The sequence below is a fragment of the Halalkalibacter sp. APA_J-10(15) genome (genome assembly GCF_023017105.1).
In the GTDB taxonomy this organism is placed as follows: domain Bacteria; phylum Bacillota; class Bacilli; order Bacillales; family Bacillaceae_D; genus Halalkalibacter.
Map to the genome: position 1 here is coordinate 1 of NZ_JALKEV010000014.1, position 57,671 is coordinate 57,671.

The 57,671-nt window shown below is 37.8% G+C and carries 52 protein-coding genes (1 of these 52 running past the window's edge); 39 read left to right on the forward strand and 13 right to left on the reverse strand.

What is annotated here, in order from left to right; genetic code table 11:
- Positions 1 to 435 precede the first annotated feature (435 nt).
- The gene (locus MW695_RS15820; protein ID WP_247106314.1) at positions 436 to 1,338 is read right to left on the reverse strand and encodes an alpha/beta hydrolase; all 903 of its coding nucleotides are present in this window, start codon (positions 1,336 to 1,338) and stop codon (positions 436 to 438) included.
- A 401-nt stretch (positions 1,339 to 1,739) separates the two neighbouring features.
- Between MW695_RS15820 and MW695_RS15825 the strand changes: the two genes are divergently transcribed.
- The 3 genes from MW695_RS15825 to MW695_RS15835 all read left to right on the forward strand — a co-directional run bounded on the left by MW695_RS15825 (position 1,740) and on the right by MW695_RS15835 (position 3,285).
- Positions 1,740 to 2,285, forward strand: a complete 546-nt coding sequence (locus MW695_RS15825) for a TetR/AcrR family transcriptional regulator (protein WP_247106315.1) — start codon at positions 1,740 to 1,742, stop codon at positions 2,283 to 2,285.
- A gap of 457 nt (positions 2,286 to 2,742) precedes the next feature.
- Positions 2,743 to 2,979 (forward strand): hypothetical protein, encoded by a 237-nt coding sequence (locus tag MW695_RS15830; protein WP_247106316.1) that lies wholly within the window; start codon positions 2,743 to 2,745, stop codon positions 2,977 to 2,979.
- Between the two features lie 3 nt (positions 2,980 to 2,982).
- Complete coding sequence (locus MW695_RS15835) at positions 2,983 to 3,285, forward strand: hypothetical protein (RefSeq protein ID WP_247106317.1); 303 nt, start codon at positions 2,983 to 2,985, stop codon at positions 3,283 to 3,285.
- Between the two features lie 380 nt (positions 3,286 to 3,665).
- Here the strand turns inward: MW695_RS15835 and MW695_RS15840 are convergent, their stop codons facing one another.
- Positions 3,666 to 3,866, reverse strand: coding sequence for a helix-turn-helix domain-containing protein (locus MW695_RS15840; RefSeq protein ID WP_247106319.1), 201 nt, complete (start codon positions 3,864 to 3,866; stop codon positions 3,666 to 3,668).
- 830 nt (positions 3,867 to 4,696) lie between these two features.
- Here MW695_RS15840 and MW695_RS15845 point away from each other — a divergent pair.
- From MW695_RS15845 to MW695_RS15865, 5 genes are all read left to right on the forward strand, one after another.
- On the forward strand, positions 4,697 to 6,958 hold the full coding sequence (locus tag MW695_RS15845) for an AraC family transcriptional regulator (protein ID WP_247106320.1): 2,262 nt from the start codon (positions 4,697 to 4,699) through the stop codon (positions 6,956 to 6,958).
- Between the two features lie 243 nt (positions 6,959 to 7,201).
- Positions 7,202 to 8,173, forward strand: a complete 972-nt coding sequence (locus MW695_RS15850) for an ABC transporter permease subunit (RefSeq protein ID WP_252120787.1) — start codon at positions 7,202 to 7,204, stop codon at positions 8,171 to 8,173.
- A gap of 45 nt (positions 8,174 to 8,218) precedes the next feature.
- The gene (locus tag MW695_RS15855; protein ID WP_247106322.1) at positions 8,219 to 9,118 is read left to right on the forward strand and encodes a carbohydrate ABC transporter permease; all 900 of its coding nucleotides are present in this window, start codon (positions 8,219 to 8,221) and stop codon (positions 9,116 to 9,118) included.
- A 32-nt stretch (positions 9,119 to 9,150) separates the two neighbouring features.
- Entirely contained in the window at positions 9,151 to 10,779 is a 1,629-nt protein-coding gene (locus MW695_RS15860; protein WP_247106323.1) for an extracellular solute-binding protein, read from the forward strand.
- 59 nt (positions 10,780 to 10,838) lie between these two features.
- Positions 10,839 to 11,930: a glycoside hydrolase family 88/105 protein gene (locus MW695_RS15865; RefSeq protein ID WP_247106324.1), complete on the forward strand. Its 1,092-nt coding sequence runs from the start codon at positions 10,839 to 10,841 to the stop codon at positions 11,928 to 11,930.
- Between the two features lie 137 nt (positions 11,931 to 12,067).
- On the opposite strand, the gene MW695_RS15870 is transcribed toward MW695_RS15865, so the two are convergent.
- Positions 12,068 to 12,970 carry a sensor domain-containing diguanylate cyclase gene (locus tag MW695_RS15870; protein ID WP_247106325.1) on the reverse strand — a complete coding sequence of 301 codons (903 nt, stop codon included), beginning with the start codon at positions 12,968 to 12,970 and terminating at the stop codon, positions 12,068 to 12,070.
- A 255-nt stretch (positions 12,971 to 13,225) separates the two neighbouring features.
- On the opposite strand from MW695_RS15870, the gene MW695_RS15875 reads away from it, so the two are divergent.
- From MW695_RS15875 to MW695_RS15890, 4 genes are all read left to right on the forward strand, one after another.
- Positions 13,226 to 16,729, forward strand: coding sequence for an AAA family ATPase (locus MW695_RS15875; RefSeq protein ID WP_247106326.1), 3,504 nt, complete (start codon positions 13,226 to 13,228; stop codon positions 16,727 to 16,729).
- On the forward strand, positions 16,726 to 17,163 hold the full coding sequence (locus MW695_RS15880; protein WP_247106327.1) for a hypothetical protein: 438 nt from the start codon (positions 16,726 to 16,728) through the stop codon (positions 17,161 to 17,163). The genes MW695_RS15875 and MW695_RS15880 overlap by 4 nt, the downstream gene beginning before the upstream one ends.
- Positions 17,164 to 17,853, forward strand: a complete 690-nt coding sequence (locus MW695_RS15885; protein ID WP_247106328.1) for a hypothetical protein — start codon at positions 17,164 to 17,166, stop codon at positions 17,851 to 17,853. It abuts the gene before it with no gap.
- Between the two features lie 88 nt (positions 17,854 to 17,941).
- Positions 17,942 to 18,472 (forward strand): hypothetical protein, encoded by a 531-nt coding sequence (locus MW695_RS15890; RefSeq protein ID WP_247106329.1) that lies wholly within the window; start codon positions 17,942 to 17,944, stop codon positions 18,470 to 18,472.
- Between the two features lie 83 nt (positions 18,473 to 18,555).
- Here MW695_RS15890 and MW695_RS15895 read toward each other — a convergent pair whose 3' ends face one another.
- Positions 18,556 to 19,026: an ImmA/IrrE family metallo-endopeptidase gene (locus MW695_RS15895; protein WP_247106330.1), complete on the reverse strand. Its 471-nt coding sequence runs from the start codon at positions 19,024 to 19,026 to the stop codon at positions 18,556 to 18,558.
- A 38-nt stretch (positions 19,027 to 19,064) separates the two neighbouring features.
- The gene (locus MW695_RS15900; RefSeq protein WP_247106331.1) at positions 19,065 to 19,397 is read right to left on the reverse strand and encodes a helix-turn-helix domain-containing protein; all 333 of its coding nucleotides are present in this window, start codon (positions 19,395 to 19,397) and stop codon (positions 19,065 to 19,067) included.
- 165 nt (positions 19,398 to 19,562) lie between these two features.
- Between MW695_RS15900 and MW695_RS15905 the strand changes: the two genes are divergently transcribed.
- Complete coding sequence (locus MW695_RS15905) at positions 19,563 to 19,793, forward strand: helix-turn-helix domain-containing protein (protein ID WP_247106333.1); 231 nt, start codon at positions 19,563 to 19,565, stop codon at positions 19,791 to 19,793.
- A 147-nt stretch (positions 19,794 to 19,940) separates the two neighbouring features.
- Complete coding sequence (locus tag MW695_RS15910) at positions 19,941 to 20,297, forward strand: hypothetical protein (RefSeq protein WP_247106334.1); 357 nt, start codon at positions 19,941 to 19,943, stop codon at positions 20,295 to 20,297.
- A 104-nt stretch (positions 20,298 to 20,401) separates the two neighbouring features.
- Here the strand turns inward: MW695_RS15910 and MW695_RS15915 are convergent, their stop codons facing one another.
- Positions 20,402 to 21,244: a cupin domain-containing protein gene (locus MW695_RS15915; protein ID WP_247106335.1), complete on the reverse strand. Its 843-nt coding sequence runs from the start codon at positions 21,242 to 21,244 to the stop codon at positions 20,402 to 20,404.
- Positions 21,245 to 21,411: 167 nt separating this feature from the next.
- Here MW695_RS15915 and MW695_RS15920 point away from each other — a divergent pair, with 167 nt between their 5' ends.
- The 5 genes from MW695_RS15920 to MW695_RS15940 all read left to right on the forward strand — a co-directional run bounded on the left by MW695_RS15920 (position 21,412) and on the right by MW695_RS15940 (position 24,335).
- Positions 21,412 to 22,449: an alpha/beta hydrolase family protein gene (locus MW695_RS15920; protein ID WP_247106336.1), complete on the forward strand. Its 1,038-nt coding sequence runs from the start codon at positions 21,412 to 21,414 to the stop codon at positions 22,447 to 22,449.
- A 197-nt stretch (positions 22,450 to 22,646) separates the two neighbouring features.
- Positions 22,647 to 22,844: a hypothetical protein gene (locus tag MW695_RS15925; protein ID WP_247106338.1), complete on the forward strand. Its 198-nt coding sequence runs from the start codon at positions 22,647 to 22,649 to the stop codon at positions 22,842 to 22,844.
- Between the two features lie 86 nt (positions 22,845 to 22,930).
- The gene (locus tag MW695_RS15930) at positions 22,931 to 23,125 is read left to right on the forward strand and encodes a hypothetical protein (RefSeq protein WP_247106339.1); all 195 of its coding nucleotides are present in this window, start codon (positions 22,931 to 22,933) and stop codon (positions 23,123 to 23,125) included.
- A 206-nt stretch (positions 23,126 to 23,331) separates the two neighbouring features.
- Positions 23,332 to 23,661: a PadR family transcriptional regulator gene (locus MW695_RS15935; protein ID WP_247106340.1), complete on the forward strand. Its 330-nt coding sequence runs from the start codon at positions 23,332 to 23,334 to the stop codon at positions 23,659 to 23,661.
- Entirely contained in the window at positions 23,661 to 24,335 is a 675-nt protein-coding gene (locus MW695_RS15940; RefSeq protein WP_247106341.1) for a DUF1129 family protein, read from the forward strand. Before MW695_RS15935 ends, MW695_RS15940 begins: the two co-directional genes overlap by 1 nt.
- A 459-nt stretch (positions 24,336 to 24,794) precedes the next feature.
- Here MW695_RS15940 and MW695_RS15945 read toward each other — a convergent pair whose 3' ends face one another.
- A complete protein-coding gene (locus MW695_RS15945; RefSeq protein ID WP_247106343.1) occupies positions 24,795 to 25,589 on the reverse strand; it encodes an SDR family NAD(P)-dependent oxidoreductase in 795 nt (264 codons plus the stop codon).
- A 120-nt stretch (positions 25,590 to 25,709) separates the two neighbouring features.
- Complete coding sequence (locus tag MW695_RS15950; protein WP_247106345.1) at positions 25,710 to 26,480, reverse strand: helix-turn-helix domain-containing protein; 771 nt, start codon at positions 26,478 to 26,480, stop codon at positions 25,710 to 25,712.
- Positions 26,481 to 26,623: 143 nt separating this feature from the next.
- Here MW695_RS15950 and MW695_RS15955 point away from each other — a divergent pair, with 143 nt between their 5' ends.
- Complete coding sequence (locus MW695_RS15955; protein ID WP_247106346.1) at positions 26,624 to 27,556, forward strand: DMT family transporter; 933 nt, start codon at positions 26,624 to 26,626, stop codon at positions 27,554 to 27,556.
- Positions 27,557 to 27,771: 215 nt separating this feature from the next.
- Positions 27,772 to 28,539 carry a sugar phosphate isomerase/epimerase family protein gene (locus MW695_RS15960; RefSeq protein ID WP_247106348.1) on the forward strand — a complete coding sequence of 256 codons (768 nt, stop codon included), beginning with the start codon at positions 27,772 to 27,774 and terminating at the stop codon, positions 28,537 to 28,539.
- Positions 28,540 to 28,681: 142 nt separating this feature from the next.
- Here MW695_RS15960 and MW695_RS15965 read toward each other — a convergent pair whose 3' ends face one another.
- Both MW695_RS15965 and MW695_RS15970 read right to left on the reverse strand, forming a co-directional pair.
- A complete protein-coding gene (locus MW695_RS15965) occupies positions 28,682 to 29,638 on the reverse strand; it encodes an ABC transporter permease (protein ID WP_247106350.1) in 957 nt (318 codons plus the stop codon).
- Between the two features lie 3 nt (positions 29,639 to 29,641).
- Positions 29,642 to 30,550 (reverse strand): ABC transporter ATP-binding protein, encoded by a 909-nt coding sequence (locus MW695_RS15970; protein ID WP_247106351.1) that lies wholly within the window; start codon positions 30,548 to 30,550, stop codon positions 29,642 to 29,644.
- 211 nt (positions 30,551 to 30,761) lie between these two features.
- Between MW695_RS15970 and MW695_RS15975 the strand changes: the two genes are divergently transcribed.
- Positions 30,762 to 31,343: a TetR/AcrR family transcriptional regulator gene (locus MW695_RS15975; protein WP_247106352.1), complete on the forward strand. Its 582-nt coding sequence runs from the start codon at positions 30,762 to 30,764 to the stop codon at positions 31,341 to 31,343.
- Positions 31,344 to 31,522: 179 nt separating this feature from the next.
- Entirely contained in the window at positions 31,523 to 34,141 is a 2,619-nt protein-coding gene (locus tag MW695_RS15980; protein WP_247106353.1) for a YhgE/Pip domain-containing protein, read from the forward strand.
- 123 nt (positions 34,142 to 34,264) lie between these two features.
- Here the strand turns inward: MW695_RS15980 and MW695_RS15985 are convergent, their stop codons facing one another.
- Together MW695_RS15985 and MW695_RS15990 are read right to left on the reverse strand one after the other, a co-directional pair.
- Complete coding sequence (locus MW695_RS15985; RefSeq protein WP_247106355.1) at positions 34,265 to 35,749, reverse strand: response regulator; 1,485 nt, start codon at positions 35,747 to 35,749, stop codon at positions 34,265 to 34,267.
- A gap of 3 nt (positions 35,750 to 35,752) precedes the next feature.
- Entirely contained in the window at positions 35,753 to 37,480 is a 1,728-nt protein-coding gene (locus MW695_RS15990) for a sensor histidine kinase (RefSeq protein WP_247106357.1), read from the reverse strand.
- 357 nt (positions 37,481 to 37,837) lie between these two features.
- On the opposite strand from MW695_RS15990, the gene MW695_RS15995 reads away from it, so the two are divergent.
- From MW695_RS15995 to MW695_RS16015, 5 genes are all read left to right on the forward strand, one after another.
- Complete coding sequence (locus MW695_RS15995; protein WP_247106358.1) at positions 37,838 to 39,154, forward strand: ABC transporter substrate-binding protein; 1,317 nt, start codon at positions 37,838 to 37,840, stop codon at positions 39,152 to 39,154.
- Positions 39,155 to 39,420: 266 nt separating this feature from the next.
- The gene (locus MW695_RS16000) at positions 39,421 to 40,302 is read left to right on the forward strand and encodes a carbohydrate ABC transporter permease (protein ID WP_247106359.1); all 882 of its coding nucleotides are present in this window, start codon (positions 39,421 to 39,423) and stop codon (positions 40,300 to 40,302) included.
- A gap of 40 nt (positions 40,303 to 40,342) precedes the next feature.
- The gene (locus MW695_RS22540; protein ID WP_247106361.1) at positions 40,343 to 41,194 is read left to right on the forward strand and encodes a carbohydrate ABC transporter permease; all 852 of its coding nucleotides are present in this window, start codon (positions 40,343 to 40,345) and stop codon (positions 41,192 to 41,194) included.
- Between the two features lie 29 nt (positions 41,195 to 41,223).
- A complete protein-coding gene (locus MW695_RS16010) occupies positions 41,224 to 42,792 on the forward strand; it encodes an alpha-L-rhamnosidase-related protein (protein WP_247106363.1) in 1,569 nt (522 codons plus the stop codon).
- Between the two features lie 366 nt (positions 42,793 to 43,158).
- Positions 43,159 to 47,310, forward strand: coding sequence for a glycoside hydrolase family 3 C-terminal domain-containing protein (locus tag MW695_RS16015; RefSeq protein ID WP_247106364.1), 4,152 nt, complete (start codon positions 43,159 to 43,161; stop codon positions 47,308 to 47,310).
- 149 nt (positions 47,311 to 47,459) lie between these two features.
- Here MW695_RS16015 and MW695_RS16020 read toward each other — a convergent pair whose 3' ends face one another.
- Positions 47,460 to 47,780, reverse strand: a complete 321-nt coding sequence (locus MW695_RS16020) for an antibiotic biosynthesis monooxygenase family protein (RefSeq protein WP_247106366.1) — start codon at positions 47,778 to 47,780, stop codon at positions 47,460 to 47,462.
- A 280-nt stretch (positions 47,781 to 48,060) separates the two neighbouring features.
- Between MW695_RS16020 and MW695_RS16025 the strand changes: the two genes are divergently transcribed.
- From MW695_RS16025 to MW695_RS16075, 11 genes are all read left to right on the forward strand, one after another.
- Entirely contained in the window at positions 48,061 to 48,492 is a 432-nt protein-coding gene (locus MW695_RS16025; RefSeq protein ID WP_247106367.1) for a disulfide oxidoreductase, read from the forward strand.
- Position 48,493: 1 nt separating this feature from the next.
- Positions 48,494 to 48,964, forward strand: coding sequence for a thioredoxin family protein (locus MW695_RS16030; RefSeq protein ID WP_247106369.1), 471 nt, complete (start codon positions 48,494 to 48,496; stop codon positions 48,962 to 48,964).
- A gap of 158 nt (positions 48,965 to 49,122) precedes the next feature.
- Positions 49,123 to 49,425 (forward strand): phasin family protein, encoded by a 303-nt coding sequence (locus tag MW695_RS16035; RefSeq protein ID WP_247106370.1) that lies wholly within the window; start codon positions 49,123 to 49,125, stop codon positions 49,423 to 49,425.
- Positions 49,426 to 49,461: 36 nt separating this feature from the next.
- Positions 49,462 to 51,138: an ABC1 kinase family protein gene (locus tag MW695_RS16040; protein ID WP_247106478.1), complete on the forward strand. Its 1,677-nt coding sequence runs from the start codon at positions 49,462 to 49,464 to the stop codon at positions 51,136 to 51,138.
- Between the two features lie 342 nt (positions 51,139 to 51,480).
- Positions 51,481 to 52,527, forward strand: coding sequence for a ring-opening amidohydrolase (locus tag MW695_RS16045; RefSeq protein ID WP_247106371.1), 1,047 nt, complete (start codon positions 51,481 to 51,483; stop codon positions 52,525 to 52,527).
- Positions 52,524 to 53,531 carry an amidohydrolase family protein gene (locus MW695_RS16050; protein ID WP_247106373.1) on the forward strand — a complete coding sequence of 336 codons (1,008 nt, stop codon included), beginning with the start codon at positions 52,524 to 52,526 and terminating at the stop codon, positions 53,529 to 53,531. The genes MW695_RS16045 and MW695_RS16050 overlap by 4 nt, the downstream gene beginning before the upstream one ends.
- 16 nt (positions 53,532 to 53,547) lie before the next feature.
- A complete protein-coding gene (locus MW695_RS16055) occupies positions 53,548 to 54,372 on the forward strand; it encodes an ABC transporter permease (protein WP_247106374.1) in 825 nt (274 codons plus the stop codon).
- A gap of 1 nt (position 54,373) precedes the next feature.
- On the forward strand, positions 54,374 to 55,168 hold the full coding sequence (locus tag MW695_RS16060; protein WP_247106375.1) for an ABC transporter ATP-binding protein: 795 nt from the start codon (positions 54,374 to 54,376) through the stop codon (positions 55,166 to 55,168).
- Between the two features lie 18 nt (positions 55,169 to 55,186).
- Positions 55,187 to 56,257, forward strand: a complete 1,071-nt coding sequence (locus tag MW695_RS16065) for an ABC transporter substrate-binding protein (protein WP_247106377.1) — start codon at positions 55,187 to 55,189, stop codon at positions 56,255 to 56,257.
- 91 nt (positions 56,258 to 56,348) lie between these two features.
- Positions 56,349 to 56,849 (forward strand): cysteine hydrolase family protein, encoded by a 501-nt coding sequence (locus MW695_RS16070; protein ID WP_247106378.1) that lies wholly within the window; start codon positions 56,349 to 56,351, stop codon positions 56,847 to 56,849.
- Positions 56,850 to 56,859: 10 nt separating this feature from the next.
- Positions 56,860 to 57,671 carry the 5' end (the start) of a PucR family transcriptional regulator gene (locus tag MW695_RS16075; protein ID WP_247106379.1) on the forward strand. 850 nt of this gene lie beyond the right edge of the window, so 812 of the gene's 1,662 nt are visible here — the first part of the coding sequence; its start codon is at positions 56,860 to 56,862; its stop codon lies beyond the right edge, outside the window.

Sequence of the window (57,671 nt, forward strand, 5' to 3'; positions counted from 1 at the left end):
CATTTAAAGATAAGTAATAGAAGTGAACGGTTGACGGTCAGTTTAGAGTCCCCTTTAGGGGGCAGTCAGTAAAGTGCCCTTATAGGGCGAAATTAAAACCGCCGGTTCTACCGGCGGATAGTTACTTGAACGCGCAGAAAAGCTGAAGAAAGCTCTTTTATTATTGTTCCGATCGGTCCATCTAATGGAATATGGATTATGAACAAATAACTATATAAAGGAAAGGAGCTCTTAGTAAAATCCCACTTTAGGTAGTTTTAGACCTGTGAATCGGCATCAGAAATGCGTTTTATAGATGCTCTTGTGAGAATCACCAACCTTTCATATAAAAACCTTGTAAATAAGGTACAGCCGTTTCCCTAAATAACCAGGGAAACGGCCGTACTCTTAATGATATCAAGCTTCTGTTTTTTTAAACATAATGCTTCTTATTTCTTAAAGATTCTTGCCAAAAAAATCAGTTAACTTAGGTACAGCTTGACCTACATATTCTGGAATATCATACATAGCAACATGCGTCGCACCCTCGACCCAGAACAATTCCTTCGGTCCATTCGACAATTCGTAGAATTGTTCGCTGTAAGCGTGTGTTTCAGCCTCGGTTGCTACAATTAATAACATCGGTTGAGTTAGGTAGGTACTGATTTGGCCTATTGCTGAGAATGCCATGAGTTTGTCAACGCTTGTAAATCGGAATCGATTTGGAGAATTAGGGTGCTGTGCTCTAGGAGTTCTATAGTAGTCATAAGCTTCACGCATAAGCACAGGTGTATTTTCATCAATTTCTTCGAGCGTATCAGGTGCATAAGTAAGGAAATGTACTTCTGCTCCATTTGCTTCTGCAGTACGCTGCTTCGCAACCGCCTCAAGTGTTTGAAATTGTGTTTCAATGTTGCCTTCTCCTCGGAACATAGCACCGATATCCACTGCACTCACGGTCGCTACTGCCTTGATGCGGCGTTCAGTTGGAGCTGCAGCTACGGCATAACCACCACCGGCACAAATACCAAGTGCTCCAATCTTTTCTTGATCAACATACGGAAGAGTCGTCAAATAGTCTACTGCGCAACGCACATCTTCCACTCGGGCATACGGGTCTTCTAACAAACGTGGTTTCCCCTCGCTATCTCCCTGACAAGACGCATCAAATGCTAATGCAACAAAGCCCTGTTTAGAAAGCTTTTCGGCATATACTCCCGCAGTCTGCTCTTTTACGCCTCCACCAGGGTGTACAACAACAATACCAGAATATTTTTTGCTCTCTTCAAACTCCTCTGGTAAGTAAAGATGCCCTGCTATATTTAAATTACCATTTTTAAATGTTACTGATTTTCCCATGCTATTTCTCCTTTTATAATAAATATAGTTCCTACCTCACAGCCTATCGGAAAAAATATTACTTTTTTGATCACCTATATTTTTATTTAGTAACTAATTTTTGTTCATCATAATGACAAACCTGTTTTTTTTAATCAATCTACACTGAAAGTACGATAGGTAAGCACTTTATTTTGAAATTTCTATCCCTTCTTTTGGTTGAGATTTACTGTTTTATTATTCTGTAGGTAGTTAAATAACACACAATAAATAATGCGTATTGATGTATTATTTATTGCGTGTGTATAATATAAAAGAAAAACAGGATGTTTTCAAACGTCAATTTCGATCAATTTACGCATTAATGCACGAATTAATTGAAATTGTGCATTAATTTTCAAGAAAGTTTGGTGATGATGACAATGACTAAAGTCGATAGAAGGATACTTAAATCTCGAGAAGCCATAAAAAATTCTTTTATGGAACTCATGTCAGAAAAAGTTTTTGAAAAAATTACGGTAAAGGATATTTGCGATGAAGCGAATGTGGGGAACAGAACGTTCTATCTTCATTACCTCGATAAATTTGATTTACTCGATAAACTTATTGAAGAACACTTAGCTGAGTTGAAAGTTATTTGCCAGCAAAAAAAAGACAAGGGTTTAGTAGAGGGGTCAATTATTTGGTTCGAATATTTCGAGAAAAATAAGTCATTCTTTTCACCTTTATTCTCAAGTAACGGGACAATCACATTTAGAAATCGTTTCTTACATTTTGTGATTGAGGAAATAAAAGAAAAAGTGGATTTAAAAAATGGAAAAAATAAAGAAATTAGTGAGGAAGTGTTTTTCCGGTTTTTAGGGATGGCAATTGTCGGGGTCATGGAATTGTATATGTTAGATGCAACACCTGAAAGTACTGATTCAATAGCTGAACAAGTCAGTATTTTACTTGAAAGGAATTTATAAAAGGATTTTTAAATTCAATTAGGGATTTGCATTAAGTGATTTCTTTAAAAATACCTGCTAGTATGAGTTATTCCTTCATTCAACAAACGGGAGGTATCGTATTATAAGGTCAATCAGAACTTTATTTTCTGGTTGGCCATTTTTAATGGTTTAATGAGGGTAGCCGGGGTAGGACGCTCGGGCGCGTGGGACTCGATCCCGTCCGCAATATTGTCCACCCCCTACTTGTAGAAACATGTTTGAGGCTGGTTGGGACATGGATCCCGTATAACAAGCGAAGCTGTGATACTACAAGATAGGTTAGGGGCACCGGCAGATGGGGGATTTCTTCAAAAGAGTTTTCGGTAGTGGATAGGTTACACTCAATGGACAGATATTTTAGGGTCATTTTTCTGTTGAAGTTTATTTATCCTTAAAGTTCGTTTATAATAAAAACAATAAGGACAAAAAGCAGGTGATGAATGTGAAACCAATAAAAATTGATCATAAAGACATTAAACAAGCCATTCAATCTGGTGAATTATATTTCCAAGTCGGTGAGCGAAAATATCTACTAATGGAGGTTGAAGATTTGAAGATCTCCGATTGTTACGAAGTAACAGACACCGAAGAAGAAAATCAACTACTTCAAGCCTTAGAAAATGATAACCCTTTATTGTCCGAAGAAGAAATCAATAAAATGTTAGGACAGTAGAGTATGGAAATTAAATGGAGAAGATCGGCAATTCAATCGTTATTGGATTTAGACCAATGGAGAGAGACAATTGAATTGCCACCTATTGCTGGGTATCTTAAAAGGATCATACAGGCATACTTTAAACGTCAGGATTTTTCAATCTATATTCCCGGTCGTCAGGTTCTTATCCGCAAAATGCCTGTTGATCTTAGAATGGTACTAGTATCTGTTGGGAAGTCAGATCCATATAAAGTATTTTATCGAATGACAAGGGATCATGTTGAAATATTTTTAATTCGGCATCCACATCAAAAACCATTATAAATAATCGTAACGATTATCAGTGGTCACATTTTGGTCACACATTACAGAAAATCAGGCGATATTCCCGGTTATCAGCAATAAATTAAAATACCCTGAAAGCCTTACACGATAAGCTTTCAGGGTATTTTCGGTAGACTGAGGAAATTCTCATGAGGCTCTTGACAGGGTGGAGGTCATTGGTTCGAGCCCCATACGGGTCATTGGGTGACAAACCCGCGAAATCCTTCTGGAACAAGGGTTTCTACGAAAACAGCACTTTTTTAAGTGGTGTTTTTTTATTGGATTTATTTTCTGACGGTTTGGAGAAGCGTAACCTTACAAAACCTTGTTGAATCATTTGTTTCCTACACCGATCAGATTGTTTGTAAATAAAAAGACTATCACGTTTGTGGGGGCTTCAATCTAGCTTTATTTTGATCATAAAATTCAGCAAGTTTCAATGCCGTATCTAAGGTAAGTCGTCCAATTTTAATTTTTCCTTTTCGTAACCTTGAAATGGTACTTTGCTGAATCCCTGTCTCCTTACTTATGATGTAGGATTTAATGTCAGAATTAATTAACATCCTTATTTTTCCTTTCATATTAAGACCTTCTTTTCTTTTTAAATTTATTAATGGTTTTCACTTTAAGGTTATCCTTAAAAGACTGTGTTACTTAGTATATCGATGGAAATGTTTATTGGATTAATATCTAAAGAGAGGTATTACATTTTTGTATCATTATAAATAAGTAAGGTGTAGTTGGATGATAGAAAGGAGTGAGAAAATAATGGATTTAGAAAAGTAACACTCTTATAGCATCCATCTCAAGTGGGCAAGGATACGTCGCAAGCCCTTCATTGTGTATCCTTCTTTTTTAATAGGTAAATTTTAATGTTTAATCGAAAATCCCTTTGGAAATCATGACTTTATAATCATAATAAAAATTTCTTAAAAAACACTTAAATCTTCTCAATATCACCAAAATTAATTTGGCTTATAATCATTTATCTTGAGATAATCGCCAATGTTTTAGTTGTTGCTACGAGAACATTACTTTTTGACTTGTTGTTTTTATGTGAAGAATGAGTGAATGGTTAAAGTCGTTCAACATAAGTAAAAGGATATATTGGTAATAAATTCAGTGATCTTAAATTTTTGATTAAATCATTTAAAATTGATCATTTATGGGACATTAGTATGAAAAATGACTAAAGTTTATCAAATATAACAAGAGTGATCAATATTTGTGATTTACTAAGGTATCTAGTTAATCTATGATTATTATTGTTGCATAGGCGGATATAAGAGTTAATGAAAAAGTAAAAACAACTGACTAAAAAAAGGATTTTAACTATATAAATAGAATTATGAAAATTAGAATAATTGCAGCAATTAAGTGTAAGCGCTTTAATGAGGGGAGGAGGGTTAATATGAATCGACTTCCACTAATGTTGCAATTGATCGTTATTTTATTTTGTATTATGGCTATTCCTATTGCTATTCTAACTTGGTACAGTGGTGAACAAATTGTTCAAAATTCAGAATACGCTATTGCGGAATCTTCTTTAGCTGAATTGAACGCAAATCGTATGCTCTCCAATAATGCGCTCAATCATATAGCTCAAAACACGGTAGCTCTTACGAGTACAAACATTTTTGATCGAATCCATTCTTATAAGAATTTCACAGAATTAAACTCAAATTTAAAACACGTTCTGGAAGCACGCGTGGTACTGGGCGAACTAATGCAATTGAAGCGTAGGGGAGATGGAGTATATTCTGTCTTCTTTTATTTAAGCGATTCAGACTATGTCGTATCTACTGATAAAGGAATTACCAATTTGGAAAAATACGAGCCTATCGACTGGATACAAGAAGCATTAGTTGAGCGAAGGGGAATTAGAGGTGTTTGGTATTCACGCGAGCTTGAATCGGGAGTGAATGTCATATCTTATGTATTACCACTCAACCAACTTTCAACCATTACGAATGGAACGATTGTTGTTAATGTAACGGAAGTTGAATTCGGGAATTATTTTCGTTCATCAGATGCTAGTAAACAGGAATATGCCATTATGGATTCAAATGGAACAATCATTTCTCATAGTGACAAGAGTATGTTGTTAGAAAAGGGCACAGATGACCCTTTTATCCGAGAAATATTTGAACATGACCTGTTGGAGGGTTACATGTTTCGCGAACTTGAAGGCGAGCGAATGTTGTACACATGGTCTCGAACTAAGAAATCCGATTGGATAAACGTGGGTGTGTATTCGGTTAACGAACTCATGATGACGACACATAGCTTGCAACGAAATATTATTTTGCTTACTGTTTTTATTATTTTAATAGGGGTTATTTTAACTGTATTTTTAGCGACATGGTTATCCAAACCAATAAGGGATTTAGTTCAAAGTTTGAGCTTACGAACTAATTTAGGGATAAATGGAAGGAATGAGCTAGCTTTTCTCGATGTGGCGTTCAATAAAATGCAGGAAAAGGAAGAAGACCTTCAACGGATGCTCAATATACGAGAACGTGATTCCCACAGTCTTGCTATTCATAATCTATTAAGAGGTGAAATTTCTTCTCATTCTATTGAAATGTTTGCAGCTCCCTGCTTCCTTCTTGTGGTTGTCTCGATAGATCAATATAGAGATTATGTGAACATACATAATCCAGAGACCCGTAGTTACCACTGTTACCATTTCACCTCAGAATGTAATCGCTTGTTTCCGGAAAGTGTGACGGCACGGTGCGTTTATCAAGGAGATGGTTGCTTTGTCATCGTATTAAACTATGAACAACTTGAAGATGACGAATTCGATTCTAACATTCATATGTCACTTCTCAACATTATGAATAAAGCGGAAGAACTCTTAAGTCATTCCGTAACGATTGGTGTCAGTAGTCCTACAAAGAAATTGGATTTGGTGTCTGCTCGCTTTGCGGAAGCGATGGAAGTTATAAAGCATCGCATGATCAAAGGAAGTGGTGGCATTACTTACTGGAGTAAGAAAAAAGAGCATAATAAAAAATACATATATCCTGTTAATAGCGAAAGGCGAATCCTCAATTTTATGGATAACGGTGACCTCGATAGTATTATCAGTGAATTAGGAGTTATTAGTAATGAGATACGCTCAGCTGACTATATTTCCTATGACAATATCTTATTTATTTACCATCAGTTAGTAGGTATTTGTATTAAACATCTAAGAGAGAACAATATTAGTACAACGAGAATTTTTGCTGGTAGAGATAACATTTATACATCTCTTACTTTGGTCGATACATTGGATGAGATTGAAAAGTGTCTGGTCCGTTTTTTTGAAGATATTATGCAGTATCTTACGAAGCCAGCAGTTCAGACTAATGATTATGGGGAGAGTATCTTAAGTTATTTAGATCATCATTATTGTGAAGAAATTGATTTTGAAGAAATGGCGGAGGATATCGGAATCAGTTACTCCTATATGAGAAGGATCGTCTATGAGATGACAGGACGAAGCTTAATTGAACACCTTAATATTCGCAGAATCGAGAAAGCAAAACAAATGCTAGTGGAATCCAATTTGACCATCGCACAGATTGCTTCTACAGTTGGATACAATAATGCACAAAGTTTTAACAGATTCTTTCGGAAATTTGAAGGGATGACCCCGAGCAACTATAAGCAAGTTAAGTCCTAATACTATGAGCTGTTTTTTTCGGTTTTTCACCGATAAAGACAGCTTTAATTTTTGATTATGCTTGTAAATAGTGATTACTTTTGATACACAAAATCACGAAAGTTCCAGTTAGTATCAATTATAAAAGGAAGAAATCAATATTCACGATTTACGATACCATTCATCCGGAATATGATTATGACAAACCTCACGAGTCACTAAAAGGCCAAGCGGAGGAACTTACGTACAGGGAGGTGAAAAAATTTGAAAGCAAAGCTCAATACAAATTTAAATCAAAAAAATGAAAACGCTTTAATTTGGGAGCATGAGAAGAAGGGTATTAGCTACTACCTTCGCCGTGATTGGCAGCTTTATTTTCTATTAACCATACCAATAATGTTTGCATTCGTATTTAAGTATTTACCCTTATCCGGTCTCTTAATTGCTTTTCAAGACTACAATATTTTACGAGGGTTTTGGGCCAGTGAATGGGTCGGGTTTGAAGTATTCAAAGATTTATTCGCCAGACCTGATTTCGGAAGAGCGGTACGCAATACGTTATTACTTAATATGTCCGATCTCATCCTTAGTTTTACGATTCCGATCATGCTCGCATTATTAATTAATGAAATTACTGGTACCGTGTTCAAACGTGTGAATCAAACGCTACTCTATCTGCCTCACTTTCTCTCGTGGGTGATCATTGGAGCTCTAGCCTATCAATTATTAGGATTAGGTAGTGGTATGATCAACAATCTGATTGAGCAGCTTGGAGGAAATCGTATTCCATTTCTTCAGAGTGATCTCCATTGGCTGTTTAGCTACCTTGCTATCGGTGTATGGCAAAGCATGGGGTGGGGAACGATCATTTATCTAGCTGCCATGAGTGGTGTCAATCCTGAGTTGTATGAAGCGGCAACCGTTGATGGCGCGGGGCGTTGGCGCAAAATGTGGCACGTCACGCTACCCTGTATCCGACCGACAATCGTCGTTCTATTGATTATGAGTTTAGGTCATGTGATGGGGGGATCATTTGAGAGAGTATTTGCATTACAAAATATGGCCACAACGGAGTTTACAACGACAATTCCGATTTTAGTATTCCGTTGGGGAATTGAAAATGGTGATTATAGCCGAGCAACTGCGCTTGGGTTGTTTCAAGCTGTCATCGGCCTTATCCTCGTAATCATTGCCGATCGAATTGCAAAGAAATTAGGTGAAGATGGATTGCTTTAGTGAGAAATTTTCTTGAGGCATTTTGAATTAGAAAGGAGGTAAAAAATGAAATCATCCGATAGGGGCACTTCCGTTAAGCGATTAGGGCGATTTGACATATGGGATATTATTATTCGTCTAATATTAATAGTTGCATCTTTGACGTGCCTGCTGCCATTTGTTCATGTTGTTGCTAAATCATTAAGTGATGATGCTTATGTAGTGGCAAACAGAGTGTTTCTTTGGCCTAGAGGAGTATCGTTTGATGCGTACTTTCAAATATTCTCTGATCAAAGCATCGTCCAATCACTTTATGTAACCATTCTTATTACCGTGTTGTTCACGGTTTTGGGTATGATCGTTACCATTTGCGCTGCTTATCCATTATCTCGTAAGCAATTGAAAGGGCGCACAATCATAACGATTATGTTTATGATTACTTTATATTTCACGGGCGGTATTATTCCTGATTATTTGCTTATTAACAATTTAGGAATGCTTGATACAATCTGGTCGCTCGTCCTGCCAGGCGCGTTCAGTGCTTTTAATCTACTCATTTTAAGAAGCTCGATTACGAGCTTAGTTCCAGTCAGCTTGGAGGAATCAGCACGTATAGATGGAGCAGGACATTTCCGAATTTTATGGAGTATTGTCCTTCCACTGACACAGCCAATCTTGGCAACGTTATCCCTGTTCTACGCGGTTGGTCGTTGGAATGCCTATCAGGACGCTTTGTTTTATATTAAGTATGAAACGACATTACGACCATTGCAGTTAAAATTGTATTATCTTGTTGTACAAGCAAGTGAGAGCTTTCAGCTTGAAATGACGTTTGTGCAAACGAGTAGTCCAGAAGTACTAAGAGCAGCTGTTGTTGTCTTTGCGACGTTACCGATTATTTGTGTGTATCCATTTATCCAAAAGTATTTTGTTAGAGGCGTGATGATAGGGTCAGTCAAGGAATAGTGTTGAATTTTAAAAGAAAATGGGGGATACCTATGAAAAAAATGAATTTCTTTATAATTGTAACCGCTTTATTTATGTTCGGAAGTCTTTTAGCTGCTTGTTCAAGTGATACTTCATCTAATGATCATGAAACACCAACTGCAAACGAAACGGATAACAACGATATGAGTGAAGATGGTGTGATGTTCCAAGAAACAGTAACCCTGGATATACCAGTTTATGATCGTGCTTTTGAAGGTTGGAATGTAACCGACAATTTCTATACACGTTGGATTCAAGAAGAGTTCGGTGAAACATATAACGTGGATGTGAATTTTGTCCCAATAGCACGAGCTAATGAAGTGACGGATTACCAACAATTGCTTGCTGCTGGTAATGCGCCAGATATTATTATTCATTATGATATGCCTCAAGCACTAGCTTATTATGGTGCTGGTGTAATGCAACCGTTGGATTTGGATGAGATTGCAGAGTATGCTCCAACATATTGGGAAAATGTAAGTGAAACGATTGAACAATACGGGGTTGTAGATGGAGAGAATATCTTCTTTTTTGCTGAACGACCAGATATCTCAAATTTTGTGACGGTTATTCGAAAGGATTGGGTAGAAGAGGTTGGGATGAAAGTAGAAGATTTAACGTCACTTGAGAAGGTTAATGAGATGGCTATGAAGTGGAAGGAAGCTGGCCTAGGTACATTAGGCGGTGGTTTGACAGCGAACATTTACAATTATAACTATGCTTTTCGTGATTGGCCAATTGATCCAGAATATCGAGCGCTTTATTCAGACCTTATGGTTGCAGACTTTACGACCGAAGACACTGAACGTTGGCTTCGTAACTTAAGTTATCAATATCATAATGGTCTAATTGACCAAGAGTTTTATTTACGCATGGATGGTAACCAAATTAAAACAGAGTTTGTCGCAGGTAGGACTGGAACGTATGGGGAATACATTTCTAGCAATACGGATCTTTTTGAAGCGACACTACAAAACAACCCAGAAGCTGAGTTTGCTGTTATTCCTCCACATGCACCAGAAGGTCGTGTGCCTCAAGGTCGTGCCGATTGGCCTTTTGGGTTAATTATGGGCATTAATGAAGCTGCCACAGATGAGGAACGAATTGCTGTTTGGCTGTATTTAGAATGGATGAGTCAACCAGATAACTTATTCTTCTTACAAAATGGTGTTGAAGGTGAGAATTATATTCTTGATGATGAAGGATTTCCTGTAGTGAATAATGACTTTAATGGTGAATCAGCACTTGCGATGAACAATAATAAGGATTATTGGGCATTGGTAACCGAGGCACCTTATTTTGGAACAGATGAGTTAACGCGTAAAGCGATGAAGAATTTCTGGTCTCCTCCAGGTCATGAGGAAATTGTAGACGATTTATTCAAATACCAAGATGAGACAAAAGAATATTCTACACCAGACGCCTTGTTCACAGTTGTCATTGAAAGTCAAAACGAATATCAATCAGACTTGAATGCATTATTTCAGGAGCTTTATTTGAAAGTTGTCCTTGGATCAGAAGACAAATTTGATGAGGAGTACGAAGCAGCTAAGCAACAATATCTCAATGCTGGCTACCAAGAGATACTTGACGAAAAACAGGCAGCAATTGATGCAGGTAATTACAATTATTCTGAATAAATTAGAAAAACGGTTAGAGCTCCTACTTTCGAAGTAAGGGGCTCTAAAAAGGAGGAAATATGAATCTAATGATAGAACATACTGTTGATGAGTTGAAACAAATTGTAGATCGTATCGTTAATTACACGTTCGATATGGATTTGACGTGGGAATGGCCGGGGGGAGTTGCTTTTTACGGAGTGAGCCGAGCTTACGAAGTGACAGGAGAAAGGGCATATTTGGAGCGGGCGAAAGAGTGGGTTGATGAGTATTTGAAAGTCGGACTTCCAGCTTGGACTGTTAATACGTGTGCAATGGGGCATATACTGCTTGCCCTTTATAAAGAAACAAAGGATCAGAAATATCTCGATATTATCTTAAGTAAGCTCGACTATTTGGAACATAAAGCGCTACGGTTTGGTGATCGTGTCCTCCAGCATACTGTGTCAACAAATAATGATTTTGATGAACAGTGCTGGGCTGATACGCTGTTTATGGCTGCTTACTTCCAGCTTCGCACCGGTGTGATGTTAGAGAAAAAAGCTTTAATTGATGATGCGCTACACCAGTTTAAATGGCATATTGAATATTTACAGGATGAAAAGTCGGCACTTTGGTACCACGGCTATAACCATATTAAACAGAATCATATGTCGGGGATCTTTTGGGCTCGTGCAAACGCTTGGGCTGCTTACACTATGTCAAGAGTGGGGAGAGTGTTGCCAGAAGCTTATTTGTATCCGCCATTTATGCACATTGTCTGCTCATTGCGTGACCAGCTTGCCGCAATCAAAAAGTTGCAAAGGGAAGATGGACTTTGGGGGACCGTTCTAGATTTCCCAGAGGCATATGGTGAGGTTTCGGCAACATCGGGTATTGCTGCTGCTATGATTATGCAACATAATCCTCTTCATGGAAAGTATGTTCAGAAGGCATTTTCTAGTATTTTAGATAATATTACTGATAACGGAAGAGTATTAAATGTTTCGGGTGGCACAGCTGTCATGAATGACATACAAGGATATCTTGATATAGATCGAAAGTGGGCCCAGGGCTGGGGACAAGGATTAGCGCTTACGTTTCTCTCATCAGTTATTGAACTTATCAAATGGAAAGAAGATAAGTTAGATGTTCGACATTTTGCAAAAGAAGGTGACATCAAGGTAAAGTGATGAATAGTACAAACATGAGCACTTGTTTCTCCTCGTTTTGAGGGCATTTCTTTCGCCGTAAGTTTGCTTTTATTTGAAATAACCATCAAAAAACAACAGTGATTCGAACCCGACATTCGAATCACTGTTTAAGTATATTACTCATATACATAATATCGATTCTTACCGTTTTTCTTCGCCACATACATCGCCTCATCTGCTTTCTTGAGAAGTGTTTGTAAGTCATTACCGTCCTCTGGAAATCGGACAATACCGATACTGACAGTAATGTTGTTTTCGTACTTAAAGTCACGCCAATTTGCTAATAATGCTAAAAGTTCATTCGTTCGATTTAGAATGGTGTCTTCATCAAGGAAGTTAGCAAGTATGATGGCAAACTCGTCTCCACCTAATCGAAAGCCCATATCGTCTGAAGTAAGCTGTTGTTTAATACGGCTACCAACTTCTGCTAATACGAGGTCGCCTACGTCATGACCATAGCTGTCATTGACTTCTTTAAACCCATCTAAATCCAATGATAGTAATGTCCCAGCTTTAAATGTTGAATCGAAATGGTCATATAAATAATTTCGATTATAGAGGTTTGTTAGTGTATCAAAGGTGCTTTTCTTTTCTAATTCAATCACATAAGAAAATAGATTAGAGCACTTTTCTAGTAATTTTAAATCAGCATCTGAAAAGTGGTCTTGTTGATTATCTAACGCACATAATGTTCCATACATTTCTCCATTACGATAGAAGATCGGAACACCGACATAGGATTGAATGTTCAGTTCAGATGTTAGTGGGAGTTGACAAGTGAATGGGTGTCGGTGGGCATCATTAATAAGCAGTGGTTCCTGGTTCCCTAAAAAGATTTGCTGGCAATAAGATTCACTTATGTTAATGGTGAATCCGTCTTCAATTTGGCTACCCATCCCTTTGTCTAAAATTTTTAAAATAGAGAATGTCTCGTCTGTCATCCTTGATAAAAAATACATTTTACCTTCAATGAGTGAATTGACAAGTTCTAGTAAATCGTTAGCCGTTTTTACATTCATAAAAATCCCCTCTATGTCTTTTCCATCTTTCTATATAAAGTAACACTGACCAAAAAACTTGTAAAGAGTAGGAAGAAGAGACAGATAGGAATAAGTTTAATAAGAGAAATGTTTATATCCTCTCTCTCTAGTATTCCTCATACTAATTAACTAGTTTTATGATAAAATAAAAGCATTGTCATTGTTGTTCAAAAATGGAATTTCACGAGTGTATCCTAATGTAAAAATAAATGAAAGATTGAGGAGGTTTGGAAGATGTGGAAGAAATGGTCTCGAATTATTATTCCAGAATTACAGCTATTAGATTTTAAACAGAGGGAGGAAAATAGTCGTCAAGTAGAAAATCAAAGTATTCGCTATTCGTCTCAGTCTATTGGGGGACAAGAAGTAGCCCAAAGACAAATGACACCAATTGAGAATTCGTCTTTGCATTCAACGGATGCTAAGCAAAAGAATAAACCTTCTCATACAAAAAGCCATCAGGGGGAACTGGATGAAGTCTTTAATCGGGTAGAGGAGTCCGTTTGTTCTAGAGTCTATGGTCAGGATGAATACATAGCTAATCTTGTTTTGTTTTTTAAGAAACAATATTTGTTAGGTGGTGGGCTCGAAGGGAAAGTACCGTCTCTTTCTGTTACAGGCCCAAAAGGAAGTGGGAAGGAGTTAGGGATAACAGAAGTTGTTCATACTCTTCATCAGCATAAGCTCGTTCGTTATAAACAGGTCATCACGTTAGATGTTAGTATTTATACGGACAAAGATGTTCATTCTAATTTTGTTCGCGATTTCTCCAGTGCTTTTTCATATGGGGGAACACCTATTATCTTAAGAGGCATTGAGCGAGCTAATGATCAGATCGTAACAAATTTAGAAAATCTAGTGAAAAACGGATATTTCCGTACAGAAGCAGGAGTTGTGATCGATTCAGCTGACCATATTTTGATCTTTATTACTGAGAAAAAAGCTGAAATACCTGAACGGATTCGTCATCACATTTCAGAGGAGCTTGATACGATTGCTTTGGAGCTTGAGCATTTAAAGAAAATGGCTGCTAATATGCTAGAGGGAGCTCGAGCACAAGTTATTCAATTAACGAATAAACAAATCACATGGCATTCAACAGTAGTTGACCTTTTAGCGCAAAGATCGTTAGAAGCGGAAATGAACGGAAGACTATTAAAGAAATGGATTTCGATTCAACTTATTGAGAGCCTTGTCGCGGTTCGAGCTCGTGGTGAATTAGGAGAGATGGAACAGCTCATCGTGGATAGTGATCAACTATATTTAGCTGGGCATCATCAATCTCTTTTCTCTCTTTCGTATGAAATAGGTCAATCGATTGATCAAGCGTTTGAGGAGCTTAATAGCTTAATTGGGTTAACGGAGGTTAAAGCGTTTGTGCATGAATTAACGAAAACCGTTGAACTGCAATTGAAAAGGAAAGAACAAGGTTTGTCTACTACTACACTTACTTTACATATGATCTTTTCTGGAAACCCTGGAACAGGTAAGACAACTGTGGCCAGATTAATCTCATATATTTTAAAAGGATTAGGCATTCTTTCAAAAGGACAGCTAGTAGAAGTGGCTCGGCAAGACCTCGTTGGAGAATACGTTGGTCAAACGGGACCAAAGACCATGTCGAAAATACAAGAAGCTTTAGGCGGGGTTCTGTTTATCGACGAAGCTTATGCACTATCTAGAAGCAAACATGATACGTATGGTCAGGAAGCGATCGATACTTTAGTAAAAGGTATGGAGGATTACCGTGAAGATTTAGTCGTTATATTAGCAGGATATACACAAGAGATGGAAGGCTTTCTAAAGACGAACCCAGGCTTGCGATCACGTTTTCCATTCCAAGTGGAGTTTGCTGATTATTCGCCAGATGAACTTTATACAATGCTTCAATTAATGACTCAGCAGAGAGAGTACCAGCTTCAAGTTGAAGAGAAGAAATTGTTCATTGATTTATTTGAACGTAAACAAATTCCGGGACGAAATGATAGTGGAAATGGTCGTCTAGTACGAAATGTCTTGGAAGAAGCCATCAGAAAACAAGCGGTACGTGTAAATGAGCAAGAGGATAGCAATTATCAATTATTAACAGCAGAAGATTTCGGTCTTATCCATACTGATACGTTTGATTTAGAGGAAGAGCTTGCATCTTATATAGGCTTAGAGTCTGTGAAAGATATTATACGTACGTTAGAAAAGCAATTATTAGCGAATAAAAGGAGAAAGGAAGCGGGCTTATCTATTCGAACAGAGCAAGTGTTAAATATGGTGTTCTCAGGTAACCCTGGAACAGGGAAGACGACGATTGCTCGTACTTTAGCTAAAATGATGAAGGAGCTAGGCGTATTAAAAAAGGGTCATCTTGTGGAGGTAGGAAGGAGTGAGCTTGTCTCAGGCTATGCTGGACAAACGGCAGATAAGACGAAGCAAGTTGTAGAGTCTGCTTTAGGCGGGATTTTATTCGTTGATGAGGCTTATGCATTAGTCGATGGTCAAGGCGGCTTTGGCAAAGAAGCGATTAATGAATTAGTTCGATTAATGGAAATTCATAAGGATAATGTCATTGTCATTTTAGCTGGATATGAAGAAGATATGGAGAAGTTGCTTGAAACGAACGCAGGATTGTTCTCGCGCTTTCCTCTTCATGTTCATTTTCCAGATTACACGGCGCATGAGCTTGTACAAATGCTCCACTTAACTACGAAGCAAAGAGGGTTCTTATTGTCACAAGAATTAGATCATACACTTGAGGAACTATTTAGAAATAAACAAGCAGCTAATCGTGAAGCTACAGGGAATGGACGTATGGTACGAAATGTCCTAGAGGCAGCGATTCGAAAGCAATCAGTTCGAGTTGCGGAATCTGATGTGGATGATAATGAAATGCTTATTGAATTGCTAGCGGAGGATTTTGACGTTCATCATGACGCAGAGAAAGTTGACCAAGCACAGGAACAGTTAAATGACATTATTGGTCTAAATAGTGTGAAGGAGTTTATGAATAACCTCTTCGCTCAAGTTTCAATGAATGAAAGACGGAAAGCGATGGGCTTACCTGAAATTAGTGGACAGAGTCTACACATGTCTTTCACTGGAAACCCCGGAACAGGAAAAACGACGATTGCTCGGGTTGTTGCGAAACGTTTGCATGAATTAGGTGTGATTCATACAGATCGAATTATCGAAACAGACCGAAGTGGACTTGTTGCAGGTTATGTCGGTCAAACAGCTTTAAAAACAAAGGAGATCATTGATAAGGCAAGGGGAGGCGTCTTGTTCATCGATGAAGCGTATAGTCTTGCAGGAGATCAATTTGGACAGGAAGCGATTGATACGATTGTGAAAGCGATGGAGGATTTAAAAGAAGACCTCGTTGTCATAGTCGCAGGTTATGAGAAAGAAATGAATGATTTCTGGAGTGCCAATTCAGGTCTGCGCTCTCGTTTTCCACATCATATCCCTTTTCCAAACTATACGAGTGAGGAGATGCTACAAATTTGTAAGGTGATGCTAACTCACAAAGGATATCAAATAGAAGAAGCAGCTAAGGTTGTTTTATTAGAGCAATGTGAGATTGAAGCTGCAAGCGTCCAAAGTGGAAATGGACGATTCGTTCGTAACTTAATTGAGGCATCTATTCGTAAGCATGCCGTTAGACTAAATGATTTTCATGATGCTACGATGGATGATCTTATTACAATAACGGCTGAGGATGTAGCAAAAAGGGAGGAGATCGCATGATGAGAATTGTAGGTAGAGTAGGATTTTATCCACTTTTTTTCTTTGCGGTTATTTGTTTAGTATTGGGTCCATTTATGGCAATAGATGATATACGAGCGACATTGCAATATGGAACACCTCATGGAGCGTACTATTTGTTTATGATCGGATTTTGTAGCTTTTTTCTTTATCTCTCGATTCGGATTGAAACGCTACAGTGGATTTACTATAAGTTACCGATTTTATGGCCGGTGCTACAAATGTGTTTATTTATGTTAATGGCTACGGGATTAGGAGCTACATTTTTACATCATTGGGCTGAACACAATTTCCCATCAAAAGGGGTAGCGATAACGCTGGCAATTGTTAGCTTTGTCGTTGTGAGAATTGTGATGTCCTGGTGGTTTGCGCGCCATCCGGCCTCCTCACCCTTCGTCAACAGGAGGTATGTATAAATGAATAAACGACCATATATGCACAATCCCAATAACACTAAACAATCCACGCAAGATCAGTTTCCTAATCAAGATGCTAGAAACAAGAATCTACCACCACTACAAAAATTGGGTAAAAGAAAGAAAGCACCGAAAGAAACAAAATTGATGCCATCAACGAAAAAAACAGAGCTGACAGCATCATCGAGAGAAACAGAGCTGACACCATCAGCGAAATTAATGAGAAGAAATTTAGGACTTGTGACGTTGACTTTAATGATTTTTGGAATGTTCTTCTCTTCTTCTTCTGTTTCACAGGAGAGAGCTGCTGATGAGGTAATGAATCGTACGTCCTCCATTATTGAGTCTGGTTTTGTGCTCGAGGATACGAGCGAGCTGGCACTCAATGAACAAGACTTTGCGATTGGAGATTTTGATGGAGGTACGGCACGTATGCTTATTTGGGATTTTACAGGAGATAGTGAAGACCAAATTCAAATTATAGTCGATGGTCAAATTATTAGAGAAAGTCATACTCTAACGTCTAATGTGGCAGCATATAGTGTTCCAGTGCCAAGCGTTGTTATCATACAAGGGATCGATCAGGCTAATTATGCTGTGAAGTTTCCTGAAAGAAAGTACACCATTTTCAACGCGGTGTCTCCTGGAGGAGCTAATGCATATACATTAACACCAAGTGTATTACCTTAAGTAGGTAATTGGAATAAAAATATACTATTGTTTCTAACGACAAATCATAGTATAATCATTTTCTGTTCCAAAAAAAGGGGGAGAGAAAATGAAGAAATATGTAAGCTTGTTTATGATGGCTATGCTAGTTAGTATTATTGCGGCATGTGGCCAAGAAGCGAACGTAGAGGTCACCATCCCAGCAACGTTTCTAGAAAGCGAAGATTTAGAGAGTGCGATTGAAGAAGCGAAGGCTGATGGAATCGAAGAGATTGAAGAAAATGAAGATGGTTCATTAACGTACATTATGTCAAAATCGACTCATGATGAGCTGATGGAGGAGATTGAAGCATCTTTACAAGAGAGCATCGAAGAGATGAAGACGAGTGAAGACTTTGTTTCGATCGCCGATGTTTCAGCAAACAGTTCTTTTTCTGAATTTACGGTAGTCGTTGATCAGGAAATGTTTGAAAATAGCTTTGATGGCTTCGCGATTTTAGGTCTAGCTATTGGAGGATTGTACTATCAATTATTCGATGGTGTGGACCCTGAACAATACGAAGTAACGGTGCAATTAGAAGATGAGCAATCAGGTGAGGTTTTTGATACGATTGCGTTCCCAGATGCGCTAGAAGAATAAGTTGAGTGAAAGCATTCCGTTGTGGGGTGCTTTTTTTGTTTGATGGAGAATTGTTGAAAGAATAGTAAATAAGGGCTATAGAATTAATAATGATGTTTTATCGCTCCATATGATTGGACCCACTTCATACGTTTTCTAACAAATGATTCAGGAAGCTGAAATATTTCGGCTAGCTCTGAAATCGATTCAACAGAGGGAAGATATTGATTTAGAATAAAGCGGGGCATGGAGGCATAGAGGGCAAATGTGTGAGCTTGTCTTTCTTGATATTGAACAAAATGAGGATGGGTGAAGCGCTGGTCATTGCTATGCTCAAAGAAATGGGCCATTTCGTGAAAAAAATCATACCTAATCCATTCAATGGGTTGGTTTCGGTTCAGATAAATAAAGGCACATTGATCATCATAAATGCACCTGCTGCGATAGTTGTAATAGGTGACGTTAAAGTTTAAAGAGGCGCTTAAGTTAGATATTGTTAGATCAGAAGCTGTTCGTATATTATGAATTTCGTATAATTTCATAATTCGATCTTCTCGAAACGTCGTACCCGGCACATGTATCACCTCCTAATCTGTTCGAGATAAATATAAACCTATTGATTCTTTTCTCTGTTTTCTTGAGCGAATTTCTTCCGCCAGCTTCGAAACTCTTCAAGCTGTCTTTCTAGAAATTCCTCTTCTTCCTTTGTAAGAGGATCCGACCCATGAGAGAAAGCTACATGAATGGGTTTTTCGTCATCGGTACGACCTAAAAGATAGTCAGTACTTACATGATAATAGTCAGCTAGCTTTTTCAATGTTTCATTATCAGGCTCTGTCCGTCCTATTTCATAATGACCATATGTAGCTCTTGAAACACCAATTTCCTTAGCGACATCCTCTTGTCGCATCGTTCCACGTAACATTTTTAATTTTTTCGATAACATGACCAATTCCTCCAAGTCATACATGGTTAACTTCCCTCATTATAGATACAAATTGTATCTATAAACATAAAATCTTCAAAAAGTATCATATTTACTATTGATGATACTTTTTGTATCATGTATAGTTAAAGTAGTTTCAAAAAAGTGTAAAAAGGGGTGAAGTGAATGAAACGGATAGATTTAATAAATGAAAGAAGAAAGCGACAATTAACAAGAGATGAAGTTGGAAAGGCTTTGGGGATTTCAACCATTTATGTCCGGAAAATTGAGAATGGTGAAAGAAATCCTGGGCGCGAAACGATGGTGAAATTTGCTGAATTTTACGAAGTAAGCGAAAGACGCTTATTCCCTGATCTCTATGATGTAACGATTGAGAATAACACCGAAATTAACTAACTTTCACATTTTTACTCTCCTCTAAAAATAATCATTCCCTTTTTGAATCTGATGTAAATGGTAGGTTGCCCTTTTTGTGTTCATTTAAACAAGTAGTTCGATTAAAATTTTGAAATTAGAAGCTGTTTGTATAGGAAGGAGTTTAAAATGAAAGCATTGCCACTGCAATCATATAATCAATCTGAAATCGCTCTTATTCAAGATGCACTTAGGGTCTATATGGGAAGTGTCCCAATGACAGCTGCTAGAATCATTCTTACAGATTACATAAAGGTCATGAAAAATGGCAATAAAGTACAATTAGATGGTATGGGAATGGAGCATATTTACTACGCTTTACTAGTTAAATCGAATGAAATGGCACGTGAATCTGAAAGTAGTCACATAGAAGTAAAAGCAGTTACAAAAATGGCACAAGAAATTAGAAAGAAAAGGATTCACTTTCAGCAGACATTTTACAAAACGTATATGTTAAATGAAGACTATCGCTCCAATTCTGTATGATGAATGTTTAAAATTAGCAATTCAATCGTGATAAAAAAAGAGGAGTGTAGCATATGTGAGCGACTCCTCTTTTTTAACCTTTTAATGTTCGCTCATTTGACCGTTTAAGAGTGGTTTTCTTCTGCTTCTAGAGCTACTGCTTTCGTCTCATGTACGGTACCTCGAGGGTGTTCTGGTGGGGCATATATTGAATAGAGTTTAAGAGGCTTTCTTCCAGTGTTTGTTACGTTATGCCATGTACCAGCAGGGATAAAAATCGCATCGTCATCTTTCACATTGCGTTCAAAGTCTAGCTGTTGACGTCTTCTACCCATTTGTACTCGTCCTCGGCCATCTTCAATTCTAAGAAATTGATCATGATCGTGATGAATTTCAAGACCGATATCGTCACCTGGTTGAATGCTCATTAACGTAAGCTGCAAGTACTCACCTGTCCAAAGAGCCGTGCGGAAATAGTTGTTTCGCTTTGTTGCTTTTTCAATATCAATGACGAAAGGTTCAGATCCATAATCCGTTCTGCGTACATAGGTAGACGGCTCGATATTTCGAAAATAAGTCGCTACTTCTTCATTTCTCTTAGAGATAGATAACAAGGTTTGTTTTAGATCATTATTTGTTAGGGTGGATGCGTTTCTTTCATATTGCTCACCGTTTGCTTTCTCTTTATTGTATGCAGTTAACAAGCCTTCTTCGTATCGTTCAAAGGATACATTCTCCACTGTATACTCAGGCTTCTTTCCAGTATGGCTCATATAATGGTTCGTTAATTGATTGACGTGATATTGTTTATTTTCTACTACTTCTAACAATGAACGTCTTTCTTCAGAGTGGATGGTGGCATCAGCTAACTGTTTATATAAATTCATCATTGAAGCTTCTTGCTGTATACTAGCTAATAGAATGTTTGTTTCATCATTATTGACATTGCGACGTAATGATGAATCCATTTGATGAACAGGTGTGAAATAGGGATAAGGGTACCGACTAGAGTCATAGTACATGTTCTTCATTCCTTTCAGAGGGTAATCACAGTTATCATATGCCTATAGGCAGAGAAGGTACGTAATGATGTCGTTTTTAAAAAATTTGTGCAACCTTTAACTTAAAGAAAGGTATGTTATCCCTTCTAGAAGGGATAAAGGCTATAGAAGCAGGTGAGGATATGTCGATTCGATTAGACAATTTTATGGATTTATACTATCAACAAGAAGTAAACGTGATGAAACGAGATCAAATGGAATTAAGGAAAAAGCTTCAACAGCTTCTTGGAACATTTTCATTTCCACAAACGGATAAAAAGCAAAGTAGAATAGAAGTAAAGGAATTTGCTTCATATAAACGTGAGCGATATCTTATACCGTCATTGAGGGGGTTGATGATTCCAACATACGTCCTAACACCAAAATCTAATAATAAAGCGTTTGAAACGGTCATTGCTTTGCACGGTCATGGATATGGCAGTAAAGAAATCGTCGGGTTACGTGAGGATGGAACTGAGAATACTGGTGAACCTGGTATTCATCAGCATTTTGCTGTCGAATTAGTGAAAAGAGGGATGAAGGTTTTTGCTCCTGAAGTCATTGGCTTTGGTGAACGCCGTCATTCTAAGGATCTAGCAAATAATATGGCAAATTCCTGTTATTCATTGGCAACGTTGCTGTTAATGAGTGGGAAAACGCTTGCTGGACTTCGAGTAGCAGAAACGAGGCATCTACTGGATCAACTAAAAGAATTTTCAGATGTGGATTGTGACAGGATTGGATTGATGGGGTTTTCTGGTGGAGCTCTTGTGGCAGCTTATGCATCCGCTCTTGATCGAAGAGTGAAAGCAACCGTATTAACAGGGTTTACAAATACGTTTAAAGGGAGTATCTTACATACAAATCATTGTATTGATAATTATGTGCCAGGAATACTTAGGTATGGGGAATTGCCAGATTATATAAGCTTAATTTGCCCTCGGGCTTTATTTGTGGAAAGCGGATTGAGAGACCCGATCTTTCCTTTTGAAACGACAAAGAAGGCAATTGAAGAACTTAAAGAAATATATGATCGGCTTGATTTAAAAGAGCAGTTTATGTTTGACTTATTTGATGGGGGACATGAAGTGAGTGGAAGAAGTGCGTATGATTGGCTTACTTCTAATCTTTGAGGAGGGCAGAAATAGAAGAAAAGAGGAATAAACGAAACATGTAATTGATAGAAAATAAATAAACATTTGCTACATCGTTGATTGTACGCCTGTATAGAAGTTAAATTTAAACTTAATTTTTTCTGATAAAGAGATATAGCTCGGAAGAGCCGCATGGGCACAGAAAGACCACTAAAAATGAAAATTACACTTTTTCATTGGTCTCAGTAACAAAATGGAAGCTAGTTAAGATGAAAGAAGCTATCATTTTATTGTTCCTATGTTCTGTATTAGTAGGCTGTAATTACTATGAAAGTAATGAAGATGCATTGGAGAGATATTATTATGACAAAACAAGCATGGATGTTTCACTTAAATTAGTTGATGAAGTGAACTCTGCAATGGTTTACTGGTAAAAGTCCGATCACGATGTTCAGTATATAGTGGCTCTTTATGAAGAAAATGAAGGAACCTATCATTATAAGGAACACCAAGTGCTAGTATGAGAACATCAATGGCTTACTTTTTAGATGTTGTGAAGTTAGGTGTCCAAGTATTTTTATGGAGTGCTGTTTCATATAATAAACAGACAGTAGGCTATTTAGTTTTAGAGTATAGAAAGGGAGAAAATGAACGATTGAAAGTTCAAAATCAAAGTGTTTTAGTAGACACTAAAAAATATGATGACGTGAACTAGAAAATGAGCTTTTTGAACAGGTGAAGAGTGTCTATGCTATGGATGATTTTCGACAAACTGAAACAGCAAAAAAATAGCTATGTTGTATTGCAATATAGTTGGATTTTTGATATGCTACTTTGTATAACAAGAGAGTCAATTGGTTTCAAATGAAGCCAATTATTCTTTTAAGCGTCTATATTGTATAACAAGGTAGGTGAGGAAAGGTGTCGTCCATTCGTAGCCAATTGTTAAAAGGGATATTGGAGGGATGTATTTTAGCCGTTATTTCACAACAAAAGGTGTACGGTTATGAATTATCAATGAAACTACAGGATTACGGACTTGAAGTGAGTGAGGGCTCTATTTACCCTATTCTTCTACGTCTGCAGAAGGAAAAGCTCATTACTGGAGAAATGAGAAAATCTCCGAGTGGACCAAATCGTAAGTATTACTTTTTAACAACAGAGGGGCAAGAGGCATTGAAGGATTTTCGAGTGAACTGGGAAGCAATTAAGAAACCAGTTGATCTTCTAATGAATAAGGAGGACTCATAATGAATGCAAAAGATTTAGTGAAGCAAAATAATGAGAAACGCAAGGAATTAACGGAAGAAAATCGTAACTATTATGAAGATATGCTGATCTATATACGTTTATCGTATAATAAATCAGAGGAAGAAACGGAAGTCATATTAACTGAATTATTGGATCATCTTCTTGAGGCACAAAATGAAGGCAGGACGGCAGAAGACGTTTTTGGTCATAATCCAAAGGAATATACGAATGAAATTATTGGTGAACTGCCAAAAATGGTCACAAGAGAACGAATCCTTTTTGGGGTGATGGCACTTTTTTACTTTTTATCAGCGAGCATACTATTTTCTGGAATCTATCAGCTGATCGGGCATTTCTTTTTAAATATAGACGGACTTACGAAAGACTATTACATCGGCACTGTACTAGTGAAAACAATGATCTCTATTCCAATTGCATTTGTATTATTATTCGGAATTGTACAATATATTCGCTGGGCATGCTTTAAAAAAATTAACAAAGTTAAAGAATTTGTGATGACTTGGTTAGGTGGTGTTCTTTCATTCGGTATTTTTGTCCTAGCTTTTATCTTTGTTCCTAATTTTGGCCCAGTCGTGTCAATTCCAGTATATGTAGTGTTCGTACTAGGAGCTGTGCTGTATGTAGTCGCTGATCGAATTAGAAAAGCAATCTAACATAGGGAATGAATGAGACTTTCATATACTCATATAGGTTGTTTTAACGTGTATAAAATGAAAGAGGTTGAGAAAAAATGACTATGGAAATTTGTAGTATGTAAACAGGGGGAAATTAGTTAATTTTAAAATGATTTTAATTAAATTCACTGTTAAGGGGTTACATTAAAATAACTTATTTCCTCGGAAATTGAGGGCTCTTTTCTTTATTAATTTCAAAAAAAACATCATTCGAGGGAGTGTTATGAGAAGGGTCGGTGGAAATGAACTCTCATTGAACGATTGTAATTTATATCGATATAACAATAGGTAGATGGGTGAGGCTGGGACATAACGAAAGTGTTTAGCTCAGAATTATAACATGCACGAATCTAGTGAAGTATTCTAAGGGGTGGTTTATTTGTATCAAGTTCTCATTTATTAATTTTTTTGCCCCAGCCCTAAGTAGTAGATTTGAAGCTATACAACGACTCCACCAGAAATTTTGATCGATTCTCCTACGATATTTCGAACGGCTCCTGAAAGCAAGAATAAGATTGTAGTAGCAACCTCATCAGGTGATGTGATTTTACCTGATGGGAACCCTGCTTCAATCTTTTTTAACTGTTCATCGTAGGAAATGCGAGCTTCTTTCGCTTTTCTTTCGATGATTTTATGTGCCATATCAGTGTCGACAAAGCCAGGACAAATGGCGTTAACGTTAATGTTTGATTGGATGGCTTCAAGTGCTAGAGATTGTGTGAAGCCAATAAGAGCAAATTTGCTTGATGCATACGCTGTTCCACCGTATGTCCCTCTAAGTCCTGATAGAGAGGCAACGTTTACGATGGAGCCTCGTTGTTCTTGCTTCATTTTTTGATACACGTGTTGAGTGAGCATAACTGTTGCGGTGTGATTGACATTCATGATTTGCGTAAGTTTCTCCTCCTGGAGCTCGTCAAGTGTCATGGGCTCAGCAATGGCTGCTCCATTCACTAATCCCGTAATGGCACCTAATTTCCTTTCACAATGTTCAATTAACTGTAGGCGATCGTCTTCTTGACTAATATCTGCAGGGAAGGCCGTAAGTTTTGCTGAATTCATACGCTTGCTTAATTCTTCTACTAGTGAAGCGAGCTTTTCTTTATTTCTACCGGTAATGGAAATGGACGCACCACATTCTGCGGCTTGCTTTGCCGTTTGAGCTCCAATTCCTCCTGTTGCTCCCGTTATTAATATGTGTGTTCCTTCGAATGCTGTTTTTGAAAATAGCATATGCTCCATTCCTTTCATTTGAATTTAAGAAGAATGTATAGAATTTTGGTTGTGTTAATATGGAACTGGAAGTTGATTTACGTGATGTATACTTCGTTACAACATGACTTGATAATGTTTTTACTCATTTTTTCGGTAAGATCCTGGAGCTACCCCGAACTTCTTTTTAAACACTTTATGAAAGTAAGGATAACCACTGAAACCACAGTTCTCAGCAATTTGATCAAGTGTCATATGTGTATATTTCATTTGATCAACTGCAGCGGAAAGACGAATATCCTGTGCGTATTCAATCATCGTTTTGCCGACGCTACTTTTGAAAAGATGGACGGCTCGTGACACACTTAGGCCGGCGTGGTTGGCCGCTTCTTCAATTTTAAACGTTGATAATGCATGCTCTTCAATGAAACGCATCATTTTCGTAACGGCATAAGGTCGGCTATATGTAGCAGATGTTTCGTTCACTGCACGTTCTAAACAAACACAAAGTGCTTGTAATAAATAATCCGTCAGCTCACGGTTTTGTTCTAAGTGGGGTCGTCTGTCTTCGATGATAATATGGCGCCATAAGCTTAGAAGCTTATCATCTAATTCAATCCTTGTGATCGTCGGCTTTTCTGAGCGATTCCACCACTGGTCGATCCATTTCCCATGACAAAATAAATAATAATCTCCACTATTTTGTCCCTCTTCGATACGAAGTTCATAATGATCACCGGGCTTAATAAGGAGTAGGTCTCCTTTTTCGACCGTTAGTGATTGTTGGTTAACCTTCACTTCACAGCTACCCTCTGTTTGAAGTCGAAATAAATAATCACTAAGAACAGCGTCATGAAATGAATAAAATTGTTTTGTATGATATGAAAAATCGCATAATCCAATGGTTAGCACCGTTGTTCCCCTGCCTTTTAATAATAGCAAAATAGTTGAGGTTTTCATTATATCATGGATGTTCAGACGGAAACATATACATGTATGATCAAATAGGTTATTTATGCGTATGTGTTTGAAAAAAGGAAATGGAGCTGTACACCATGAAATCAAATTCATTATTTTATATCGGGTTAATTTTAGTTTCGATTATCTGGGGGGCTAATTTTGGTATTTCACGCTGGGCGATGGACGTGTTCTCGGCTGAGATCTTCGTTTTTTTACGATTTGGACTTGCGGTTCCACTCTTATTCTTACTTCTCTACAAGCTGGAAGGTAGTATTAAGGTAGACCGTCGTGACTTAGTAAAGCTTGCGATTATTGGGTTTGTCGGCGTGACAATATTGGAAATTCTCGTTATGTATTCAATTAAATTCACGACACTTGCGAACGCTTCACTTTTAAATGTCGCACCATGGCCGATTTTTGTGGCATTGTTTGCACCACTTTTTACTAAGGAGATTTTAACGAAACGAATGGTTGTCGGTGGGGCAATTGCTTTTGTTGGGGTTTCACTTATCATTTTAGGTGGAGGAGAGGGTTTTGACTTATCGTCGCAATATATGCTAGGAAATGTACTTGCATTGCTTGTTAGTTTATTGGGTGCTTTATTTAATTTAGCTTGTATGCCACTTATGCAGAAATATTCAGCGATGCGGGTAACGACATGGTATGTGTTGTTTGGTTCCGTACTGTTAATTCCATTTACGATTGGAGGATGGAGTGACGTCGATTGGTCAGGCTTAACGCTACCAATTTATAGTGCCATTTTTTATAATGTCATTTTATGTACAATTGCTGCTTTTGTTGTTTGGAATATATCGATGAAGCGTGTAGGTGCAACAAAATCGAATTTCTTTCGTTATGTTGTTCCTGCTGCCGCTGCTATTACTGGAGCTATGTTCTTTGGTGAAGCAATTAAATTAACTCAAATTATTGGTGCATTTATTATTATGTTTGGTTTAGTATGGATTGGGATGGAACGGAAGAAACTAGAGAATGACCACCCTTCAAGTAGTATGAAGGTAGCAAATTAAAAGGTATTGAAAAAGAATGATCTTTAATTATTTCAGTGCTCTTCATTAGTGGGAAAGCCCTCGCTTTTTGAATAAACACTATTTAGAAAAGAGCAAAATAGTATAGGTTTCAAGGAGATTCTATATGTACAAAAAAATAAATATTCGTTAAGATGAAGCAAATAGATGATCTTTGGCATCAGCTAGAAAATTCATGTTAGAAAAGAGGAGAATATATGAGAACGATACCAGTAGCAGTACAACTGTTTACATTACGTGAAGAATGTGAAAAGGATTTTGCCGGAACATTAAAAAAAGTAGCCGAGCTTGGCTTTAATGGTGTTGAATTTGCTGGCTATGGTGGTATGTCTGCGCAAGAAGTGAAAGCGCTATTAGATGAATTAGGGTTAAAAGCAGCGTCAAGCCATGTTCCACTTGATCAATTGCAAAATAACCTTGATCAAGTGATAGAGGATCAGAAAACACTTGGAAGTAAATATGTCGTTTGCCCATTTTTAATGCCGGACCAACGTACGGAGGAGCATTATCAAGCGCTTATCCCGTTTTTAGAAGAGGCTGGCGTGAAATGTCAGTCGGAAGGTATAACACTTTGCTATCATAACCACGACTTTGAGCTTGAACGTCTAGAGGATGGAAGAATGGCACTTGAGGCTATTTTCGATGATACAAGTGAAGAAAATGTACAAACAGAGCTTGATATCTACTGGTTAACAAAAGCAGGAGAGACACCAACTAAATGGATTGATCGTTACAAAGGAAGAACGCCTCTCGTCCATTTGAAGGATATGACAACAGATGATGAGCAATTCTTTGCTGAGCTAGGTACAGGCGGTGTCGATATTGAAGCTGTACTTGCCAAAGGAGAAGAGGCAAATGTTGAGTGGTGGGTTGTTGAGCAAGATGTTAGTCGAAAAACACCGTTTGAAAGTATTGAAATAAGTATTAACTATTTGAAAAAGAAGCTACCTTATTTAGTGAAGTAAGTGTAACATGGAGAAGTCTGTGCGAATGATGCATAGGCTTCTTTCATTGTCAAAAAAACACCTCCAAAAGTCGCTTAATAAGTGACTACGGAGGTGTTTTGATTACGATCAATAGGTTCTAACATAGTCTTACTCGAACAAACTATGCTGAGACGTCTCGTTTAGCAAATACGGTAAATGCTAATACGTGAAAAATCAAGAAATAAACTAGCAATATAACGATTGAAAAGCCTAATGTCATACTATCAACAGGTGGAACACCATCAAAGTAGACGTTCAAATCGGTATTGGAAAATAAGATATATTTCGCCCATTCGAATCTTGATGCAAGTAGTAATGTGACGGTTGAACCCATAAATAATAAAAATAGTGAGAATCCAATGGCTAATGAACTATTACGGAATACTGAAGAAATCATAAAAGCCATCGTTGATATCATGAAAATATCGATTGAGTAAAGTAAATATTGCATAATCAAATGGAGGATAATATTCCGTTCTATTACTTCTCCATCACGATATGCTAAATGAAAGCTCTGTTCAGCTGGGAATCCGAATAAGATCGAACCGACCAAGCTTGATAAAAGAAAGACAATGGCTAACAAACCTAAACTAAAAAGAATGACCGTCAAATATTTTGAAAGTAATAGCTTTGTTCGGCTAATAGGCCGAATTAAAAGGAATTTGATGGTTCCTGAAGAAAATTCAGAAGCGACAATTCCTGCTGCGACAATGATTGTAAATAGTCCAGCTAAACTAGTAAGAGCAACGGCATCATAAACAAATGTCCAAATATGCTTTTCGGATGGTGGTGCGAGATCATTTTGTAGGTGATATTCATTTAAGGCAATTTGACGTTCATAAAACATTCGTAAATTGGCGTTATTAGAGCCGATGTTATCTAAAGCCTCTTGATCAGATGAGACCATCGTTTCAAGCTCTTCTTGCCAATTATCATTTACTGATGAGGACGAGTTGCTATCTTCATATTTTAAAATGCCACCCATGGCGATCACCCCAACGATGAGTAGTCCGATCATGACATAGGTGCCTGTTTTTTTAAATAGCTTAATCCATTCATTCCATATTAATTTCAGCATTTTTTATTGACCTCCGTTAGCTGATGTGACTTCTAGAAAACGATCTTCCAATGTTTTCGTAAGCTGTTTCACTTCATAAATTGAGATGTTTTCCTCAACAAGCTTTTTGATTATTGTTGGAATATGTTCTCTTGTCGTCATAACTGAGAAGCCCGTTTCTGTTAAGGTGACACTCCACTCTTGCGTTAGCCACACTTGAATGCTGTCAATCGCGCTCGTTTCAAAAATATATTCATTTTTTTCATCATTAACAAAGTTACGAACATCTTGAATATCGGTTAATGTTCCGTTTTGAATGATCGCAATTCGATCACACATCATTTCCATTTCAGAAAGCAAGTGGCTTGAAACAATGACACTCATACCTTTTTCCTTCGTTAGATGCTGTAAATGGTCACGAATTTCCCGAATGCCTGCTGGATCAAGTCCATTTGTTGGTTCGTCTAAGATGAGCAGTTTTGGATGATGTAGTAAGCATTGAGCCAATCCAAGTCTTTGACGCATACCTAATGAATAGGTTTTGACCTTGTCATGGATGCGATCTTTTAATCCTATTAATTCAATCATTTCATCTATTCTCTTTTTATCAACGTCTTTATGCATACGTGCATACTGTTTCAAATTTTCATAGCCAGTTAAATGCTTATACATTTCAGGATTTTCGACAATAGCTCCGACTTGCTCAATGGCTTGTTCAAAATTCGTTTTTATGCTATGTCCGCATATAGCAATGTCACCTTTTGTCATTTTGATTAACCCGACAATCATTCGAATTGTTGTCGTTTTACCAGCACCGTTTGGACCGAGCAATCCAAATACTTCACCTTCTTGAACTGAGAAGCTTAAGTTGTTAATAATGGCTTTACCTTTTATCGTCTTATCGACGTTGTTCAATGTGAGAATCTCACTCATTTAAATCCCTCCTACTAGTAATATAAACATATGTATTAGTGAACTATTAGAATAGTACACTAATACAAGAGGAGTGTCAATATGTAAATAAAAAGAAATGATTACTTATATATGGTAAAGGACATACTTGCATCGATTGTAGATGTATGATAACTTCATAGTAGACTAAATGACTGAAATAGTATTTTGGTCAAAACGGAGGACGAATGAGATGCAGCGTGATAAAAAACAATTAATCTTAGACGGTGCGGCGAAGTCTTTTACTCTTTTTGGTTATAAAGCGACAACGATGGATCAAGTAGCTAAAATAGCCAAGGTTGGGAAAGGGACGATTTATACGTATTTTTCAACAAAGGAACAATTATTAAAGGAGATTATTGAGAATCTTGCTCTTGAAATGAGAGAGGTTGCAAATAAGTCGATTAATCCAGATGACTCATTTGTAGACAATTTCAATGCTGCATTGAGTGGAATTGTTGAATTTCGCGAGAAGCATGAACTAACGGTCAAGCTCTCTCAGGAAATGAGGGAGTATGGTACGCCTGCAGTTGGAGATGCTCTTCAAGCTATGGAGGATGATATTTGTCAATATATTGAAGGACGTATTCAGAAAGCGATTGATCAAGGGCAGCTACGAAAATGTGATCCAAAAGTGACGGCCTTTTTAATGTTTAAAATGTACATCAATCTTGTAAGCGATTGGAAGGAACGTCACGGTTCATTATCAAAAGAAGAGGTCGCTCAATTAATGAATTTTTACTTTATGGAAGGACTAGCTCCGCTTACCAAATGATGAAATATAGCCAGATGACAAAAAGGGCTAAATGAACATACTTGCTGAGCAAGGGCTTCACTCGTTGCGAGGCTGATATTGTACACACGTATTCAAGAAAAGACGCTATGAAACTAGGCGTTTTTTTGCTAATAAATGACCAAAAAACTATAATAGTCAAAATGTTTCGGGGGAGAATGATGAGAAATGCATGGTACATTTTTAAACAAGATATTAAAAATATTCAACGAGTTCCTTTAGTCGGAATATTACTAATTGGGTTGGCGATCTTACCTTCCTTATATGCATGGTTTAATCTAGGTGCGGCTTGGGATCCTTATGCTAATACAGAAGGAGTTCAAGTGGCTGTTGTTAATCAGGATCAAGGAACAACAATTTATAATAAAGATGTTAATGTTGGAGAGGAACTAGTTGATTCGCTTAAGTCAAATGAAAATTTAGGTTGGGTGTTTGTTTCAAGGACAGAGGCTGAGCGAGGGGTGGAATATGGTGAGTATTATGCGAGTATTTTCATCTCTGATACCTTTTCAGAGGATCTAGTCAAAATAGTTGAAGGTGAACCGAGACAAGCAAAGGTTCATTATCAAGTGAATGAAAAAGTGAATGCGATTGCTCCCAAAATGACTACAACAGGGGCTTCAACGATTGTCAATGAAATGAATGATCAGTTCATTCAAGAGACGTCCAAAGTATTGTTTCAAGAACTGGATAAGCTCGGGATTCGATTAGAAGAAGAGCTACCTACTTTTCGCCGATTAAAGAACATTGTCTATGAAATTGAGGAGCACTTTCCAGAAGTGAATAAGTTAGGTGAATGGATCATTGAAATAGATGAGAATTGGTATCAAATCGAGGAGCAAGTGGAAGCAATTTTAGTAATAGAAGATTCACTTTCATTATTTCATAAAGGAATAAATCATATTTTATTTTTAGAGGAGCAGTTTCCTCGTGTGAATGAACTTGCCGATCATATCGTTGATTTAGAAGTAGTCATTCCCGAAATTGAGAAAGCTGTTGAGGAACTTACAGAGATGAATCAATCATTTTCGAATGTGGAAGCGTATGTAGAGGAAGTATTATTAGCTATACAGGAAGCAAGAGAAAGTATCGACGAGATAGAAAAACGCGTGCCTAAGTCAGTTGATTTCGAGGAGTCGATTGAATCCTTTTATCAAGCGTGGAAAGAGTTAGAAGGGCCATTAATTGAAACGATTGAACAGCACAATCGCTTGATTAATCAGACGGCACAGTCAATTAATGAGATGGCTAGTTGGTTAGCCGAAGAGAATAATGAGAATGTAATCGACATGTTGGATTTTCTTTCGAGGGAATTAACCTATCACCAGCAAACCATTGATCGTACAATGGACATGTATTCTACTTTATATGAAACGACAGGTGATCCACGTTTCTTAGAAATGGTTGAGCGATATGAACAAATGGGGGAAACCCTTCACCAATTGAACGAGTTAGTTGAAGAAGCAAATGCTCAAGTTGAAGAGGGAGAATGGCTAACAAGTGGGCAAGTTCAAAACATTCAAGAGCTTTCGATTCAAATTGAAAGCATGACATCCGATATACAGGAGCGAATAGATGAAGAAGGGTTATTTGAAGCATTTGAAAAAATAGAACAAGATTTATCTGTGCAGCAAATGGATGCTATTCATGATGCATTTGCAATTGCTTCAGATATGGCACTAGCAAGTGAGGAAAAGCTTGAGCAATTACTCAAAAAGCTACCATCGATTGAGGATACAGTGAATGATCTAACCGAACAAATTGAGAGCAACCTCCCTGTAGCTGTCGAACGGATTGAAGCGTTAAGTACTTTTGGACTGGAAGAGCTCCCGAATATAGAGCAACAAGTTACGTCAGTTGCTAACTGGATTCGTTATGAAGCCCCGAAAGTGGAAGAGAACTATTTATCGTTTACCAAAACGTTAGAGGAGAAAATTCCAGCTGTAGAAGAGGCGATGAGGAAGTTAGCCTTATTCAGTCGTGAACAGCTACCAGAGACAGAGCAGTTATTAACAGATGTTGCTAATCAGATTCGAGAGATTGATGAGAATGGTTATGTTAATGACATTATTAGGATGCTTCGTAATGATTTAGATGAAGAAACTGAGTTTTTTGCTAGTCCTGTATTTTTAGAAGAAGAGGAGTTATTTTCAATTCCGAATTATGGTTCAGCAAATGTGCCATTTTACACGACATTGAGTTTATGGGTAGGAGCCTTATTATTATCCAACTTAATTACGACGAATCTACAAGGTGCTGATCGTAGGAACGAATTTTCGTTACGGGATATTTATGCAGGAAGGATAATTCTCTTTTTGTTAGTGGCTGTCTTACAGGGGATTATCGTTAGCGTAGGCAATTTGCTATTACTAGGCATATATGCTGCACATCCGGTATGGCTTATCATTTTTTCAGTGTTTATTGCCCTTGTTTTTATGACGATCGTCTACACGCTCGCTTCTATTCTTGGGAATATAGGAAAGGCGTTAGCGATCGTGTTACTTGTATTACAGTTATCTAGTGGAGGAGGGACTTTTCCGATTGAAGTAGCACCACCATTTTTTCAAGAGATTCATCCGTATATGCCTTTTTCTTATGCGATCAATTTATTAAGAGAGGCAGTTGGTGGAATCATTCCGTTGTTAGTTTTGAAAAATAGTTTGATATTACACTTATTCTGGCTGTTAGCGTTAATCATTGGTTTTGTGTTGAAGCCGGTGTTGGCTTTGAGAATTGAACAAACATCACAAAAATCAAAGTCGAGTCGATTAGTTGAGTAGGTGGTAACAAGCCAATGAAATTTGTGCATAAATTACGTGCATGTTCAAATCAAATGATCAAAAAAGAGCATTGAAAGTCAATTATGACTTTTTCAATGCTCTTATCCTTGGTGGTGTGACTTTTTATTCGCTTTCTTTATATTTCCCTGGAGAAATACCAGTATGCTTTTTGAAAACGGATGAGAAATGTCTTGGTGTATGATAACCTACTCTTGCGCTCACATCGGCAACCGTTTCACCTTGTATAAGCATCTCCTTTGCTCGTTCGATACGGTGTTTGGTCACGTATTTAATATACGATTCTCCTGTTTCCTCTTTAAATAAAAAACTAAAATAAGTTGGATTCATGTCAACTAATTCGGCAACTTGCTGCAAAGTTAAATCTTTGTCGAAGTGCTGTTTAATATGAGCGATGGCAGTGTCGATAGCACTGTGACGGGTTTGCTTTTTCATTTTTTGAGCTTGTGCAATTAATTCATGAAATTGGCTAGTTAACCACGTAATTAATTCATCCATACTTTCAAAACGTTGTATTTCTACATGAGGCAAATGCAGGTTGGCTGTCGACAGCTCTCCTAGCATTGCTTTCGTTTCGTCGATAATATAGTAGTATAATTTAATGAACGCGCCTTTTGATACGTCTGGGTCAAGAATAGCTGAATGATGAGTGTTGAAATAATCGTTAAGCTCTTGAAGGAAAATATCAAATTGCTCGCGTCGAAAACAATCAATGAGTTTCTTTTCCTGTTTAGAAAAGTCAGCAGGAAGTGTATCATATTGACCAATGTCCTCTGATCGAATAAAACCCGTTTCTTTAAAATAACGACCGTGTTTGAGTGCCTTAACGGCTTGTACATAACTTATTGATAGTTCACTTGGAGTCGGGGCAACACTTCCACAACCGACAGTCAAACCAATCGATTCAGCCCAGGAAAAGAGCGAGTCCCAAAGCTTAGCATTCATTTCTCTGTATAGAAAAACAACAAGTATTTGTCTTGTCCCTTCTGTTAAGATGAGATATTTGCAATGATCATCCTCGAGAAAGGGTTGACTGCTCCCATCGTATGCTAGTACGAGCATTCCTATTACGTCTTCTATCGAAAAAGGTAGTAAGCGCGTCCAGTTATTGGTAGCTGGCCGTTGTCCATGAAGAAGGTCAAGTGTTTGCTTTTTTAGTCTTTCCTCATGTGTTTCGAGCTGCTCGACCTTTAATTGTTTCAACTCTCTTTGTTCGTTATATCGTTTCATCGTGCGGGTGATCGCATCTTCAATTTTCTCGATCGTTACTGGCTTTTCGATATAATCAATAACCCCGAGCTTGATCGCTTGCTTTAAATATGTAAATTCGGTAAATCCACTAAAAACAATACAAATAACCGTTGGAAATTGCTCTGTAATTTTCTCTATTAATCGAAGTCCGTCCATTCCAGGCATCCTAATGTCAGTGAAAACAATATCTGGCTGTGTCGCTTGGATGAGAGACAGAGCTTCTATGCCATCATGTGCCATCCCAATAAGCTCGATGTTGTATTTTTCCCAATCAATCATTTTTTTTAATCCTTGTAAAACAATATATTCATCATCACATACGACTGCTTTTAACATCATTCATTACTCCTTTTCGTTTGGAATATTAATGGCGATTTTTGTACCTTGATTGACTTCACTAGTAATGGTCAAAGACGCATTTTTTCCATAAAATAACTGGAGTCGTTCACGTACGTTATTAAGTCCATACCCTTTTTCTGTTTCCTCTAGGTTAGCGATACCGACACCGTTATCCTCAACAATGAGCTCAATATGAGTAGGGAGCTTTTTCCCTCTTACTGTAATCATTCCGGGTCCTTGTTTTGGTTCTAGTCCGTGATAAATTGCGTTTTCAACGAGTGGCTGTAGAGTAAGCTTTAATATTTCTAATTCACAAAGCTCATGATCAACATCATCAATATAAGTAAAGCGGTCATCAAAGCGTAAATTTTGAATTGTCATATAATGCTTAATATGCTCAAGCTCTTGCCTTAATGGAATTAAATCGCGACCATTATTTAAAACAAGGCGAAAGCTTTCTGAAAGAGCAACGGAAATTTTTGCAATTTTGTCATGATTCTCTAAAACAGCCATCCAATAAATTGAATCAAGTGTGTTATAGAGAAAATGTGGCTTAATTTGAGTTTGTAACGCACGTAATTCACTTTCTCGTTCCTTCAGCTGTGAGTGGATTAATTGTTCATTTAATTGCTCATTTTCTGTCGTAATTCGATCAAAGGACTCCCCAATTATTTCAAAGTCATCATTGCTCTCCTTTTTAATGATTTCAGTTGAGGATTGCTTTGTCCACTCATTAATTTTTTGACGAACTTGCTGGATTGGTTGAATGAAGCGTGAGGAATAGAGCAAAGAAATGAGAAATACCGTTAAACTCAAGGACGATGCTATTGCAATTGTAATGAGTCCAATTTGGTTTGATTCTCTTAATAATTTTCTTTCCTCAATCATTTGAGCGAACGTCCAACCGGTTGTTCGGTTTTGATAGCTTGTCATAATATATCCATCATTACGTAAATGGTTAAACGTTTTCGTTAGATCATCATCAAATTCTATGTCGCTAAGGTAATCACTAGGATCATAGACCGTTCGGGTTTCTTCACCGGTCGAATCAATGACTAAAAAGCCCCCATATTTTTGGTTGTTAATGGCCCCTTCAAATAGAGTTTTTTTCACATTGACTATCAGAAAACCAAGTGGCTCAAGACTAAAATCTTCAGGATCGAGTAAGAACTTAATGGATGAAAATACATCTTGACGGTTTGATAAAACATCATGATTTAAAAATAATTCGTATCCACGTGCTTCGATAGCCTCTTGATACCAGCTCTGGTCTAAAGGGTTTTGCCCATAAAATGTTTCACCTGGAGAACGTCCATAACAAATTGTCCTAAAATGGATGTCCATTATACATACGGAATCAATGTATTGTTGGTCGATTAGAATGTCAGAAAGAATATTTCGTAAGCGTAAATAAGTTTGTGTTCCGAGAGTCGTTGATTGGTTTTCTGTTAAACCGCTTTCAATTAGTTCTCTTCGTAGTCCTTCGTTTGAAAGAATCCTTCTTTCAAGGTTAATAATATTTTGAAATAATAAATCGGCCGTTGAACTTGCTGTACTTAAATGTTGTTCGTTACTTTGAATATGGTTGTTTAATAAAGCATTTTTCGATAGCTCATAGGAAATAATACCTAATACAGAAATTGGAGCAATTGATAAAACGATAAATGCTGTTAGCAGACGTGTTCTCATTTTTTTAAAGTGTATTTTTTTGAGAAATGCTCGTACATTCATGCTGGATCCTTCCTTTTTGTATAGACGTAATCTTTTATGAATTATGAGCTAGTCTACTATAGAAAGGGATTGAATCACAATCTTTTTATTTGATTCAAAGAACATATTCAATAAATAATGATAGAGGAAGTGCTGATGTTGTAAGCTTTATATCATATTCAGAATGTATAGCCTTCATAGTAGTCTAATCAAGGAAGATGAAAGAGGATTTAGAGAGAGTCTCCTTTTTTAGGTTGCCTAAAAAAATAAGACATTAATCATAATTTTGTAGCACTTAAGAAATAGATTGTAACTGCTTACAATAAAAGTGTGGCAGTGAGATCCACATAAATTATAAAACGAGTAGGGGGAAATATGATGAAAATGAAAAAGCTTGGTTTAGGTTTTATGGTAGTAGTTGTATTCGTTTTCATTGCAGCTTGTGGAGGCAATGATTCGAATGATGGAAACGATGGTGATACAAATGAAAACGGTTCAATAGACGCAGTAGGGGATCGGACCTTTCAATTGTTAACAGAGAATCATGATACAGAACGAGATACGCAAGTGATTCGTGAATTGTTTGACGAATATCGTGAGGGGCAGGACGCTCAGCTTGAATTAGAAGTATCCGTCCTTGAGCAAACGGAAATTATTCAACGTATTCAATTATTAACATCAAGTAATGACTTACCTGAGCTATTTAAATATGAATCAGGTGTACCGTTACATGATTTAATTGATCAAGATTATGTTCAAAATGTTGAGGAAGCGTTTACTAATATCGGAATTTATGATCAATTGAACACTGGTGTAGTAGAGCTATTAAACCGTCTTAGTGGAGATCGTGGATTGTATGCGATTCCAGTTGAATTAAACATCGAAGGTTTTTGGTTCAACCAAGAAATTTTTGACGAGCATGGCTTAGAAATACCGGCTACATGGGATGAGTTAATGGAGATTAGTGATGTATTGCTAGAAAATGGTGTTCAGCCATTTGCAGTTGCAGGTCAAGAAAGATGGCCAATTACTCGTCTTATTAATGGTTATGTTATTCGTACGTATGGTGTTGATGCGATGGATCGAGTGGCTAATGGAGAATTAGATATTACCGATGATGGTTTTGTTGAAGCGGCTGAAGTCGTTCAAGAAATGAGTGATCGTGGTTACTTCGGCCAAGGTGTGAACACAATTGACTATGATACAGCTTCTGATATTTTCTTACAAGGAAATGCGGCCATGTATTATATGGGAAGCTGGGCTCTTGGACAGTTTAACAATGAAGATGTGAACTTAATTGGAACAGATAACATTGGGTTCTTCAATATTCCACTTGTTGAAGGTGGAGTAGGAACGTTAGATGAATATTCGATGAACTCAGGTATGACTATTTCGATTGCAAAAGACAAATATGATGAGCAAGTAGCTGATTGGTTAGAATATACATTCGCTAATTTTGGTGATCGTGCGTTGGCAAACCATGGAATGATTACTGGATTCAATGTTGAGGAAATGCCAGCAGATGTTGAACCATTAACGCAAATGGTGCTTGAAATTATTGAAGAAATTGAGGATGGCGCACTTTGGTTTGAGGCAAATATGGACACGAGAACGAAGGATGCCGCTGAGCAAAATGCTCAATTGTTAATAAATGGTGATATGTCAGCACAAGATTACATGGAAGCACTTCAATAAATAGACTGTTTGTATAAATTACAATGAAACCTTGATTGTTTACAGCCTACTATGAACGTACGGTACATAGTAGGCTGTAAAAATAAACTAATAGAGGCAATTCAACTTGTAGTAAACGGAGCCATCTTAACATTTTTTAAAAGCCTTTTAATAGCTGGAGGTCACTACAAAAAGAAAAAGCGAATCTTTTTGCAGTGACCTTGAGTTAATGGTTGTACGTTATAACCTTAATGAATTTATCAACTTTCAGACAAGGACGTGAGTCTATGAATACGGTTTTACGAGATCGCAAAGCGATATTGGCTTTTGTTGGTCCTGCACTATTAATCTATTTAGTTGTTTTATTTGTTCCGATTGCTTGGTCAATTGGTTATTCCTTTTTTGAAGGTTCACCGATTAGAGGGTTTGAGTTCGTAGGAATCACAAATTATGTAGAAATCTTTCGTGATCAAACATTTTGGAACAGCTTATGGTTAAGCGTTCGCTATGCTTTTTTTGTTACATCTGGCCAAATTGTATTTGGATTACTGTTTGGATTGATTTTTGTTTTTTATATTAAGCGTTTTTCATCTTTATTTCGTACGCTTATTTTTTTTCCGATGATTATTCCGGCTGTAGCGGTTGCACAGCTTTTCACGAAGCTGTTCGAAATTGCCCCGCAATTTGGGCTAGTGAATAGTATTTTCGATGCGTTACATTTAGACATGCTCGTACAGGCTTGGTTAGGACAAGGGGAAACGGCTTTTTGGGTCATAGTTCTCATGGATATTTGGAGAGCGGTTGGCTTCTACGCTGTTATCTTCTATGCGGGCTTAATTGATGTACCCGAAGACGTACTAGAAGCAGCAAAGCTCGATGGTGCATCAGGCTTTACACTTATCGGAAAAGTCGTTCTGCCATTAATTCGACCTATTTTAATTTCAGGGATTATTTTTAGTTTAAATGGTACATTGAAAGTGTTCGAAAGTGTCGTTGCCTTGACCAATGGAGGCCCAGGGAATAGTACCCAAATGCTTACGTTGTACATGTACAATACAGCTTTTAGCTACAATCAATATGGCTATGGAAGTACGATTGCTGTATTCCTTCTACTGTTCTGTTTAGGAGTGACGCTGTTAGTGTATCGACTAGCACGTAAGGATGTATAAGAAGGTCAGTCATAAAATGTGTTAAGTGGAGGGATTCATAGTGAGTAAGAAAAATGGAAATGTGAAGGCACTTTTTAGTTCTTATACGATGAAAATACTTCTTTTTATCGTAGTGATAATACAGATATATCCAATTGCTTGGTTGTTAATGTCCTCAGTGAAAGGGCCAACGGAATTCAATTTAAATCCAATGTATGCTTTGCCAGAAACATTGCATATTCAAAACTATATTGATGCATGGACAGTTGGAAATATGGGAACCTATTTTCAAAATAGTATTCTCGTCACATTTCCTGCGTTAGCGTTTATCATTTTGTTAGGGGCATCAACAGCATTTGCGATTGAAAAGATGAAATGGAAGCTAAGTAGCACAGTCATGTTATTGTTTTTGGCAGGAATAATGGTTCCCGTTCAAATCGTCATCCTACCATTGTTTTCGATCTACTTTAATGTGGGGCTATTAAATACACATTGGTCGTTAATTATTACGTATATTGCCTTTGGATTACCGTTAACGATCTTTCTGTTTACAGGCTTTTTTAAATCGATTCCAAATGAATTGATTGAGGCGGCGGTCGTCGATGGCGCCACGATCTATCAAGTCTTTTTCAAAATTGCGACACCTATGCTCATGAACGCGATTGTAACGGTTGCGCTTGTTCAATTTTTTTTCGTTTGGAATGATTTAATTTTCGCGATGACATTTATTAACGATTCTGAACTTAGAACGATTCAAACTGGTTTACTTGCTTTTACGGGTCAGTATGGTTCAAGACAGTGGGGACCGACATTTGCATCGATTTCACTTGCGGTTATCCCGATTTTGTTCATTTATTTGTTCCTAAACCAGAAGATTATGAAGGGTCTAACTAGTGGAGCGGTGAAAGGCTAATAACGAATGGATTGAAGGAGGTAAATAAATTGAATATTCAAAAGGTAGAGCAACAGACAGTTGTGTTTAATGATGCTTTTGCAAAAAAGGCAAATTCTCTTATACCGACTATTTATAAAGAGAGAATAAGACCGAAACAAATCGTGGAGATAGTGGAAGATTCGAAAGTGATCCATGGCTGGCGTACAGAACAAGTTAGAGAGGTGTCGGATTTACAAGAAATAGAGTTTGGAAAAGGAGATTCTGTCATCGTTGATTTTGGTGATCATGAGGTTGGTTATGTCACACTTAAATTGAAATCAGCTGGCAGCCCACCAGATGCTCCTCTTCATGTGAAGCTAACCTTTGGTGAAATGCCTGTTGAAGTAGCAGAGCCCTTTTCATCCTATGATGGCTGGTTAAGTAGCTCATGGTTACAGGAGGAAAGTGTATATGTCGATGTTCTTCCACACATTCTTGCATTAACGAGGCGATATAGCTTCCGATATGTAAAAATTGATATCATTGATACATCACCGAAGTACCGTGTTATTATTGACGATACGTATTGCGATGCTGTTAGTTCTGCACAGTTATCCGATGTTTACAGTTATACCCATGAAGATTCGGTGTTGGCGGAAATTGATCAAGTGAGTATAAAGACATTGAAGGATTGTATGCAGGAGATATTTGAAGATGGACCGAAGCGAGATCGACGTCTTTGGCTAGGAGATCTACGCTTGCAGGCGTTAGCGAATTATAATACCTTTGCAACCAATGACCTCGTTAAACGATGCTTATATTTATTTGCAGCTGTACCGAATGATAAAGGACAAGTAGCTGCTAATGTTTTTATTCAGCCATCATTAATAGCAGATGATACGTATTTATATGATTATTCGCTTTTCTTTACGACAACACTACATGATTATTATGAAGAGACGAAAGACGAAGAGACGTTAAAGGAGCTATGGCCAACTGCTTACCGTCAGTTAGAATTAGGGTTAGCAAGATTAGATGAACGCCACATTGTTCAAGACGATGAAACGTGGTGGTCGTTTATCGATTGGAATGACAAATTGAACAAACAAGCACCTTCTCAAGCAGTTTTAATCTATGCTTTACGGAAAGGAATTGCTTTGGCTCAAATAGTTGGAGCATGTGAACTAGCCTTTTTAGAAAAACAATTAGCTGATGTTGAAAAAGCGACAAAAGCTCATTTATGGGATGAAACGAAGCAATTTTTTGTTAGTGGAAAGAATAAGCAAGTCTCATGGGCAGCCCAAGTGTGGATGGTTTTGGCTGGAGTATTGAAGCAAGATGAAGGTAGAGCATTAATGGAGCGTGTCATTACCGAAAAGCCACCTGTAACGATGAACACTCCCTATATGTACCATCATTTCGTTGAAGCGTTATTAAAAGTCGGAATGAATACAGAAGCGATCAAGACATTAAAAGCGTATTGGGGCGGTATGTTAGAAGATGGGGCAGATACGTTTTGGGAGCTGTATAATCCTAATGATAAAACGTTCTCACCATATGGTAGTCATTTGATTAATAGCTACTGTCATGCGTGGAGTTGCACGCCAACTTATTTAATAAGAAAATATGAACTATAATTGGTAATCTCCTAAAGGATAAAAGTCTTTTAGGGGATTCTTAACTTTGTAGAAAAGGTTGTTCAAAAAGATCTGGTTTTAAGGTAAAGTTTGATTTTAACTTTTTTGGTGTTTTTTGAATATGCGTTAGAAAATCTATTTATTGTAAAAACAAAAAAAATCAGACATCAATATTGAAAATGAAGCGGTTACAAGTATTAGTGAAAGCGTTTACTATTTTAAGTGAGATCATACATAGGCTTCACAGAGAAAAAGAAAAGGAGTGATTCATTTATATAGAAGAAAACATCAAAGAATAACAGCTTGTGTATTCTCTGAAATGTTGTTAGTCGATAAGATTCTATGACTAAAAAAGGGGAGAAATTCATGCAACGAGCAAAGAAACGGATGAGGAATGGTGTCATTTTACTACTGGTCATAGCATTAGTGACGTTTGACTTTGGAACAGCTGCTCATGCTGTTACGAGCGAGGAGGGAGGCGTTACGTTTAAAACGCAAGACGGTGGTGTTTTTGACGGGATGCCACTATTTGATGGGAATCCAGATCATCTAGATGAGTTTGTAGATGCTTATTTTGATTATACGGGTCTTGAAGGACCGGCTGTCTATGCAACAGGCTCTCGAAATCATTATACATTACAGCGTGGTGAAAATGCTGGAAATGTTATTCCTGGTGCATTATCAGCTGCTGATAATGTTCAAGGCGTCTCAACGGACTTCCCCGCACTTGTTTCGATGGGACAAACATGGAATAAGGATTTATTAGCTGATATCGGGCAGGTTATTGGTAATGAAAAGATTAGTACTCTTAAGGTTGAACAAGGAAAGTCAAATATTCATGGTGGAGAGGAAGCTTCTCCGACAGTAGCCTTTACCGTCGTGAGTGATATGACGATTAATCCTTTAAGTGGCCGCTTTGATGAAGGGTTTTCTGAAGATGCTTATATGGCAGCCGCGATGGTCGATCATATGGCTGCTGGTCTTGGTGGAACGGACTTATCTGAAAGTGACGATGGCTTTTGGATGCGAGCAGCAGTAGGGACTAAGCACTTCTCAGTGTACAATGCGCAATGGTTTCGACAAACTGCTAATAATAGTGCGAGCGCACGGTCTATATTCGAATATCAAACACGTAGTCCTTTGAAAGCGCTTAGCTCAGGTGCGATTTCAGGTGCAATGACTTCATTCGGAAGAACGAACGGTATTCCGAATATACTGTCTCCTTATCAAATCCATGCGAACAGTTATGCAAAATATGGGATGTATAGCTCACCAGATTTCAATGGAGATGCTCATATATTTGGAGAAGGGTCAATGGGGAATGGATATGATACGAAATATGCAATTGATCGCAAACATGGGAACGCTCTCATTATATTAGCCCAAGCTAATGCAGGTCGACCTGGTCCTAGTGTTGAAGCTGGTTTGGAAGATGTTCTTGCTCTTGTTGATGCTGTTGAAGAAGGGTTATATGGACTTACAGAAGAGGATTTAATTGAAGCTGCGCGATCGCATATGAATCAGCTTGTTCGTGTAGGCGTTTTTAATGAAGTAGATGAGAACGGAATTCCAAAATATTATCCATTTGCTTCTGATGCTAAGGATGTTTCAGATTCAATCTCTGATTATCATGATTCCTATCATCAAGAAGTTGCTTTGAAAGCCGCACGAGAAAGTATTGTATTATTGAAAAATGACGGTGTTCTGCCACTAAGTAAAGAGGACAACGCAGCTGTTTCTGGAGTTTATGCAGATGCTAGGTTTAAAACGACATATTCTGTAAATCATACTCCGGAAATTGAACATTCTGGTCAATCCCCATTGCTATCTATTATAAATAGAATAGGTAGAGATCAAGTATCTTTTGAGACTGGAGCACCTATTATAAGCTTCACTTCGGCTTTAAATGGACAGAACGTTATGGTTGATGAGAATATAGAAGACCTTTCTGAAGGCGGAGGGCTTATTACAAAAGAAGAACTAGATGAAGATGGAGATGCTCATTTATTTGAATTATATGATTGGGGACAGGATGGGTACAGTTTACAGTCATTAGTTAATGGACGTTGGGTGACGTCTCCAAATGAGAGTGGACAAGCTGTAGAAAATACAGATGGAACACTTCTTAATTTAACTAATAATGACTGGGATTTAGCTGAGATGGATGGGGACACGAGTGTCATTCCACCTAGGTTACGTCTTGAAGAAAATGATGATCAAACTTTCTCAATGATTGCAAATGGTTATCGTACAGGATTTGGGGGAGATTTCACAAATTGGTATTATGCAAATGGACGTTTTGTTACAACATCTGATGATCAAACTCTAGTTGCATCTGAAACATTAGGTCATACTGAAAACGCTACAAATCGAGGAGATAACGTTAAGTTTGAAAAAACAATTGTACAAGAAACGGGAGAAAAAGCAGTCGATCGTGCAACAGAAGATGATTATGCGATTGTCTTCATAGGAGCGATTCCGCGCCATAGTGCGGGAGAAGGTTATGATCGCTCAACTCTTAATATGGGGCACGTAGATTATGAGTTAGTTGAAAAAGTGTCTGCAGCATTTGCTGATGAAGGGAAAGAAACGATTGTTGTTGTGAATTCAAGCTTCCCTGTTAATATGGATGAGATTCAGAATAATCCAAATGTATCAGCAATTGTCTATCAGCCTTATGGAGGGCAATATGATGCCTATGCTCTAGCGGATGTTTTGTACGGTGATTACGCTCCGACTGGACGATTGGCCTCTACTTGGTATAAGGATATGTCTTCTTTTCCAGAGTTAAACCAATATTCAATACCTGAAGGGAATACGACCGATTCATTAAGTACAATTGATCCACGGTATTCGATTGATATGACAAATGCTGATCCGATTGAATCAAAGCTAACATATATGTATACGGATGCTCCTTTAACATATGAGTTTGGCTATGGTCTCTCATACAGTGAGTTTGAATATAGTAACTTTGCTGTTCCTTCTCAAGTGAGTGGGGAAGAGCCATTCGATGTAACGGTAAATGTTCGAAATACAGGTGATGTGAAAACGTCAGAGGTGATTCAGCTTTACATTAAAAATAATGAGTCAGCTTATGGTGACTATGCACCTCAAAAGCAGCTTGTCGCTTTTGAAAAAGTTGAAGTAACTCCTGGTGAGACAGCACAAGTGACGTTAACGATAGATCCTAAAGATTTTGCTATTTGGGATGTGAATATTGGCGACTTTATTGTGGAAAAAGGCTCATATACATTAATGGTTGGTCAGTCCTCAGAAAGCATAAAAGACTCTCAAACTGTACAAGTTGAAGGAGACTCAGTAGCCACTCTAGGTGCAGATCATTTTAACGTATTTGATCATTCTTTTGCTGCACACGAAGTTATTTACCATGAAGTATCAAAAGATCGTACAGCTAAGCATTTAAAGGAGAATAAAGTCGTAGGTAGCTATCATGCTGTACGGTCTAAACAGGAAGGGTCTTGGGTGGCGATTCCAAACGTTGATTTGGCACAAATTGAAGAAGTGACAGCAAGTGTTGCTTCGAATGTAAATAGTGGTTCCATAACGTTACATGCGGGTTCGCAAAACGGTGAGGAAATTGCGAGAATGGATGTACCAATGACAGATCCTGTATCTTATACAGCTGAAAATACGGAAGTTGAGGTCGTGGAGTTAGGATATGTCGATGTCACATCGGATGTTTCTGAAAGTATATCAGGTATACATGACCTGTATGTCGTGTTTCATGAAGCAGATCTAAGGATCGACTCATTATCTTGGATTTACTCTCATGACAACGGAGATAAGCCTGGAAATGGGGACAAGCCGGATGAAGGGGATAAGCCTGGAGATGGAGACAAACCAGACGACGAAGATAGTCCTGGAGATGATGAAAAGGATTTAGAATTAAAAATAGGTCAAAAAACCAGTGTTGTGGCTGGGGAGACGTATACAGTTGAAGGCAGTAAAGTCACACTTACAATGTCAGTTGATTTACCAACTGGTACGATGTTAACGATTTTAGAAAAAGACGTAGAAGAGACAAACTATGAAGGATTAGCTCTTGTAGGAGATATTTTCTCATTTATCTTTGAATTTGAAGAGGGCGCCACTGAGACTACGGAGCACTACACACTAACAATGGGCTATGAAGAGAGCACCGATAGTGAAGAAGTAGCGATTTATTATTACGACGAAGAGGATGAACAGTGGCAGAAGCGTGGAGGAGACGTAGATAAGACTAATCAGGTCCTCGCATTGTCTGTTCCTCACTTCTCATCCTATGGTGTTTTCATTGAGTTAGAAGATACTCAAAGCTCTGGTGGTGAAGAAGAGGAAGTAGAAGATAGTGAAAAAGATACGCCCCCTCCTAAACAGGGAGATGATGACACATCAGGTTCATTGCCAAGTACATTTTCAAGTCTGTATAACTATTTATTAGCAGGTATGCTATTACTTGTAATAGGATTAGTAGTTGTTGTTTGGCAAAGAAGAAAAAGGTTAATAGAAAAATAAAGGAGAACGATTAAACACCTTTGAGAGTCATTTCTCAAAGGTGTTTTTTACGTTGTTTTGTCTTAAAATAGCTTTTAAATTCAGACGGTCTGTATATGAATCCGTTTGATTGTACATAAGTGGAAGCAGCTACATTTAAGGTAGCGGGATTAACTAGAGGAAGTCTTTACGGCTTTGATTTCATATTTATTAACTTCAACATTCAGTATATATTCTGGTTTTGGTTGATCTTTTTTTGCTTTATGGCCAGCAATATGAGCATCGCTCTTTTCCCAGTTTTTCCAAGCTTCTTCCGATTGCCAATGAACGAGGACCATCACTTCTTCCTCGCCGCGTCTTATTTTCTTGACCATGACTTTAAGGTCAATGAAGCCTTCTTGTTGTTCAATTATTCCTGGTTTTCTAAATTGCTCAACGATCGTTTGAGAGTGTCCTTCTGCTATCGTTAATTTTCGAACTTGTACAAACATATGTATTGCCTCCCCAGCGGTTATTGTATGGATCGAACTAGATTCTTGTAAATGATTTAGACTGACCACTACAATTTAATTAGTTACATTAATTGTGACCATCTCAATGCCCATTATATCAATAATGATAATCAGTTTCAATAAAAGAGTTTATAGAAGAAATATTTTTTCACAAGTATGTTTATTTCGTGAACGGCAGTAAACTTCTTTTCTTTTTTCATGTCATTTTGATATAGTAATATCTATAGATTGACGATTACCATAATAGATGAGGTGAACGATGAAAAGGATATCGATAAGTAGTGAGAATCTTCTGTTTTGTGCATGGGGGATTTCATTGATCGCTACAGCTGGTAGTTTATATTTCTCTGAAATTGTCGGTTACATCCCTTGTGATCTATGCTGGTATCAACGGATTTTAATGTATCCTATGGTCATTATTTTAGGTGTAGCTGTTATTAAGAGAGACTTGAACCAAGCACTGTGTTCAGCTTTGTTTTCAGGAATAGGGATGTTTGTGGCATTGTATCAGTATGTGCTACAAAAAGTTCCTTCAATGAATGAGTTAGATTCATGCGGTATAGTGCCTTGTTCAGCACAGTATATAAATTGGTTTGGTTTTGTAACGATTCCGTTTTTAGCGCTTATTGCGTTCATTTTAATTTTTGTCATAAGTATCACGATTTTAATTCGAGTAAGGAGATCTAAATAAAATGAAAAAAGTTATTATTTTCTTTGTCGTCATCATTGTTTTATTCGGTGCATTAGCGATTGTTAACCATTTCTCAACAAGTCAAAAAGTAGAAGGGAATCCATTTGGGAAATCAAGCTTGAACCCTGCTACGGTGAAACAATTGGATGATCCGAACTATCAAAATATTATCCTTCCTGAAGAGCTTGAAGCGTCATTAAATTCAGAGGAGAATCTGACAATTTATTTTTATCAACCGACTTGCCCAGCATGTGTGGAGATATCTCCTGTTATCGTACCGATGGCTGATGAAATGGGAATTGATATGAAGCTATACAATCTTGTTGAATTTGAGTCTGGCTGGGCCGAGTATGACATTTCGTCAACACCTACTATTGTTCACTTTGAAAATGGAGAAGAAGTAGGACGGGTTGGGCTATTAGAAGATGAGCAATATGAAATGTGGTTTGATCAAATTGCCCAAACTCAATAATGAAAAAGGCTACTAATGAGTGAACAATTTATTAGTAGCCTTTTTTCTTCATATCACGTAAATAAAAGGTTTGAAAGAAGGCAATATTGGGTAAAAGAATTAAACAATCCATTTTAATATTGTGAAAAAATTCACTTGATTTTGTAGGAGGGACTATTATGAGAGATCGATTAAAGAAAGGTTTAGCACTAGGAATTGGATTGGCTGTTGCTAGTAAGGAGCAAATCGAAAAAACAGTTGATGAATTAGTGAAGAAAGGGGAATTGAGTCAGCAGGAATCAAAGGAATATATGGATGAGCTCTGGAAGAAGGCTGAAGAGACGAAAGGGGAGTTAGATGCGAAACTCCAGGAAAAAATTAAGCATGTTTTGGCTGATTTAAATGTGGCGACAAAGGCTGAAGTAAAAGTGCTTGAGCAACGTATTCGGGAATTAGAAGAAAAGATAAATACACAGGGTTGAGCATAATAGAAATGTGGATGAAAGGAGGGGGTTCTGATTTTTGAGAAACGAGTCAGGCATTTAAAACGCTATCGAGAAATTGCTGCAGCCTTTTCAAGAAATGGATTTGGCTTCATCGTAAAGGATTTAGGCCTTCATGATCTCGTTTCATTGCCAAAACGGTGGTCAATGAAAGACAAAAAGGAAGGTACGCATTCTACAGGAGAGCGAATTCGAAAATTTTTGGAAGAGCTTGGTCCAACTTTTGTGAAGATGGGGCAGCTTGCTAGTACGAGGCCAGACTTAATTCCGACTGATATCATTCGCGAATTAACGAAGCTTCAAGATGAGGTACCTCCTTTTTCATCAGAGGAAGTATACGAAATAATTGAATCTGAGTTAGGAAGTTCGATGTCGGAGTTATTTAGAGAGTTTCATTCCGAGCCATTAGGTTCTGCATCAATTGGTCAAGTTCATGAAGCGCTTTTACATACAGGTGAACGAGTAGCCGTTAAAGTACAGCGACCTCATATTAATCAATTAGTGCATACGGATTTGGAAATCTTACACGAACTTGTTGAAATCGCTGATCATCGTTTGGGGTGGGCGGCGAAATATCGCTTAAAAGAGGTTGTGGAAGAATTTTCACAAGCATTAATTGCTGAGTTAGATTATCGACGTGAAGGGAGAAATGGAGAGCGCATTGCCCGACAGTTTGAAGGTGATCATACGGTACATATTCCATGTGTCTATTGGGATTATACGACGAAAAAGGTTTTAACGATGGAGTTTGTAGAAGGAGTCAAACTTAATCACTTAGAGGCGTTACGTGAGCATGGCTATGATACAAAGCTATTAGCCGAACGGGTGACACGTTCCATTTTACAGCAAATCTTACTAGAAGGATTCTTCCATGGTGACCCTCATCCAGGGAATATTTATGCGTTGCATGATAATGTTGTGGCATTTATGGATTTTGGCATGGTTGGGAGACTAACGTCGGAGATGAAACAGCATTTTGCAACGTTAATGATTGCAATGATGAGGCAACGAACGGATGGGGTCATTAAAGCGATCACTGAAATGGGGATTGTTCCTGATCATATTGATATGGAAGAATTACGAGCGGATGTCGAAGAATTACGTGATGAGTATTATGATGTTCCATTTAGTCAGATTCATTTAGGTGAAGCTGTTCATAAGCTCTTTCGAATTGCACATGCTCACCGGATCCAAATACCAACAAACTTAACGCTTGTAGGTAAAGCGTTGCTGACGTTAGAAGGAATGATTGAAAAGCTTGATCCTGAATTAAGTATCGTAAAGGTTGCCGAACCATTTGGTCGCGAGTTGTTAAAGCAACGCTACCATCCGAAGCAAATGGCAGAGCAAGTGTATGATCAGTGGCAGGATTTTAGGAAAGCCATGTCGAACATTCCACAAAATGTCGAACAGCTTACATCAATAACAAAAAAAGGACATATTCCTATCGAAGTGACGATGCCAAAGTTGGATATGTTCTTGAAGAAGATGGATCGAATTAGTAATCGTCTCTCTTTTAGTATTGTTCTCCTATCCTTTAGCATTATCATGGTTGGTCTTATAATTGGGTCCGCATTAGGCGGGCAAGCTTCCCTGTTATGGAATGTACCTGCAGTGGAAATTGGATTTATAGTAGCCATTTTAATGTTTGTTTGGTTATTGTTTTCCATTTTTCGATCTGGTCGTTTTTGAATAAGTTGCTAGATTCTAATTATGAGGAACTAAAAAGCAAATTAGCTCATATAGTTCCTTTTCTTTGTCGATAAGTGACACGATATATATATAAGACTACTATGTAATATTAGTAGTCTTTTTTTTGTGTCTAAAGGTCAGGGTATTTTAAGCAAAAATCACTTGTTCAGGTAGATAAACTAACAACAAGGTAGAAATAATCTGACGAAAAACTTTAAAATTATCGATAATCCACAAAATATAAATTTGTTGCTGTGAGAATACACCAATTACTCTGTTATTTTGGGGTGCTAACATGGTGTCATAACAAAAAAACAACTCACAAAAACAGAGGTGGAGCAAATGAACTATCAATTAATTCGTTGTGATATGGAGCATCCAGGAGATGTTACCGCATTACAAACGTTATTAAAAGAAGAGAAAATCAAAGCAGAGACGATTAAGGCGATTATTGCGCAAACAGAAGGAGATGGGTATTCAAGAGGATATGCCACTTTGGCTTTTCAAGGATTATTATCATCGTTTTTATCGATAAGTCACGAGGATGTAATTGAGCAAATTCCGATGATGATGATTGGCAAGACTGGAGGGCTAATGACTCCACATTATACGTTGTTTATTCAAGAAGAAGGCGACAAAGTGAATCAATCTAATGAGAAGCGTTTTGCTTTTGGTGTCGCATCGACACCGATTCTCGATGAGAATGAAATTGGTACGTTAAAGCAAGTTGATTACGTGACTGAAGCAGTGAAGCGAGCGATGGAAGAGGCCGATATTGATTCCATTGACGATGTGAAATGTGTAGAGGTGAAGTGTCCTTGGGGTGTTGGAGGAAGTTTATCGAAGGCAGCTTCGGCATTAGGCTCTGCTGTAGCATTAGAAGAGGTTGAACGAGATTGCATATCACAAGAAAGCTTGAATCGAGACCATTCTCTTTATTCAGTTAAAACATCCGTATCAGCAGGACATGAGCAAGTATCAGCACGGGTTATTGTGATGGGTAATTCGACCGCTTCTTCTAGTGACCTGTATATAGGATCAGGGGTGATGGAGGATGCGCTAGATTTAGTTGGGCTTAGGAAATCGTTTGAGAACGCAGGGATACAAGCTGGATCGACATTGTCGGAAGATAAAATGGAAGATATTGTACAAGTGTTTGTCAATGCTGGAGCAGATGCTCTTTCAACTGTTCGCGGAAGGCGACATACGATGCATACTGATGCATTAGCGATGCACTCAGGCATCTTGGCGAAGGCAGTAGCGAATGCAGTCGTTGGCAGTTATGTTGGTGAAACGAGAATTTTATGTTCTGCAGGTTCTGAGCATCAAGGTCCACAAGGTTCGAACTTAATTGCTCCGGTCGTACGAGTTACGGGCGGTGAGTTATGAGTTTTGTCGGTTGGATGAATTATCATGCGCATATTGATAAAGGGTTTTTGTCACCACCTTTTCGTTATAAAGATGCTCCAGCTTCTACTCGTGCCGAGTGGACACGAGAAGCTAAAGTGTTAATGACGAAAAATGAAATCAAAGAAGCTGCCGTGAAAGCTTTAACGAAAATGCATCAATATGGAACGGTTTATGTCCGCACTCATGTTGATGTTGATCCGTTGTTTGAATTACGAGCTGTTGAAGCGTTGAAGGAAGTTCAAGAGGAGTGGAAGAATCGAATCGTCCTTGATTTGATTGCCTTTAATCAGGAAGGTTTTGATCGTTATCCGGAAACAGAGGTGTTATTAAAGGAAGCAATAAATCTTGGTGTTCAAGGAATTGGTGGTCATACGAGTATGGATCAAGACGGCAAGCAGCATATTGATAAGATTATCCAACTCGCTACTCATTCTGATTTAGATTGGATTGAATTTCATACAGATGAAACGGGTAGGATCGATGATTTTAATCTTCCATATTTAGCAAAAGTGACGACTGAAGAAGGATTAGGCTCAAAGGTAACAGCCATTCATTGCTGCTCACTGGCAAACGTCGAAGAAAAAATAGCGATGGAAACGATCAAGGCAGTGGCTTATTCTGGTATGACGGTAACTACTTGTCCGACTGCAATAGCGACAAGGTCATTAACAAGAGTAAAGGATTTAGCAAATGCTGGTGTAAAGCTTCAAATTGGTTCCGATAATTTGCGTGATCATTTTAATCCACTTGGAAGTGGGAATATGCTGCAATATGGTCAATTACTAGCCTATATCTTACGCTTCTATGAACCAGAGGAGGTGGAGAATATCATTCAATGGTTATCAACTGTTCCTGAAATAGAAAGAGTGAACAAACAGCTCCAGCACTTGTCTTATCGACCAGCCTATGATTTGAAACGGCCAAGTGAATTATTAGCTGAGGCTCCTAATCCTGTTAAATTAATGGAGAAAATGATTCGATGAAAGGAGGAAGTGAAAAATGGAAACAAAAACGGGAGTGGCAATGATGAAACAACAAGAGAAAGGTAACCGAGTTTTGGTCATTCCACAATTTGTATGGGCAGTACTGACCTTATTAGGTATGGCGAGCATCTGGCAATTACTAACGATCGTAATGGATATCCCCAGATATATTTTGCCGTCACCAATCGATATAGGGACACGCTTTGTTAGTGACTTTCAAGTATTGTTTTCTCATTCATTGACGACGTTGACGGAGGTATTACTTGGGTTTGGGTTAAGCTTGGCGATCGGTATCCCGTTAGCGATCTCGATTGTGTATTCTCGCTATTTAGCAAATTCGTTATATCCGATATTAATCGGTATTCAATGTATACCAATGGTATCAATTGCGCCAATTCTTGTTATATGGTTTGGCTACGGGTTAACGACCAAAATATTACTTGCCTGCTTAATTTCATTTTTTCCCGTTGTGATTAATTCCGTCGTTGGATTTCGTTCCTTGGATAAAGATATGCATGATTTAGGGAAATCGATCGGTATTTCAGAATGGAAAATCTTTTTCTATCTCCGCTTGCCAAACGCATTACCACATTTATTTGGTGGCTTTAAAGTTGGGATTACGTTAGCGGTCGTTGGGGCGATTGTTGGAGAATTTGTTGCATCAGAGCACGGTCTTGGCTATTTACAATTAACGGCGAATGCTCGGTTAGATACGACGCTAGTGTTTGCGACACTTCTGACACTAGCAATTATCGGGATATTGTTATTCTGTATCGTGCACTTATTTGAACGGATATTAATGCCTTGGTATCACGAGAACAAGGCAGGGGGTGGGAAGTAATATGGCTACAAAACTAGAGCTAACGAATGTTGGCAAAGTGTTTCAAACGAGAACAGGACGAGTTGAAGCATTAAGAAACATCTATCTCTCTGTTGAACCTGGTGATTTTCTGTCGGTTGTAGGTCCAAGTGGCTGTGGAAAAAGCACGATTATGAGAATTATTGCTGGCTTGGATCGACCTACTTCAGGACATGTACTATTAAATGAGAAGCCACTTGGAAAAATAGCTGGAGGTGTCGCGGTCGTCTTTCAAAAGGATGTGTTACTAGCATGGAGGTCGATTATAGATAATGTGTTATTCCCTCTTGAATTGAAAGGAATAACATGGTTTGATCGACCGAACAAGCAAACGAATCGAGCAAAGGCGTTAGAATTACTAGAGTCTGTTGGTTTAAAAGGATTTGAAGATAAATATCCACATGAGTTATCAGGTGGGATGAGACAACGGGTATCAATTTGCCGTGCGCTTATTCAAGATCCTAAGCTTCTTTTAATGGATGAACCGTTTGGAGCACTGGATGCCTTGACGAGAGAGCAAATGATGTATGATTTGTTGAAGCTTTCAGATAAGTACGGATTTACAACGATCTTTATTACCCATAGTATTGAGGAGGCTGTCTTTCTATCAGATAAAGTCGTTGTCATGTCAGGAAGACCAGGAACGATTTTGAAGGAATTACCGGTTGAACTTAATCGACCTAGAAGTAGTGAATCACGTTCCAATCCTCATTTTAACCAGCATGTTCATGACATTCGTTCAATCTTCCAATCGCAAGGTATTCTAGCAGAAGCTTGAAAAAGGAGAGAAATTATAATGAGAAAATTCGCAAAATTCTTACTATTATCATTGTGTATGATGGCTATTTTAGCAGCTTGTGGAGAAGGTAATAATCAGGATGATTCCGAGGAAGCGATAGAGACAGTAGGGGAGGGGACGAATGAAGAAGAATTAGAAGATGGAATGACAATTGGTGACCCGGAAGTTACAGACGTGACCTTACGATTGAATTGGCGCTTTAAAGGAGAATTTTCCCCATTTTTTGTGGCTCAGGAAAAAGGATTTTTTGAAAAATATGGCTTACATGTTGATGTGTTAGAAGGAAATGGTTCAACAAGTACGATGCAAGCTGTTGCTCAAGGACAGGATGATTTTGGTATTACGTCAACAGTCGAGCCTTCACAAGGTTTAGTCGAAGGTATGCCGATTAAAATGATTGCATCTTATATGAATCGTTCACCGATTATGATCGCATCACATCCTGATACACCAGTTGAAAGTCCACAAGATCTTGAAGGAAAAAGTATTGGGATGTCAATCGCATCTACGTTTACAAATATATATCCATTTTTCTTAGAAAGTAACGATGTTGATGAATCTTTAGTTGATTCAGTACAAGTAGAAAGCTCAGCGCGTAATGGATTATTTTTAAACAAAGAAGTAGATGCTGTTGCCATCTTCTCAACAAATGAATATCCACTATTTGAACGGGAGTTGGGTGTAGAGTTAACACCACTTTATTTAGCTGACTTTGGTTATGACCTCGTTGGTTTAACGTTAATAGGAAATGATTCATTTTTAGAAGAAAACCCTAACACAGTTAAACGTTTTTTAGCGGCGATTGATGAGGCATTTGAGTATACATTAGCAAACAAGGACGAGGCGGTAGAGCTTGTCATGGAACAATTCCCAGATGCTATGGATGAAGAAACAGCACTTATGCAGCTTGAATTACTTGAAGAGATTGCTTTATTTGATGAACAGCCTTACGGATGGATGTCAGAAGAGAATATGGAGGATACACTTGATATATTGGAAATGAGTGATTTAATTTCTGAGCGTTATGAGGTTGACCGTTATTATACTAACGAATATTTTGAACAGTAAAGAGGTAGAAGGTTCAAAGGGGGAAAAGCCCTTTGAACCATTTACTCTATAAAGAAGGAGGTAACCCAGTGTCCTATTATCCGTATGATTTGTGTCAAGCATTATTGAACAACCAAGAAAGGAAAAGACTCCGATTATTTTTCTGAAAATGATTCATTCGAAAGAAAACGATGGGAACAGGGCTTGGATACAGAGAAGAAAGGCAAAGCAGCATCCTAATAGCTATCGAGCAGGAACGTGGGGATGTGAATTCTACAATCTATTACAATCCGATAAAGATGATTATTTCGTTGGGAAGCATCGATATAGTGCGTATATGAATGAACAATTTGATCAATTGTTGCAATCGTTACATATTGACACAATGGTTATGACAGGGATTAATACGAATACATGCGTGGAATCAACAGCACGTGATGCTCATCAACGTGATTACCATGTAGTCGTTATAAGCGATGCAACAGTGTATGCTTTCCCAGATGCATATGAACCTTCATTGAGAAATATTGATAGGCATTTTGTTTCAGTCATGTCAAGTGAACAGTGTCTTCGTCTTTTTCGGGGAAATAGCCATTCGATAATCGATAGATGAGGTGATAATAGTGTCAGAGGTGATGAATCGTAGAGGACTAACGATTAAAGGGTTATTAGAGCTTGAGCCGTTAGAAGGAGCCAGGCTTGTCGCAGGGCATTCAAATGTCAATCAAGTCATAAGTCGTGTCAATATTGTTGGTTCACCGGATGTGTTGAATTTTGTCCGACCACAAGAATTTATGATGACAACGGGGTATCCTTTCCGAGATCATGTGGAGGAGCTTGTTGATTTATTATCTCAATTAAAGAGAAAGAATGTGGCTGGGATCGGAATTAAGGTACAACGCTTTATTGATGAAATCCCACAAAGCTTTATCGAAAAGGCCAATGAGCTTCATTTTCCAGTTGTTGAAATTCTACCTACAGCAGTATTTTCTGATATTGTAAGAGTCGCGATGGAGGAAGTATTCTATCAAGAATCTGAGCATTTAATGACATTATACAATCGTGTTCAAGAATGTACGAAGCAAATGGCAGCCGGCAAGGACATAAGGGACGTTATTTATCATTTAGAAGAATTGATGGGGAATCCAGTCGTTGTTTATGATTTTGATCGAACGATTATCGCACCATTATTTGAGGATGTTTTAGAAGAATTTGAGTTAAGAAAAGCTGTTCAAGCTTTAGAGGCGAAGACGGGTAGTGGGATAAGAAGCATTAAAATTCGTGATGAACCATTTTCGTGTATATCGATCCCATTAACGTCGGAAACGACACTTAGTCATACTGCTTTCATTGCATGTATTGAAACGAATTATGAATTAACAGAAGTGGACTGTTTAACGATAGAAAAAATGAGTACGATGTTAAACATGGAGCT

Coding starts and splice junctions, on each gene's coding strand:
- MW695_RS15965 (WP_247106350.1), bottom strand. CDS start 29,638: ATGCTGAAATTAATATGGAATGAATGGATTAAGCTATTTAAAAAAACA.
- MW695_RS16000 (WP_247106359.1), top strand. CDS start 39,421: ATGAATACGGTTTTACGAGATCGCAAAGCGATATTGGCTTTTGTTGGT.
- MW695_RS15960 (WP_247106348.1), top strand. CDS start 27,772: ATGAGAACGATACCAGTAGCAGTACAACTGTTTACATTACGTGAAGAA.
- MW695_RS15875 (WP_247106326.1), top strand. CDS start 13,226: ATGTGGAAGAAATGGTCTCGAATTATTATTCCAGAATTACAGCTATTA.
- MW695_RS16060 (WP_247106375.1), top strand. CDS start 54,374: ATGGCTACAAAACTAGAGCTAACGAATGTTGGCAAAGTGTTTCAAACG.
- MW695_RS16065 (WP_247106377.1), top strand. CDS start 55,187: ATGAGAAAATTCGCAAAATTCTTACTATTATCATTGTGTATGATGGCT.
- MW695_RS15880 (WP_247106327.1), top strand. CDS start 16,726: ATGATGAGAATTGTAGGTAGAGTAGGATTTTATCCACTTTTTTTCTTT.
- MW695_RS15920 (WP_247106336.1), top strand. CDS start 21,412: ATGTTATCCCTTCTAGAAGGGATAAAGGCTATAGAAGCAGGTGAGGAT.
- MW695_RS15860 (WP_247106323.1), top strand. CDS start 9,151: ATGAAAAAAATGAATTTCTTTATAATTGTAACCGCTTTATTTATGTTC.
- MW695_RS15985 (WP_247106355.1), bottom strand. CDS start 35,749: ATGATGTTAAAAGCAGTCGTATGTGATGATGAATATATTGTTTTACAA.
- MW695_RS15995 (WP_247106358.1), top strand. CDS start 37,838: ATGAAAATGAAAAAGCTTGGTTTAGGTTTTATGGTAGTAGTTGTATTC.
- MW695_RS15945 (WP_247106343.1), bottom strand. CDS start 25,589: ATGCTATTTTCAAAAACAGCATTCGAAGGAACACACATATTAATAACG.
- MW695_RS15845 (WP_247106320.1), top strand. CDS start 4,697: ATGAATCGACTTCCACTAATGTTGCAATTGATCGTTATTTTATTTTGT.
- MW695_RS15865 (WP_247106324.1), top strand. CDS start 10,839: ATGAATCTAATGATAGAACATACTGTTGATGAGTTGAAACAAATTGTA.
- MW695_RS15910 (WP_247106334.1), top strand. CDS start 19,941: ATGAAAGCATTGCCACTGCAATCATATAATCAATCTGAAATCGCTCTT.
- MW695_RS15870 (WP_247106325.1), bottom strand. CDS start 12,970: ATGAATGTAAAAACGGCTAACGATTTACTAGAACTTGTCAATTCACTC.
- MW695_RS16030 (WP_247106369.1), top strand. CDS start 48,494: ATGAAAAAAGTTATTATTTTCTTTGTCGTCATCATTGTTTTATTCGGT.
- MW695_RS15825 (WP_247106315.1), top strand. CDS start 1,740: ATGACTAAAGTCGATAGAAGGATACTTAAATCTCGAGAAGCCATAAAA.
- MW695_RS15830 (WP_247106316.1), top strand. CDS start 2,743: ATGAATGTGAAACCAATAAAAATTGATCATAAAGACATTAAACAAGCC.
- MW695_RS15975 (WP_247106352.1), top strand. CDS start 30,762: ATGCAGCGTGATAAAAAACAATTAATCTTAGACGGTGCGGCGAAGTCT.
- MW695_RS16045 (WP_247106371.1), top strand. CDS start 51,481: ATGAACTATCAATTAATTCGTTGTGATATGGAGCATCCAGGAGATGTT.
- MW695_RS15905 (WP_247106333.1), top strand. CDS start 19,563: ATGAAACGGATAGATTTAATAAATGAAAGAAGAAAGCGACAATTAACA.
- MW695_RS16035 (WP_247106370.1), top strand. CDS start 49,123: ATGAGAGATCGATTAAAGAAAGGTTTAGCACTAGGAATTGGATTGGCT.
- MW695_RS15820 (WP_247106314.1), bottom strand. CDS start 1,338: ATGGGAAAATCAGTAACATTTAAAAATGGTAATTTAAATATAGCAGGG.
- MW695_RS15885 (WP_247106328.1), top strand. CDS start 17,164: ATGAATAAACGACCATATATGCACAATCCCAATAACACTAAACAATCC.
- MW695_RS15930 (WP_247106339.1), top strand. CDS start 22,931: ATGAGAACATCAATGGCTTACTTTTTAGATGTTGTGAAGTTAGGTGTC.
- MW695_RS15900 (WP_247106331.1), bottom strand. CDS start 19,397: ATGTTATCGAAAAAATTAAAAATGTTACGTGGAACGATGCGACAAGAG.
- MW695_RS16055 (WP_247106374.1), top strand. CDS start 53,548: ATGGAAACAAAAACGGGAGTGGCAATGATGAAACAACAAGAGAAAGGT.
- MW695_RS15990 (WP_247106357.1), bottom strand. CDS start 37,480: ATGAATGTACGAGCATTTCTCAAAAAAATACACTTTAAAAAAATGAGA.
- MW695_RS15835 (WP_247106317.1), top strand. CDS start 2,983: ATGGAAATTAAATGGAGAAGATCGGCAATTCAATCGTTATTGGATTTA.
- MW695_RS16015 (WP_247106364.1), top strand. CDS start 43,159: ATGCAACGAGCAAAGAAACGGATGAGGAATGGTGTCATTTTACTACTG.
- MW695_RS15840 (WP_247106319.1), bottom strand. CDS start 3,866: ATGAAAGGAAAAATAAGGATGTTAATTAATTCTGACATTAAATCCTAC.
- MW695_RS15940 (WP_247106341.1), top strand. CDS start 23,661: ATGAATGCAAAAGATTTAGTGAAGCAAAATAATGAGAAACGCAAGGAA.
- MW695_RS16020 (WP_247106366.1), bottom strand. CDS start 47,780: ATGTTTGTACAAGTTCGAAAATTAACGATAGCAGAAGGACACTCTCAA.
- MW695_RS16025 (WP_247106367.1), top strand. CDS start 48,061: ATGAAAAGGATATCGATAAGTAGTGAGAATCTTCTGTTTTGTGCATGG.
- MW695_RS15915 (WP_247106335.1), bottom strand. CDS start 21,244: ATGGATTCATCATTACGTCGCAATGTCAATAATGATGAAACAAACATT.
- MW695_RS15955 (WP_247106346.1), top strand. CDS start 26,624: ATGAAATCAAATTCATTATTTTATATCGGGTTAATTTTAGTTTCGATT.
- MW695_RS15855 (WP_247106322.1), top strand. CDS start 8,219: ATGAAATCATCCGATAGGGGCACTTCCGTTAAGCGATTAGGGCGATTT.
- MW695_RS15890 (WP_247106329.1), top strand. CDS start 17,942: ATGAAGAAATATGTAAGCTTGTTTATGATGGCTATGCTAGTTAGTATT.
- MW695_RS15980 (WP_247106353.1), top strand. CDS start 31,523: ATGAGAAATGCATGGTACATTTTTAAACAAGATATTAAAAATATTCAA.
- MW695_RS15970 (WP_247106351.1), bottom strand. CDS start 30,550: ATGAGTGAGATTCTCACATTGAACAACGTCGATAAGACGATAAAAGGT.
- MW695_RS16050 (WP_247106373.1), top strand. CDS start 52,524: ATGAGTTTTGTCGGTTGGATGAATTATCATGCGCATATTGATAAAGGG.